Source organism: Nonomuraea sp. NPDC050547 (assembly GCF_044457345.1).
In the GTDB taxonomy this organism is placed as follows: domain Bacteria; phylum Actinomycetota; class Actinomycetes; order Streptosporangiales; family Streptosporangiaceae; genus Nonomuraea.
Genome location: NZ_JBITGW010000019.1, coordinates 1 through 54,005, shown reverse-complemented (window position 1 = coordinate 54,005; position 54,005 = coordinate 1). Strand labels below are relative to the sequence as shown.

General features: G+C 69.0%; 58 protein-coding genes and 2 pseudogenes (1 of these 60 running past the window's edge). 21 read left to right on the top strand and 39 right to left on the bottom strand.

The genetic code is table 11. The features are described 5' to 3' along the window. Together ACIBHY_RS39660 and ACIBHY_RS39655 are read left to right on the top strand one after the other, a co-directional pair. On the top strand, positions 1–86 hold the 3' end of the coding sequence (locus tag ACIBHY_RS39660; protein WP_397309546.1) for an iron-containing redox enzyme family protein. It extends 739 nt beyond the left edge of the window; only the last 86 of its 825 coding nucleotides appear in the window; its start codon lies off the left edge, out of view; its stop codon occupies positions 84–86. 134 nt (positions 87–220) lie between these two features. After that, positions 221–505 carry a CDGSH iron-sulfur domain-containing protein gene (locus ACIBHY_RS39655; protein WP_397309392.1) on the top strand — a complete coding sequence of 95 codons (285 nt, stop codon included), beginning with the start codon at positions 221–223 and terminating at the stop codon, positions 503–505. Between the two features lie 90 nt (positions 506–595). Here the strand turns inward: ACIBHY_RS39655 and ACIBHY_RS39650 are convergent, their stop codons facing one another. The 4 genes and pseudogenes from ACIBHY_RS39650 to ACIBHY_RS39635 all read right to left on the bottom strand — a co-directional run. Continuing rightward, entirely contained in the window at positions 596–946 is a 351-nt protein-coding gene (locus tag ACIBHY_RS39650) for a PRC-barrel domain containing protein (RefSeq protein ID WP_397309391.1), read from the bottom strand. Positions 947–1,036: 90 nt separating this feature from the next. Further along, on the bottom strand, positions 1,037–2,332 hold the full coding sequence (locus ACIBHY_RS39645; protein WP_397309390.1) for a cytochrome P450: 1,296 nt from the start codon (positions 2,330–2,332) through the stop codon (positions 1,037–1,039). Between the two features lie 40 nt (positions 2,333–2,372). Further along, positions 2,373–3,056, bottom strand: coding sequence for a hypothetical protein (locus tag ACIBHY_RS39640; RefSeq protein WP_397309389.1), 684 nt, complete (start codon positions 3,054–3,056; stop codon positions 2,373–2,375). Between the two features lie 38 nt (positions 3,057–3,094). Next, positions 3,095–3,421, bottom strand: a pseudogene (locus tag ACIBHY_RS39635) (NAD-dependent epimerase/dehydratase family protein); the annotation flags it as partial. Positions 3,422–3,562: 141 nt separating this feature from the next. On the opposite strand from ACIBHY_RS39635, the pseudogene ACIBHY_RS39630 reads away from it, so the two are divergent. The 3 genes and pseudogenes from ACIBHY_RS39630 (at position 3,563) to ACIBHY_RS39620 (ending at position 6,424) form a co-directional block, all read left to right on the top strand. Then, positions 3,563–4,743: pseudogene (locus ACIBHY_RS39630) on the top strand (zinc-dependent alcohol dehydrogenase). A 10-nt stretch (positions 4,744–4,753) separates the two neighbouring features. Next, positions 4,754–5,191, top strand: a complete 438-nt coding sequence (locus ACIBHY_RS39625; RefSeq protein WP_397309388.1) for a DUF6789 family protein — start codon at positions 4,754–4,756, stop codon at positions 5,189–5,191. Positions 5,192–5,209: 18 nt separating this feature from the next. Next, the gene (locus tag ACIBHY_RS39620) at positions 5,210–6,424 is read left to right on the top strand and encodes a PP2C family protein-serine/threonine phosphatase (protein WP_397309387.1); all 1,215 of its coding nucleotides are present in this window, start codon (positions 5,210–5,212) and stop codon (positions 6,422–6,424) included. 78 nt (positions 6,425–6,502) lie between these two features. On the opposite strand, the gene ACIBHY_RS39615 is transcribed toward ACIBHY_RS39620, so the two are convergent. From ACIBHY_RS39615 to ACIBHY_RS39600, 4 genes are all read right to left on the bottom strand, one after another. Then, a complete protein-coding gene (locus ACIBHY_RS39615) occupies positions 6,503–6,982 on the bottom strand; it encodes a TspO/MBR family protein (protein ID WP_397309386.1) in 480 nt (159 codons plus the stop codon). 42 nt (positions 6,983–7,024) lie between these two features. Next, positions 7,025–7,885 carry an SDR family oxidoreductase gene (locus ACIBHY_RS39610; RefSeq protein ID WP_397309385.1) on the bottom strand — a complete coding sequence of 287 codons (861 nt, stop codon included), beginning with the start codon at positions 7,883–7,885 and terminating at the stop codon, positions 7,025–7,027. Positions 7,886–7,961: 76 nt separating this feature from the next. Beyond that, the gene (locus ACIBHY_RS39605; RefSeq protein ID WP_397309383.1) at positions 7,962–10,178 is read right to left on the bottom strand and encodes a catalase; all 2,217 of its coding nucleotides are present in this window, start codon (positions 10,176–10,178) and stop codon (positions 7,962–7,964) included. Between the two features lie 29 nt (positions 10,179–10,207). Then, positions 10,208–10,762: a hemerythrin domain-containing protein gene (locus ACIBHY_RS39600; protein WP_397309382.1), complete on the bottom strand. Its 555-nt coding sequence runs from the start codon at positions 10,760–10,762 to the stop codon at positions 10,208–10,210. Positions 10,763–10,886: 124 nt separating this feature from the next. Between ACIBHY_RS39600 and ACIBHY_RS39595 the strand changes: the two genes are divergently transcribed. From ACIBHY_RS39595 to ACIBHY_RS39580, 4 genes are all read left to right on the top strand, one after another. Next, positions 10,887–12,407: an FAD-dependent oxidoreductase gene (locus tag ACIBHY_RS39595; protein ID WP_397309381.1), complete on the top strand. Its 1,521-nt coding sequence runs from the start codon at positions 10,887–10,889 to the stop codon at positions 12,405–12,407. Between the two features lie 239 nt (positions 12,408–12,646). Next, on the top strand, positions 12,647–13,147 hold the full coding sequence (locus ACIBHY_RS39590; protein WP_397253833.1) for a (2Fe-2S)-binding protein: 501 nt from the start codon (positions 12,647–12,649) through the stop codon (positions 13,145–13,147). After that, on the top strand, positions 13,144–14,124 hold the full coding sequence (locus tag ACIBHY_RS39585; protein ID WP_397309380.1) for an FAD binding domain-containing protein: 981 nt from the start codon (positions 13,144–13,146) through the stop codon (positions 14,122–14,124). Before ACIBHY_RS39590 ends, ACIBHY_RS39585 begins: the two co-directional genes overlap by 4 nt. Beyond that, positions 14,121–16,208, top strand: coding sequence for a xanthine dehydrogenase family protein molybdopterin-binding subunit (locus tag ACIBHY_RS39580; protein ID WP_397309378.1), 2,088 nt, complete (start codon positions 14,121–14,123; stop codon positions 16,206–16,208). The genes ACIBHY_RS39585 and ACIBHY_RS39580 overlap by 4 nt, the downstream gene beginning before the upstream one ends. Positions 16,209–16,546: 338 nt before the next feature. Here ACIBHY_RS39580 and ACIBHY_RS39575 read toward each other — a convergent pair whose 3' ends face one another. The 3 genes from ACIBHY_RS39575 to ACIBHY_RS39565 form a co-directional block, all read right to left on the bottom strand. After that, positions 16,547–16,834 carry a hypothetical protein gene (locus ACIBHY_RS39575; protein WP_397309377.1) on the bottom strand — a complete coding sequence of 96 codons (288 nt, stop codon included), beginning with the start codon at positions 16,832–16,834 and terminating at the stop codon, positions 16,547–16,549. A gap of 212 nt (positions 16,835–17,046) precedes the next feature. Beyond that, positions 17,047–17,592, bottom strand: a complete 546-nt coding sequence (locus ACIBHY_RS39570) for a DUF1772 domain-containing protein (RefSeq protein ID WP_397309376.1) — start codon at positions 17,590–17,592, stop codon at positions 17,047–17,049. Next, entirely contained in the window at positions 17,589–18,002 is a 414-nt protein-coding gene (locus ACIBHY_RS39565; protein ID WP_397309375.1) for a hypothetical protein, read from the bottom strand. Before ACIBHY_RS39565 ends, ACIBHY_RS39570 begins: the two co-directional genes overlap by 4 nt. 592 nt (positions 18,003–18,594) lie before the next feature. Between ACIBHY_RS39565 and ACIBHY_RS39560 the strand changes: the two genes are divergently transcribed. After that, complete coding sequence (locus ACIBHY_RS39560) at positions 18,595–19,788, top strand: cytochrome P450 (protein WP_397309374.1); 1,194 nt, start codon at positions 18,595–18,597, stop codon at positions 19,786–19,788. Positions 19,789–19,884: 96 nt separating this feature from the next. Here the strand turns inward: ACIBHY_RS39560 and ACIBHY_RS39555 are convergent, their stop codons facing one another. From ACIBHY_RS39555 to ACIBHY_RS39525, 7 genes are all read right to left on the bottom strand, one after another. Next, positions 19,885–20,823 carry a hypothetical protein gene (locus ACIBHY_RS39555; RefSeq protein ID WP_397309373.1) on the bottom strand — a complete coding sequence of 313 codons (939 nt, stop codon included), beginning with the start codon at positions 20,821–20,823 and terminating at the stop codon, positions 19,885–19,887. Positions 20,824–20,876: 53 nt separating this feature from the next. Then, entirely contained in the window at positions 20,877–21,863 is a 987-nt protein-coding gene (locus tag ACIBHY_RS39550) for a hypothetical protein (RefSeq protein ID WP_397309372.1), read from the bottom strand. A 266-nt stretch (positions 21,864–22,129) separates the two neighbouring features. Next, positions 22,130–22,882 (bottom strand): hypothetical protein, encoded by a 753-nt coding sequence (locus tag ACIBHY_RS39545; protein WP_397309371.1) that lies wholly within the window; start codon positions 22,880–22,882, stop codon positions 22,130–22,132. Further along, positions 22,879–23,781 carry an ABC transporter ATP-binding protein gene (locus tag ACIBHY_RS39540; protein WP_397309370.1) on the bottom strand — a complete coding sequence of 301 codons (903 nt, stop codon included), beginning with the start codon at positions 23,779–23,781 and terminating at the stop codon, positions 22,879–22,881. Before ACIBHY_RS39540 ends, ACIBHY_RS39545 begins: the two co-directional genes overlap by 4 nt. Further along, complete coding sequence (locus ACIBHY_RS39535) at positions 23,778–23,981, bottom strand: PLDc N-terminal domain-containing protein (RefSeq protein WP_397253811.1); 204 nt, start codon at positions 23,979–23,981, stop codon at positions 23,778–23,780. The genes ACIBHY_RS39540 and ACIBHY_RS39535 overlap by 4 nt, the downstream gene beginning before the upstream one ends. Beyond that, a complete protein-coding gene (locus ACIBHY_RS39530; RefSeq protein ID WP_397106697.1) occupies positions 23,981–24,655 on the bottom strand; it encodes a hypothetical protein in 675 nt (224 codons plus the stop codon). The genes ACIBHY_RS39535 and ACIBHY_RS39530 overlap by 1 nt, the downstream gene beginning before the upstream one ends. Further along, positions 24,652–24,999: a metalloregulator ArsR/SmtB family transcription factor gene (locus ACIBHY_RS39525; RefSeq protein ID WP_397253807.1), complete on the bottom strand. Its 348-nt coding sequence runs from the start codon at positions 24,997–24,999 to the stop codon at positions 24,652–24,654. Before ACIBHY_RS39525 ends, ACIBHY_RS39530 begins: the two co-directional genes overlap by 4 nt. Before the next feature lie 215 nt (positions 25,000–25,214). Between ACIBHY_RS39525 and ACIBHY_RS39520 the strand changes: the two genes are divergently transcribed. Continuing rightward, entirely contained in the window at positions 25,215–26,447 is a 1,233-nt protein-coding gene (locus ACIBHY_RS39520; protein WP_397253805.1) for a sensor histidine kinase, read from the top strand. After that, positions 26,444–27,133: a response regulator gene (locus tag ACIBHY_RS39515; RefSeq protein ID WP_397253803.1), complete on the top strand. Its 690-nt coding sequence runs from the start codon at positions 26,444–26,446 to the stop codon at positions 27,131–27,133. Before ACIBHY_RS39520 ends, ACIBHY_RS39515 begins: the two co-directional genes overlap by 4 nt. Here ACIBHY_RS39515 and ACIBHY_RS39510 read toward each other — a convergent pair. The 11 genes from ACIBHY_RS39510 to ACIBHY_RS39460 all read right to left on the bottom strand — a co-directional run bounded on the left by ACIBHY_RS39510 (position 27,112) and on the right by ACIBHY_RS39460 (position 37,712). Then, on the bottom strand, positions 27,112–28,863 hold the full coding sequence (locus ACIBHY_RS39510; RefSeq protein WP_397309369.1) for an ATP-binding cassette domain-containing protein: 1,752 nt from the start codon (positions 28,861–28,863) through the stop codon (positions 27,112–27,114). The two genes, ACIBHY_RS39515 and ACIBHY_RS39510, sit on opposite strands and share 22 nt — an antisense overlap. Then, complete coding sequence (locus ACIBHY_RS39505; RefSeq protein ID WP_397309368.1) at positions 28,853–30,538, bottom strand: ABC transporter ATP-binding protein; 1,686 nt, start codon at positions 30,536–30,538, stop codon at positions 28,853–28,855. Before ACIBHY_RS39505 ends, ACIBHY_RS39510 begins: the two co-directional genes overlap by 11 nt. Positions 30,539–30,603: 65 nt before the next feature. Next, positions 30,604–30,768 carry a hypothetical protein gene (locus ACIBHY_RS39500; protein ID WP_397106709.1) on the bottom strand — a complete coding sequence of 55 codons (165 nt, stop codon included), beginning with the start codon at positions 30,766–30,768 and terminating at the stop codon, positions 30,604–30,606. Between the two features lie 28 nt (positions 30,769–30,796). Then, the gene (locus ACIBHY_RS39495; RefSeq protein WP_397253797.1) at positions 30,797–30,922 is read right to left on the bottom strand and encodes a hypothetical protein; all 126 of its coding nucleotides are present in this window, start codon (positions 30,920–30,922) and stop codon (positions 30,797–30,799) included. Between the two features lie 20 nt (positions 30,923–30,942). After that, entirely contained in the window at positions 30,943–31,089 is a 147-nt protein-coding gene (locus ACIBHY_RS39490) for a hypothetical protein (RefSeq protein ID WP_397253795.1), read from the bottom strand. 19 nt (positions 31,090–31,108) lie between these two features. Then, on the bottom strand, positions 31,109–31,237 hold the full coding sequence (locus tag ACIBHY_RS39485; RefSeq protein ID WP_397106715.1) for a SapB/AmfS family lanthipeptide: 129 nt from the start codon (positions 31,235–31,237) through the stop codon (positions 31,109–31,111). Positions 31,238–31,258: 21 nt separating this feature from the next. Next, the gene (locus tag ACIBHY_RS39480) at positions 31,259–31,390 is read right to left on the bottom strand and encodes a hypothetical protein (protein ID WP_397106717.1); all 132 of its coding nucleotides are present in this window, start codon (positions 31,388–31,390) and stop codon (positions 31,259–31,261) included. A 32-nt stretch (positions 31,391–31,422) separates the two neighbouring features. Next, on the bottom strand, positions 31,423–34,053 hold the full coding sequence (gene lanKC, locus ACIBHY_RS39475) for a class III lanthionine synthetase LanKC (protein ID WP_397309367.1): 2,631 nt from the start codon (positions 34,051–34,053) through the stop codon (positions 31,423–31,425). Between the two features lie 644 nt (positions 34,054–34,697). Further along, entirely contained in the window at positions 34,698–36,257 is a 1,560-nt protein-coding gene (locus tag ACIBHY_RS39470; protein WP_397309366.1) for an alpha/beta hydrolase, read from the bottom strand. A gap of 180 nt (positions 36,258–36,437) precedes the next feature. Further along, positions 36,438–37,046, bottom strand: coding sequence for a TetR/AcrR family transcriptional regulator (locus ACIBHY_RS39465; RefSeq protein ID WP_397253789.1), 609 nt, complete (start codon positions 37,044–37,046; stop codon positions 36,438–36,440). Between the two features lie 357 nt (positions 37,047–37,403). Next, positions 37,404–37,712 (bottom strand): hypothetical protein, encoded by a 309-nt coding sequence (locus ACIBHY_RS39460; protein WP_397309365.1) that lies wholly within the window; start codon positions 37,710–37,712, stop codon positions 37,404–37,406. Here ACIBHY_RS39460 and ACIBHY_RS39455 point away from each other — a divergent pair. Continuing rightward, positions 37,711–38,328, top strand: coding sequence for a stage II sporulation protein M (locus ACIBHY_RS39455; RefSeq protein WP_397309364.1), 618 nt, complete (start codon positions 37,711–37,713; stop codon positions 38,326–38,328). The two genes, ACIBHY_RS39460 and ACIBHY_RS39455, sit on opposite strands and share 2 nt — an antisense overlap. A 272-nt stretch (positions 38,329–38,600) precedes the next feature. Here ACIBHY_RS39455 and ACIBHY_RS39450 read toward each other — a convergent pair whose 3' ends face one another. The 3 genes from ACIBHY_RS39450 to ACIBHY_RS39440 form a co-directional block, all read right to left on the bottom strand. Beyond that, positions 38,601–39,014, bottom strand: a complete 414-nt coding sequence (locus ACIBHY_RS39450) for a Dabb family protein (protein WP_397106731.1) — start codon at positions 39,012–39,014, stop codon at positions 38,601–38,603. 39 nt (positions 39,015–39,053) lie between these two features. Beyond that, positions 39,054–40,268 (bottom strand): MFS transporter, encoded by a 1,215-nt coding sequence (locus ACIBHY_RS39445; protein ID WP_397309363.1) that lies wholly within the window; start codon positions 40,266–40,268, stop codon positions 39,054–39,056. 359 nt (positions 40,269–40,627) lie between these two features. Then, positions 40,628–41,197: a TetR/AcrR family transcriptional regulator gene (locus ACIBHY_RS39440; protein ID WP_397309362.1), complete on the bottom strand. Its 570-nt coding sequence runs from the start codon at positions 41,195–41,197 to the stop codon at positions 40,628–40,630. A 274-nt stretch (positions 41,198–41,471) separates the two neighbouring features. On the opposite strand from ACIBHY_RS39440, the gene ACIBHY_RS39435 reads away from it, so the two are divergent. From ACIBHY_RS39435 to ACIBHY_RS39420, 4 genes are all read left to right on the top strand, one after another. Continuing rightward, on the top strand, positions 41,472–43,736 hold the full coding sequence (locus ACIBHY_RS39435) for an ATP-binding protein (RefSeq protein WP_397309361.1): 2,265 nt from the start codon (positions 41,472–41,474) through the stop codon (positions 43,734–43,736). A 78-nt stretch (positions 43,737–43,814) separates the two neighbouring features. Next, positions 43,815–44,228, top strand: a complete 414-nt coding sequence (locus ACIBHY_RS39430) for a nuclear transport factor 2 family protein (RefSeq protein ID WP_397309360.1) — start codon at positions 43,815–43,817, stop codon at positions 44,226–44,228. Positions 44,229–44,507: 279 nt separating this feature from the next. Continuing rightward, positions 44,508–45,314 (top strand): class I SAM-dependent methyltransferase, encoded by an 807-nt coding sequence (locus ACIBHY_RS39425; RefSeq protein WP_397309359.1) that lies wholly within the window; start codon positions 44,508–44,510, stop codon positions 45,312–45,314. Positions 45,315–45,442: 128 nt separating this feature from the next. Beyond that, positions 45,443–46,444 carry a hypothetical protein gene (locus ACIBHY_RS39420; protein WP_397309358.1) on the top strand — a complete coding sequence of 334 codons (1,002 nt, stop codon included), beginning with the start codon at positions 45,443–45,445 and terminating at the stop codon, positions 46,442–46,444. Positions 46,445–46,842: 398 nt separating this feature from the next. Here ACIBHY_RS39420 and ACIBHY_RS39415 read toward each other — a convergent pair whose 3' ends face one another. Then, entirely contained in the window at positions 46,843–47,646 is an 804-nt protein-coding gene (locus ACIBHY_RS39415) for a hypothetical protein (protein WP_397309357.1), read from the bottom strand. After that, the gene (locus ACIBHY_RS39410; RefSeq protein WP_397309356.1) at positions 47,643–47,876 is read right to left on the bottom strand and encodes a hypothetical protein; all 234 of its coding nucleotides are present in this window, start codon (positions 47,874–47,876) and stop codon (positions 47,643–47,645) included. The genes ACIBHY_RS39415 and ACIBHY_RS39410 overlap by 4 nt, the downstream gene beginning before the upstream one ends. 688 nt (positions 47,877–48,564) lie before the next feature. On the opposite strand from ACIBHY_RS39410, the gene ACIBHY_RS39405 reads away from it, so the two are divergent. Continuing rightward, positions 48,565–48,900, top strand: coding sequence for a hypothetical protein (locus tag ACIBHY_RS39405; protein WP_397309355.1), 336 nt, complete (start codon positions 48,565–48,567; stop codon positions 48,898–48,900). Positions 48,901–49,253: 353 nt separating this feature from the next. Here ACIBHY_RS39405 and ACIBHY_RS39400 read toward each other — a convergent pair whose 3' ends face one another. The 5 genes from ACIBHY_RS39400 to ACIBHY_RS39380 all read right to left on the bottom strand — a co-directional run bounded on the left by ACIBHY_RS39400 (position 49,254) and on the right by ACIBHY_RS39380 (position 51,735). Further along, the gene (locus tag ACIBHY_RS39400; protein ID WP_397309354.1) at positions 49,254–49,421 is read right to left on the bottom strand and encodes a hypothetical protein; all 168 of its coding nucleotides are present in this window, start codon (positions 49,419–49,421) and stop codon (positions 49,254–49,256) included. A 292-nt stretch (positions 49,422–49,713) separates the two neighbouring features. Then, a complete protein-coding gene (locus ACIBHY_RS39395) occupies positions 49,714–50,163 on the bottom strand; it encodes a DUF4383 domain-containing protein (RefSeq protein ID WP_397309353.1) in 450 nt (149 codons plus the stop codon). 367 nt (positions 50,164–50,530) lie between these two features. Further along, entirely contained in the window at positions 50,531–50,788 is a 258-nt protein-coding gene (locus tag ACIBHY_RS39390; protein ID WP_397309352.1) for a hypothetical protein, read from the bottom strand. Between the two features lie 12 nt (positions 50,789–50,800). Next, entirely contained in the window at positions 50,801–51,208 is a 408-nt protein-coding gene (locus tag ACIBHY_RS39385) for a CBS domain-containing protein (protein WP_397309351.1), read from the bottom strand. An 80-nt stretch (positions 51,209–51,288) separates the two neighbouring features. Next, on the bottom strand, positions 51,289–51,735 hold the full coding sequence (locus tag ACIBHY_RS39380; protein ID WP_397309350.1) for an EF-hand domain-containing protein: 447 nt from the start codon (positions 51,733–51,735) through the stop codon (positions 51,289–51,291). A 186-nt stretch (positions 51,736–51,921) separates the two neighbouring features. Between ACIBHY_RS39380 and ACIBHY_RS39375 the strand changes: the two genes are divergently transcribed. The 3 genes from ACIBHY_RS39375 to ACIBHY_RS39365 all read left to right on the top strand — a co-directional run bounded on the left by ACIBHY_RS39375 (position 51,922) and on the right by ACIBHY_RS39365 (position 53,615). Continuing rightward, entirely contained in the window at positions 51,922–52,128 is a 207-nt protein-coding gene (locus ACIBHY_RS39375; RefSeq protein ID WP_397309349.1) for a hypothetical protein, read from the top strand. Between the two features lie 72 nt (positions 52,129–52,200). Further along, positions 52,201–52,752, top strand: a complete 552-nt coding sequence (locus ACIBHY_RS39370; protein WP_397309347.1) for an SRPBCC family protein — start codon at positions 52,201–52,203, stop codon at positions 52,750–52,752. 371 nt (positions 52,753–53,123) lie between these two features. After that, entirely contained in the window at positions 53,124–53,615 is a 492-nt protein-coding gene (locus tag ACIBHY_RS39365; RefSeq protein WP_397309346.1) for a hypothetical protein, read from the top strand. Positions 53,616–54,005: the final 390 nt, after the last annotated feature.

Below are 54,005 nucleotides of genomic sequence, written 5' to 3'. Positions count from 1 at the left end.
CCGAGCACATCGAGGCGGACGCCGTACCGAACAGGTTCTGCGGCACGACGTCATCGGCGACTTGCTGGAGCGGGAGCCGTACCTGACAGGAGACGTGGTGTTCGGGATCCAGGCCACCGACTGGCTGGAGGACAGATTCGGCGAACACGTGCTCGGCTCCTGGCGCGCCGGACGCACTTCGTTGCTGAGCCCGCTGTCCGGCGGAAAGGGATGGTGATCCGTGCAGGCACATCAGAAGCCGTCTCGCGAGGGCGAGCCGCCTGAACCCCGGCCCGTCCCGGCCACCCGCGTCACGGTGGTGACCGGTGGTCCCGTCCTTGTCGAAGGGCCGGTCGAGATCGTCCTGGAAGACGGCTCCATCGCCCGGTCCGATCGTTTCCTGGTCGCCCTGTGCGCCTGCCGCAGGAGCGTCGAACCTCGGCGACTGAGCCAGCCAAGATGGACGGCTGGCTCGCTCGCACCCGTCCGCAGCAACCTTGACCGGTCAAGAAGTGGGATGCGGTAGCGGGTATGCGGCCCCCTCCCGGCGGCAACGGCAATGGGCTCCCCTCCACGATCGAGGGGAGCCCATTGCGTGAGCTGACGCGGCTGCCGGTCAGGGCAGGTGCGGGTAGCGGCCGTAGTAGTCGCCGACCTGCTGGCGGTAGTCCGGCTCCCGGTAGGTGTTCTCGTCGAACTCGGGAGCGTCCTTGATCTCCTCCTTGGTGCGGGCGAGGTAGACCTTCTGCTCCTGGGTGTCGACGCGAGTAATGGTACTGGCGGGCATCACGACCTTCTTGCCGAAGATCCAGAAGCCGGTGTCGACGACGAGGTAGCTGTCGCCGACCGCGCTGCTCTCCTCATCCACCGATCCGATTTTGCCATCGGTGGCTTCGACGTCGAAGCCGATCAAGCTCACGCCGGCGTCGGAGACGACGCCTTCACGGTAAGTCCACGGCTCAGTCATATGCTGGTCACTCCTATCGTGCGGGGTTGCAGGAGCATCGGCTACCCGTCAGGGCGACCGCAAACCCGCGCTCAGCCATCGCGTCCCGTCTCAGATACCGGCCGTGCCCGTCTGCTGGCTACGCACGCGGGGCGTCGCGGCCTCGCCCTTTCGTTTCACGCCGTCGCGGCTGCGTACGTCGGTGATGACGAAGCCGCTGCGGGGCCGGGTCGGTACTCTGCGCAGGGAGATGGTCAGGTCCTGGCGTGGCACCGTGTAGTCCAGCCGCGCGAGCTGTACGGCCAGCGTACGCAGGATCGCCACGGTCACCGCCTCGCCGGGGCAGCGGTGACCGGTGTGCGGATCGCCGCCACCCTGAGGCACGAGATCGTCACGTCTGACGGAGGCGCCGGTGAACCTGCCGGGATCGAAGGAGTAGGGACTCTCCCACAGCTGGTCGTCGTGGTTTTGGCCGTGAAGGTCGAGCAGCGCCAGCGTGCCTTCGGGGATCTGCTCGCCCTGCCAGGTCAGGTCCTTGACGGCGAACGCTCCGACGAAGGGGGCAATGGGATAGAAGCGCCGGACCTCCTGGGCGAACGCGTCGGCGTAGCCGGGGTCGGCGCGCAGGCGCGCGCGGTTGTCCGGCCAGCGGTGCAGGGCATGGGCCGCGAAGGCGACGTACCAGGCGACCGCGACCGTGGGCCTGACGATGTTGAGCAGTTCGGTCGCGGCGATGCCCGGATCGAGGATCCGGCCGTCCTCGTCGCGATGGCGCGCGACGAGCTCGGCCACCGATCCCGAGGGCAGCGCGTCCGGTTCGGCGAGCAGGGCCGCCAGCCACTTCTCGCGCCGCGCCCGCGCCATCCGGGCCTTCCAGTGCCGCGGGCCGAGACCGCCGAATCCGTCGACGAGCGCCACCATGTCGGCGGCCAGCGCGTCGGTGGCGTCCATCGGGATGCCCACCCAGTCGCACACGCCCTCGGTGATGGCCTCGGCCGCCTCGTCGAACACCACGACACGCGAATGCGCGGGCCGGTCGCGCAGCCGGCGGTCCCAGCGCGCGCCCACCTCCTCGGCGAGTGCGGTGACCCGGCCGGGGTCGGCGAGCACGGACATGAACAGGTGCTTGCGCGTCCGATGCGCCGGCCCGTCGAGACCGTGCACGGTTCGTTTTCCGGTGAGCGTGGCCTGGACCGCTTCGGGGAGTGCCCCGTGCCGCGTCATGTGGCGCTCGTCGTAGAAGAACCGCACCGCCTCGGGTCCGCGCAGCGCAACGGTGCGACGTCCGAGGACCCGCGTGCGCACCATCCTGCCGTCCCCGCGTCGCCACAGTCCTGGCAGCCAGGCGTATCCGCCGGCCAGCAGGTTGAGCGTCTGGTCGAGGAAGGATGCGCGTGAAGTCGTCATCTCTGCCGCTTGCCCCGGAGGCGGCGGACAAAACAGATGGTCAAGGGCGCTTGCCGACTCCGGTGCTGAACTCGCGCGTCCTGGCCGGGCCGCTGGTCTCGGCCGCCAGCGGCGGGGTGTCGGCGTCGGCGCCGGTCCTGATGCCCTCGAGGAGTTCGCGGACGGCGTCGACGGCGGTGTGCTCCGGGGTCCAGCCGAGTTCGGCGCGGGCGCGGGTGGTGTCCATGAGGGGCACCCGCAAGACCATGTCGAGCAGGTCGGGCGCGGTGGGTACCAGGCGCATCCGCCAGGCGGCGGCCAGCGCGCCGCGCAGCAGCGCCGCCGGCACGCGTACCAGCCTGGCGTCCAGGAGGTCGGCCAGCGTACGCGGGTCGATCACCGGGTCGGCGGCGATGTTGAAGGCGCCCGTCACCTGCCGGGTGACCGCGAGGCGGTAGGCCTGGCCGACGTCGGCGGCGTGCACGGCCTGCAGCCGCAGCAGCGGATGGTCGGGCACGACGGGGATCAGGCCGCGCCGGATCAGGGCGTTGGGGAGGAAGGGGCCGCCGAACAGCCGGCGCTGCTCGGTCGCGGCCTCGCGTTTGAAGACGAAGCCGGGGCGCAGCCGTACCACGCGGATGCCGGAATGGTCGCGCTCGAAGACGTCGAGCGCGCGCTCGACGTAGGCCTTCTCCTGGCCGTACGCGGCGGCGGGCCAGCCGTGGGTGGGCCAGTCCTCGTCCACCGCCGGTCCTTGGGGCCGGGCGAGTACGCGCCGACGGAGGACGCGTACACGAGCGCGGACACCCCGCAGGCGGCGACCGCCTCGAAGACCCGCAGGCTGCCAAGGGTGTTCGCCTTCCACGTGGTGACGCGGTCGCGGGTCGGCTGGAACAGCCATGCGAGGTGGACGACGGCGTCGGCACCTTCGAGATGCGGGCGTAGATCATCGCCGCGTACGTCGATGGCCCTCCAGGTGGTCTTGTCCGGCTGCCAGTCGGGCAGGCGCCGGGCCAGGCCGAGGATGGAGGTGACGCCGGGGTCGGCCCCGAGCGCCGAGATCACGCTCGTGCCGACGTTGCCTGTGGCTCCTATGACGACGACTCGCATCTTTCCCCCTTTTCCGGCGGAACCGCCGGGTGCTCGGGTCAGGGCCTCGTCGCCTGCTCTACCCGCGCCGGTCACGTTTAGCCGCCCTCACCCGGGTAGCGCACCATGGCTGAGCAGCCCTTTTATGCGAAGGGGACAACCGTGAAAGCCGTCACCTGGCGCGGCAGGCGAGACGTCCGCGTCGCGCAGGCGCCCGACCCGGCCGTGAAGGAGCCGACCGACGCGGTCGTCAAGGTCACCTCGACCGGCATCTGCGGCTCCGATCTCCACCTGTACGAGGTGCTGGGGCCGTTCATGAGCGAAGGCGACGTCCTGGGCCACGAGGCGATGGGCGTGGTCGAGGAGATCGGCGCCGAAGTCAGCCACATCGCGCCGGGCGATCGCGTGGTCATCCCGTTCAACATCTCCTGCGGCCACTGCCACATGTGCCGGGAGGAGCTGTTCGCCCAATGCGAGACCACCCAGGTACGTGAGCACGGCATGGGGGCCGCCCTGTTCGGCTACACGCGCCTGGACGGCCAGGTCCCCGGCGGCCAGGCCGAATACCTGCGGGTGCCACAAGCGCAGTTCGGCCCGATCAAAGTGCCGCAGGGGCCGCCGGACGAGCGGTTCGTCTACCTGTCCGACGTGCTGCCCACCGCCTGGCAGGCCGTCGAGTACGCCGACATCCCAGGCGGCGGCATCGTCACCGTTTTCGGCCTGGCCCGATCGGGCAGATGTCCGCCCGTGTCGCCCGTCACCGCGGTTACCGGGTGATCGCCGTGGACGGCGTACCCGAACGGCTGGAGATGGCCCGCCGCCACGGCGCCGAGGTGCTGGACGCCCGCCGCGCTGGCGACGTCCCCAGTGCCGTCCGCGAGCTGACCGGCGGGCGTGGCACCGACTCCGTGATCGACGCGGTCGGCATGGAGGCCCACGGCTCACCCGTCGCCAAGTTCGCCCACGCGCTCACCGGTCTGCTGCCCGACGCGCTGGCCGCGCCGCTGATGACCAACGCCGGCGTCGACCGTCTCGCGGCGCTGCTGCAGGCCATCGACACGGTACGGCGCGGCGGCACCATCTCCGTCGTCGGCGTCTACGGCGGCATGGCCGACCCGATGCCGATGCTGCGCATGTTCGACAAGGGCGTCACGCTCCGCATGGGGCAGGCTCACGTCAAACGCTGGATCCCCGACCTGATGCCCCTGGTCTCCGACGACACCGACCCGCTCGGCGTCATGGACCTAGCCACGCACCGGCTGCCGCTGGAGCGGGCGCCACGGGCGTACGAGATCTTCCAGAAGAAGCAGGACGGGGCCATCAAGATCCTCCTCAACCCTTAAGGCGGAGACCATGTTGCGACAGGTGGCCGCGGGAGCCGCGGCAGGCGTCCTGGCGACGCTGACGATGAGCGCGGCCATGGTGGCCGGGCGCCGGGCGGGGCTGATGAACGAGCATCCGCCCAAGAACGTCGTGCGCGCGATGCTGCCGGGTTCCAAGCACCGCCCCAAGTCCGGCGAGAACGTGCTCGGCGCGCTGGCGCACCTGGGGTTCGGCGCGGTGGCGGGGGCGACGTTCGGCGCGTTCGCCGGTCGGCACCGGACCTCGGCCCCGGCGGGTGTGGGCTATGGACTGGCCATCTGGCTGACCAGTTATCAAGGGTGGCTGCCTGGCCTGGACATTCTGCCGCCGATCTCCGAGGATCGTTCGGGCCGTCCCGCGGTGATGGCGGCAGGTCATGTCGTCTACGGGCTCACGCTGGCCAGGGCGCTCAGGCATCTCGCGCCCTGACGACAGCGGGAGAGGGGGGTGAGTGCGGTGACGAGCGGGGCGGAGAGGATGCTGGAGGGTCTGCTGGATGCCAGCCACCTGGCGACCCTGGACGATCTTCCCGGGCTGGTGACCCGTCACGCGGCTCAGGCCGGTCTCGCCCATGTGGTGATCTATGTGGCCGACCTGCAGCAGAACGTGCTGCGTCCGCTGGCCGACGACGGCGGGGCCGGCGAGTTGCTTGTCGACACCACGCTGGCCGGCCGAGCCTTCCAGGAAGTGCGGCCCCTGTCGCAGCGAGGCGAGGACGGAGGGCAGTTGTGGTGGCTCCCCCTTCTGGACGGCACCGAACGGCTCGGCGTGCTCCGGCTGCCCGGCGACGGGAACGCGCCCCCTCCGGCCGGTCGTCATCTGGCTTCGCTGCTGGCGTTGTTGCTGGTCAGCCAGCGCACCAGCAGCGACACCTACTCGCGGCTGGTGCGCTCGCGGCCGATGAACGTCGCCGCCGAGATGCAGTGGCGGCTGGCTCCGTCGTTGACCTGCGCCACCCCGCGGGTGACCGTCAGCGCGGTGATGGAACCCGCCTACGAGATCGGCGGAGACTGCTTCGACTACGCCTTCCACGGTGACACCCTGCATCTGGCCGTCTTCGACGCCGAAGGACACGACCAGTCGGCGGCCCTGACCGCCGGCCTGGCCATGGCCTCCTGCCGCAACCATCGCCGCCAGGACATGGACCTGGCCACCAACAGCGCGGAAGTCGAAAAGGTGTTGATCGGACAGTTCGGGCGCACCACCCGCTATGTCACCGCCGTCATGGCCGACCTCGACCTGCGGACCGGCACGCTCAGCTGGATCAACCGGGGCCATCCGCCGCCGGTGCTCATCCGCGGCGGCCGGTGGAGCACCACCTTGACCTGCCCGCCCGCCCATCCCATGGGCATGAACCTGGGCGTGCCCGTCACCCTGTGCCGCGAGCAGCTCGAACCCGGCGACCGGCTGCTGCTCTACACCGACGGCATCACCGAAGCCGGCGCGCCGCACGGCCGTGAGTTCGGGCTGGCACAGTTCGTGGACTTCATCATCCGCCACCACAGCGGCAACCTGCCCGTGCCGGAAACCCTCCGGCGCCTCATCATGAACATCCTCGACTACCATCACGGCCGGCTCGGTGACGACGCCACGGTCCTGCTCACCGAATGGCGTACCGCCGCCCACGAACAACTGACGCCCGAGCAGGGGAGCGGGCGGTGAGGCTCGTGCGCCATCCCGGCGGCCTGACCGTCACCGTGGCCGGCCCGGCCGCGCCGTCACGACGGCTTCAGCCGTACCTCAGGAAGGGTTGAGCTGCCAGATGGCGAGGTTCAGCGCCGCCGCGTAGCTCACCCAGAGCAGGTACGGCACCAGCAACAGCGCGGCCACGCGGCGGATGCGCCAGAACAGCACGATGTTGGCGACGATCAGCAACCCGAGCGCCACGATGTCGGCGAAGGCGAGACCATACTGGCCGGCCGCGAAGAACAGCGGGGTCCAGGCGGCGTTCAGCAGCAGCTGGGCCCCGTAGGCGACGAACGCCGCCGGATCGCGGCGGGTGGTCCAGGCGAGCCAGCCCGAGACGGCGATCAGGACGTACAGGACGGTCCAGGCCGGGCCGAACAGCCACGGGGGCGGCGCCCACGCGGGCCGCCGCAGGGCCAGGTACTGGCCGCCCGCGTCCATCGCCGCCACGGACCCGACGGCGGCCACCAGCACGACGACCGCCACGAAGATCGGCAAGGTGGCCCAGGTGCGGGCCGGCTGGTTGATGACCATGCGTTCCTCCCTGCCCGCACGGGGACGAGTGACACGGATCGGTCAGCCGGGAAGGGTCTCGCCGCCGATCGGGGCGAGGATCTCGCCGCTGTAGTAGGACGACAGCCGGGCGGCGGCGAAGAACACGTACGAGGGCGCGATCTCGTCAGGTTGCGCCGGACGGCCCATCGGCGCCTGCTCGCCGAAGTCCTCGACCCGCTCCTGCGGGAAGGTGGCGGGGATGAGCGGCGTCCATACCGGGCCAGGTGCCACCGCGTTCACTCGAATGCCGCGGTCCAGGAGGTTCTGCGCCATCGCCTGGGTGAAGGCGTTGACCGCGCCCTTGGTGGCCGAATAGTCGAGGAGTGTCTTGTTGCCGCGCAGGCCGTTGACCGAGGAGGTGTTGACGATCGCAGCCCCTTCTCCCAGGTACGGCAGCGCCGCCTTGGTCACCCGGTAGTAGCTGTGGATGTTGACCTCGAAGGTGCGCTGCCATTGTTCGTCGGTCAGCTCGTCCAGAGACGACACCGGCGCCTGGTAGGCGATGTTGTTCACCAGGATGTCAAGGCCGCCGAGCTCGGCCACGGTCTGTTCGACGACGTACCGGCAGTGGGTGGCCTCGCCGAGATCTCCGGCCAGCAGGACGCACTGCCGGCCGGCCCTTTCGACCAGGGATCGGGTGTGGGCGGCGTCCTCGTCCTCCGACAGGTAGGCGATGGCGACGTCGGCGCCCTCCTTGGCGAAGGCGACGGCGACCGCACGGCCGATACCGGAATCGCCTCCGGTGATGAGTGCCCGCTTGCCCGCGAGCAGGTCCCGGCCGGCGTAGTCGCGCATCTCGTCGCGCGGGTCCGGAGTCATCCGGTCGCTGGCCCCGGGATAGCGCTGTTCCTGGGGCGGCGGCGTGCTGTCGTTGACTGCCATTCCTTTCGGCTCCCCGGAGCGAGCATGGCCAAACATCATGGCCGCGCGTGACCTGCGATGACGTGCGAGCGGATCGCTATTCGAGCGTGCTGGGGAAGCGTTCCCAGACCCGGTGCCCGGCCAGCAGCCCGGTCACCTTCTCAAGGACGTCGTCCGCCTCGCCGGCGGACACCACACCCAGCGCCGAGGCCGGGATCGCGGCGGCGTCGAACACCTCCTGCGCCCCGCCCCAGCCGCCGATCGGCTTGGCGTGCCGGTACGCCTCGCCGAGTAGCATCACGACCCGCGGATCGAGTTGGCCGCAGCTCACGCCCGCCTTGGCGTCGCGGGCGCCCCGGGCGTCGGCGGCGGGCGCCGGCGCCCCGGCGACGATGATCGCGTCGAACTCCACCGACCTGGCAGCCGCGAACGTACGCTGCACGGCCACCGGTTCGCCCGGCCCCGGCAGTACGCCGCCGGCCGGCGCGATCACCAGTGGCATCATGCCGCCGTCGAGCACCGCCTGCCGTACCGTCCGGACCGCGTCGAGGTCGGGACCGGCCACGATGCCGATGACGCGGCCCGCTGTCGGCCAGCTCTGGCCCACCTGCGACAGCGCCGGGCTGGGCTGCGGGTCCGCTTCCGGCGCGCCGTCCGGCACCGGCAGGCCGAGCCCGGCTGCCACCTCCCGGCACAGCACCGGATCGATCCTGGCCAGCACCATGAGCTGCCGTTCCTTGATTGCCTGCTCGTACACCTTGCTCAGCTCGAAGGTGTAGGCGGCGATCACGTGCTCCCGCTCCGCCGGCGACAGGCTCAGCCAGAACAGGCGCGGCTGGGTGAAGTGGTCGTCGAAGGAGGCGGGTGCGAGCCGCCCGCGCGGCCCCGCCTCCACCGGAATGGGCGCCTCGACGTAGCCGCCGGGCGCGTGGAACGGGCAGCCGCCGTCGAGCGAGTTCGGCCGGTACGGCGCCGCCCCGGCGTGCACCGCGCTCTGGTGCATGCCATCGCGCAGCATGTCGTTGACCGGCGCGTGCGGCCGGTTGATGGGCAACTGGTCGAAGTTCGGCCCGCCGAGCCGGGTGATCTGCGTGTCCAGGTAGGAGAACAGGCGCCCGGCCAGCAGCGGGTCGTCCGTCACGTCGATGCCCGGCACCAGGTGACCGACGTGGAAGGCGACCTGCTCGGTCTCGGCGAAGTAGTTGATCGGGTTGGCGTTGAGCGTCATCAGCCCGATCGGCTGCACCGGCGCCAGCTCCTCCGGCACGATCTTCGTCGGGTCGAGCAGGTCGATGCCCTCGAACGTCTGCTCCTCGGTGTCCGGGAAGACCTGCACCCCCAGCTCCCACTCGGGCAGAACGCCCGCCTCGATGGCGTCGGCCAGGTCCCGCCGGTGGAAGTCGGGATCGAGGCCGCCCAGGAGCTGCGCCTCCTCCCACACCAGGGAGTGCACGCCCGCCTTCGGCTTCCAGTGGAACTTCACCAGGACCGTGCCGCCGTTCTCGGCGACCAGGCGGAAGGTGTGGACGCCGTCGCCCTCCATCATCCGGTACGAGCGCGGGATGCCGCGATCCGACATGTTCCAGATGGTGTGGTGGGTGGCCTCGGTGTGCAGGGAGACGAAGTCCCAGAACGTGTCGTGGGCGCTCTGGGCCTGCGGGATCTCCCGGTCCGGGTGCGGCTTGCCCGCGTGGATGACGTCGGGGAACTTGATCCCGTCCTGGATGAAGAACACGGGGATGTTGTTGCCGACCAGGTCGAAGACGCCCTCGGAGGTGTAGAACTTGGTCGCGAAGCCCCGCGTGTCGCGCACGGTGTCGGCCGAGCCGCGCGAACCCAGGACCGTGGAGAACCGCACGAAGACCGGCGTCTCGACGTCCTTGGCCAGGAAAGCGGCCTTGGTGACGGTGGCGGCGGTGCCGTAGCCCCGGAAGATCCCGTGCGCGGCGGCGCCGCGCGCGTGCACGACACGCTCGGGGATGCGCTCGTGGTCGAAGTGCGTGATCTTCTCGCGAAGGTGGTGGTCGCGCAGCAGGGTCGGCCCGCGCGGCCCGGCCTTGAGTGAGTGGTCGGTGTCGGGCAGCCGCGTGCCCGTGGCCGTCGTCAGGAACTCCCCGCCCTGGGCACGCGTCTGCGCCGTCTCGCCGGACGGCTGTCCCGTGGGCGTGAACGGGCCGGGTCCGCGCTGGTCCGGCTTGGGCGGCAGCGGATCGCGCGGCTTCACGGGTTCGGCCAGGCTCGGCGGCTCGGCGCCGGGCCGCCCCGGGATCTCCTGCGCGTCGCGATCGGCCGCCTTGGTCTTCTTCTTCGGCATGGAAGCGTTCCCCTGTGTATGGCGTGCTTCTAGTCGCTGAGCGCGTCGATCAGTTCGTCCTTGGTCATCGAGCTGTAGCCCGTGACGCCCTTTTCCTTGGCCTGGTCCAGCAGTTCCTGTTTGGTACGCCCGACGGGCTTGGGCGGCGTCGCCAGTTCGTCGGCCTTGGCCTGGCTGAAGACGCGGCCCAGCTTGACGAGCTTGTCGGCGGGGATGGCCTTGGCCATGGCCGGGAGGATCTCGTTCTCCTCCTCCTCGACGTGGTGGCTGACCGCCTTGATCAGGTTCTCCAGGGCGCTGAGGAACTCCGGCTTGTCGGGGTTGGCGTCCATCAGCTTGGCCAGCAGTTCCTCGGCCTCGTGGTGCTCCTGCACGCCGTGGTGGACCTCCCCGCGCTCCGACGGCTTGGCCTTGGCCAGCGCGGTGTAGACCTTCGTCTCCTCCGCCCGCGCGTGCGCGACGAACTTGGCTGCCAGCTCGGCCACCAGCGCGGGACGGTTCTCCGGCTGCCGCTTCAGCTTCTCGAAGAGCACCTCGACGTCGCGGTGGTCCGCCTTGATGAGGTCGATTACATTCTGTGACATTATTCCTCCTGATCGTGACGCGGATGGTGCTACCCGGGTATGAGCGACATACGCGGCCGACCGGTCGTGACCTCGGCAGACGTACCCAAGGTCTATCCACCGCCCGTCAGGGCAGGGGCCGGGCATGAGCGCACAGTCGTACTGGATGCGGACCGCGCCGGGGCACTCCTACCCCGCCCTGGAGCAGGATCTCCGCGCGGACGTCGTGGTGGTGGGGGCGGGCATCGCGGGACTGAGCGCGGCCTGGGAACTCGTGAAGGCCGGCCGCAGCGTGGCGGTGCTGGAGGCCGGGCGGATCGCGGCCGGGGTGAGCGGCCACACCACGGCCAAGCTGTCGGCCCAGCACACCCTGATCTACGCCGACCTCGCCTCCTCGGCAGGGGCGGGGACAGCGGCTCTGTACGCGCAGTCCCAGCAACAGGCGATCGACCATCTCGCCGCCACCGCGACCACCCTGGGCATCGACTGTGACCTGGAGCGGGTGCCCGCGCTCACCTACGCCGAGTCGGCCGACGACCTCGGTCTGCTGCGCGCCGAAGCCGAGGCCGCCGCCCGGGCCGGACTGCCGGCCTCCTTCGTGACCGACAGCACGCTGCCCTTCCCGATCGCCGGTGCCGTACGGGTGGAGAACCAGGCCCAGTTCCATCCTCGCGCCTACCTCCTCGCCCTCACCGAGGCCATGGCCGGGGAAGGCGCGCTCGTCTTCGAGGGCACGCGCGTGGTCGATCTGAAGGAGGGCGAACCCTGCCAGGTCACCACCGAGAGCGGGCAGGTCGTCACGGCGGCCGACGTGATCGTCGCCACGCACTATCCGATCTTCGACCGGGCTGTGCTGTTCGCCCGCCTGCGGCCGCATCGCGAACTGGTCGTCGCCGCGCCGATCCCGGCCAGGAGCGACCCGGGCGCGATGTTCATCACCACGGAGCAGAACACCCGTTCCGTCCGCACCGCCCCGTACGGCGACGGGCAGCGGCTGCTCATCGTCACCGGCGAGACCTTCACCCCAGGAGCGGGCCGGGTGACCGAACGCCTGGACCGGCTCCGCTCCTGGACGACGGAGCGGTTCGCGACCGACACGGTGACGCACTGGTGGGCGGCTCAGGACAACAGCACCACCGACGGACTGCCCTTCGTCGGCCCGCTCCACCTCGGGGCCAGGCACGCCTACGTCGCCACCGGCTTCGGCGGGTGGGGCATGAGCAACGGAGTCATGGCGGGCCTGCTGCTCAGCACCCTGATCACCGGGGGAGAGTCGCCATGGTCGGAGATCTACGATCCCCGGCGGCTGCACCCTCTGCGCGAAGCCGGTCCGGCGGTCAAGGCGCAGACCGCCGTCGTCCGGCACTTCGTCGCCGACCGGCTGGCCGTACCTGACAGCGGCGACGTGACCGATCTGCCGCGCGGACAGGGAGCCGTAATCAAGACCGACGGCGAACTCCGCGCTGTCTACCGCGACACCGACGGCGCCCTCCACGCCGTGTCGGCCATCTGCACCCACCTGCGCTGCGTCGTGGCCTTCAACGAGGCGGAACGCTCCTGGGAGTGCCCCTGTCACGGCTCACGCTTCGACGTCGATGGCGCCGTCCTGCAGGGACCCGCGGTGCACCCATTGCCACCGGTCGAGCTGGACGCATCACCGGATTAGGACATGGTCGAAGCCGGTCTCCTCGGCCAGATCGCGCACCGGCGGACGCACCACGATCGCGGTCTCCTGCCGACCAGCTTGTTGCCGGATGCGCCGCCAACGTGCGTGCCGGTAAGGAGGCCACCGCCCGCGGGCCATGAATGAGTCCGCTGCGTGGAAATCGTGGGCGAGACAGGATGCGCGCGTGGAGGGGCGGGTAGGAAGCGCCCGTGATTGCTTCAGGGCGTGACGTTCCGGTCATGATGGACATGCGGCTGTCGGTCAACGGCGACGGCCACCCCGTGGTCGTGGACACCCGCGAGACGTTGCTGGACACGCTCAGGGAACGCCTGGATCTGACCGGCGCGAAGAAGGGCTGCGACCACGGTCAGTGCGGCGCGTGCACCGTGCTGGTGGACGGCCGGCGCGTCAAGTCGTGCCTGACGCTCACGGTGACCCTGGACGATAAAGAGATCACCACGGTCGAAGGGCTGGCCGAAGGGGAGACGCCGCATCCGCTCCAGGCCGCTTTCATCGCCCACGACGCCTTCCAGTGCGGCTACTGCACGCCGGGACAGCTGTGCTCGGCGGTCGGCGTGCTGGCCGAGGCCGCCGCGGGCTGGCCGAGCGTGGTCACGGGGGACGTGCGCGCCGAGCCTGCCCTCGACGAGGAGGAGATCCGCGAGCGAATGAGCGGGAACCTGTGCCGCTGCGGCGCCTACGTCAACATCGTCGCCGCGATAGGGGAGGTGGCGCGGTGAAACCCTTCGACTACCAGCGGCCGGTCGACGCGCGGTCGGCGGTCGACGCGCTGAGCAGGCAGTCCGAGGCCATGTACCTCGGTGGCGGCACGAACCTGGTGGATCTGATGCGGCTGGGCGTGGCCACGCCCGCCGTGCTGGTGGACATCACCCGCGCCACGTCGGACGCCATCGAGGAGAGCTCCGGCGGCGGCCTGCTGATCGGCGCGGCGGCGCGCAACAGCGACCTGGCCGCCCATCCCGTGGTGCGCCGTCGCTACCCGATGCTCGCGCAGGCGCTACTGGCGGGCGCCTCCGGGCAGATCCGCAACATGGCCACCGTCGGCGGCAACCTCCTGCAGCGCACCCGCTGCTCCTACTTCCAGGACATCGCCAAGCCGTGCAACAAGCACCGGCCCGGCTCGGGCTGCCCCGCCCGCGAGGGCGACCACCGTAACCTGGCGATCATCGGGCACTCCAGCAGCTGCGTGGCGACCCACCCTTCGGACATGGCCGTCGCTCTGGCCGCGCTCGGCGCCAGCGTGCACGTCGAGGGCATCGAAGGGATGCGTACCCTGCCGCTGCCAGGGCTTCACCGGCTGCCGGGCGACGATCCCGAGCGCGACACCGTGCTGGAACCCGGTGATCTGATCACCGCGGTCGAGTTGCCCGCGTTGCCGTACGCCGCCCGCTCGCGCTACCGCAAGGTACGCGACCGGGCTTCGTTCGCGTTCGCCGTGGTGTCGGTGGCGGTGGCGCTCGACCTGACCGACGGAGTCGTGCGCGACTGCCGCATCGCGCTGGGCGGCGTCGCCCACGTGCCCTGGCGGGCCACGCTGGCCGAGTCGGCGTTGCGTGGCGCGCCCGCCACCGCCGAGGAGTTCACCAGAGCGGCCGACATCGAGCTGGCCGGCGCCCGCCCGCTGCCGGACAACGCCTTCAAGGTGCCGCTCGTCCGCAACGTCCTCGTCCGTGTCCTCAGCGAGCTGGCGTCATGACCACCACGGCCAGGAAGTACGTCGGCACGGCCCTCGACAGGGTCGAGGGCATGGAGAAGGTGACGGGCCGCGCCCGCTACGCCTACGAGCACTCTCCCGACGAGCTTGTCTACGCGGTGCCCGTGCAGGCGGCCATCGCCCGCGGGGAGGTGCGAGCGATAGACGTGCAGGCGGCGCTCACCATCCCCGGCGTGATCGCGATCATCTGGCATCGCAACGCGCCCAGGCTGGCGCCCCCCGACAACGCCGAGCTGTCGGTGCTGCAGTCCGCGCGGGTCGCCTACCGGGGTCAGTACATCGCCGTCGCGGTGGCCGAGACCCTGCAGGCGGCCGGGGATGCGGCCAGGTCGCTGTCGGTCGACTACGCGAGCGAACCGCACGACACCGAGCTGCGCGCCGACCATCCGGGGCTGTACCGGCCCGAGAAGGTCAACGCCGGCTACCCCACCGACAGCGAGCACGGCGACCCCGACGCGGCCATGGAGGCGGCGCCGATCCGGGTCGACGCGATCTACAGCACGCCCGCCGAGCACAACAACCCGATGGAACCGCACGCGACCGTCGCCCGATGGGACGCCGACGGGCTGACCTTGTACGACTCGACCCAGGGGGCATCGGCGGTGCGCGCCACGCTGGCGGCGCTGTTCGCCATGCCGCCGGCGAACGTCAGGGTCATCGCCTCCCATGTCGGAGGCGGGTTCGGGTCCAAGGGGCTGCCCCTTGCCCCGGTTGTGCTCGCAGCGCTGGCCGCCAAGCACGTCAGCCGCCCGGTCAAGCTCGCCGTACCCCGCCAGCAGATGTTCGCGGTGACCGGCTACCGCACTCCGACGATCCAGCGCGTACGGCTCGGCGCCGACGCGGACGGCCGGCTGACCGCGATCGTGCACGAGGCGATCGAGCAGTGTTCCACCATCCGCGAGTTCGTCGAGCAGACCACCGTGCCCACCCGGATCATGTACGCCGCGGCCAACCGGAGGACCACCCACAGGGTGGTCAGGCTCGACGTCCCCACTCCGAGCTGGATGCGCGCGCCGGGAGAGGCCCCCGGTATGTTCGCGCTGGAGTCGGCCATGGACGAGCTGGCGATCGCCTGCGGGATCGACCCCGTCGAGCTGCGCGTCCGCAACGAGCCCGACGCCGATCCGGAGAGCGGCGAGCCGTTCAGCTCCAGGAACCTGGTGGCCTGCCTGCGTGAAGGGGCGCGGAGGTTCGGCTGGACGGACCGCGATCCCACGCCGGGCGCCAGGCTCGTGGGGCGGACCCTGATCGGGACCGGCGTGGCCGCCTCCACCTACCCGGCCTATCGCAGCCCCTCCCAGGCGAGCGCCCGCCTGGAGCCCGATGGCCGCTACACCGTCAGGATCGCCGCCACGGACATAGGCACGGGCGCCCGCACGGTGCTCACCCAGATCGCCGCCGACGCCCTGCGCACCTCACCCGACAGGGTGACGGTGGAGATCGGCGACAGCGCGCTGCCCCCCGCCACCCTTGCGGGCGGGTCGATGGGCACCGCCTCCTGGGGCACGGCCGTCGTGCGGGCCTGCGAGGCGCTGCGGGAACGGGTCTCCAGGAGCGGCGACGTGCGCTCAACCGGTCTGGAGGCCACCGCCGACACCAAGGAGGAGATCGGCGCGCAGGAGCGCCTCTCCCGCCACGCCTTCGGAGCCCAGTTCGCCGAGGTCGGCGTGGACGTCGACACGGGAGAGACCAGAGTCCTGCGGATGCTCGGCGTGTTCGCGGCGGGAAGGATCGTCAACCCGAAGACCGCGCGCTCGCAGTTCATCGGCGGCATGACGATGGGCCTGTCGACGGCGCTGTTCGAGGAGAGCCTCATGGACAGGGAGTTCGGCGACTACCTCAACCGCGACCTCGCCCAGTACCACGTGGCGGCGTGCGCGGACGTGCGCGACATCGAGGCGGTCTGGGTCGAGGAGGACGATCCGCACCTCAACCCGATGGGCACCAAGGGCATCGGCGAGATCGGCATCGTCGGCACCGCGGCGGCCATCGCCAACGCGGTGTACCACGCCACCGGCATCCGGATTCGCGACCTGCCCATCCGCCTCGACAAGCTGCTGCGCTGAGCGCTCCTCCCAGGGGACCGGGCTGAGGAGGCGTCGGCGGCCATCGATGATCGCGGTCAGGCGCAGTGGCGCAGGTCCTGAGCATCTGCCGGTACGACTCCATCAAACCCAGTCTCATGGCGGCGGCCTGTTGCTCCCAAGACTCTGATCGGGCCCCAACAGGCCTGGGCATGAGGGCCGGACCCCGGCCGGGGCCCGGCGAAACCTCCGGCGGCTGCCCGGCTACGGCAGCTGGAAGCGGGCGTAGCGGCGGTGCCCGGTGCCGGAGCGCGGCGGCTCGATCAGGTCGGCGGCGCCCAGAGTCCTCTGGCCGTTCCCAAGCGGTTCGCCGTCCACGATCAGGCCTTCAGGAGCGAGCCGAGGCGGTCGAACACCATGGGGATCTGCTTGCCGAGCTGGGCTCGGACCAGGCGTTCTGCCATCTTCGGCACGCTGTCGAGCTCCAGGCTGAAGGGGACCTGGCAGCCGTTCGCGGATGCCCGTACGCCATAGCGCTGGGTGACGCCGGGGCGGCTGTTCGGCGCGGTCCGCAGGGTGAGGTACCCACCGGGCGCGTACTCGGTGACGGTGAGGTCCAGCTCGGTGCGGCGTCCCATGACCTTGCGCACCTGGGAGACGGTTCGCATCCCCTGAGGTGGGGTGTTGCGACGACCACTAGAACGGAAGATTTCACCGTCGGGGCCTTTCCCTCCAGGGCATCCGAACGGTCGGCTCGGGCATAACTCCTCCGTAGCTGCGCTACCGCTAATTCCTGCGGACTTCCTCCTCGACCCCGGACATGGTCATGAGCAGCATCACACGCCCGGACGGGGATGTGGGGCCTCGAAACGCGTGGTGCTCAGCCGATCGAGGTCTGGCGCGTTTCGTACGGTGCGGTTGGCTGGCCTGCCGACGACGGCCGCTGGGTGCCGGACACGATCAGGGCCCAGGCCAGGCAGCCGAAGGCGGCGATGTGGACGAGAGCCCGGATGTTATTCCACAACACCCACTTGCTCTCGAACTGCTCGCGTGCGGCGGCGAGATGCTGAGCGTCCCCCGCCTTGGCGAGCTGGTCGTTGAGGGGGACGTTGACGCCGCTGGTGATGAGGAACGCCACCAGGCAGAGCACGAGAGCGGCGATGATCCACGGCAGTGCCGGCTTGCCGTACCCCCGCCAGGCCAGCACGCCGGCCAGGGCGATGAGCGGGATCGACCCCATGAACAGCGACATGAAGGTCGGATTGAGGATCGCCTTGTTGATGTTCTGCATCGCCTCGACCATCGTGCGGTCGGAGGAGCGGTTCAGGCCCGGCATCACCGAGTAGGAGAAGCCCGCGAACAGCCCGGCCATTAGGCCGGTGCTGATAGCGGAGATGAGGAGTATGACGCTTTGCAGGAGTTTCACATGGCCTCCTGGGGGTTCCAGATGCCGGTGGCGGCGGCGTGGCGGGCGTAGTCGGCAAAGGTGCGGGGAGCACGGCCCAGGGCCCGCTGCACACCGTCGCCGAGGTGAGCGTTGCGGCCGTCCATGACGGTGGTGAACAAGTAGCCGAGCAACTCGACGATCTCGATGGGCACACCCTCGGCGGTCAGCGCGTCAGCGTAATCCGCCGCGGGGATCGAGTTGAAGGTGACGTCGCGGCCGGTGGCCGAGGCGATGGCGGCGATCGCGTCAGCGAAGGTGAGCAGGCCAGGGCCGGTGACCTCATATGTCTGGTCGGGGTGCCCCTCGCCGGTGAGCGCGGCGACCGCTACGTCGGCGATGTCGTCGGCGTCCACGAACGGCTCGCGGATGTCACCGACGGGCAGGAACACCTGGCCGTCCAGTACGGGCTCCAGCAGGTAGTTCTCGCTGAAGTTCTGGTTGAACCAGCGGCGATATCGGCTGCTTCGACCGGGGGTGAAGCAGCAGCCGCCGACGGGTACCCGGCAGCTTGTTCGACCTGCGACGGCTTGCTGATCGTTGTGAGTTTCATCGGTAAATGGCCGGGATTCTTCAGCGCTATCTGGCCAAAGGCGCCGGCCCAGACGACCGTGTTTCGGCTGTGGATGAGCACTCGCTGCTCGGACCGGATTGGCCTGGTGGTCGGTGCTGTGCCGCTGACCTCGGGTAACACAACGCAGGAGACCGTACAGAGCCTGGCTTCTGTCTGGTCAGCCTGCTGTACCGCAGCCAGGACGTCGCGCCGGCCTGACGGTGCCTTCAGCGACTCTCGATCCGGCCTCGAGTGGCTCGGCCGACCATGAGGATTCCGGCGATCCGTCGTTGTTGGGAGGACGGACCTTGATCTCCTCGCCGCTGAGGTATCCGTTCGCATGCCCACACACCGATACGTTCTGCATAGAAGTCATCACATATCGTGACGGATCGCTTTCTGGTAGGCCGATTCCAGAGAGGCAGACCGCTGTGTGCATCCACCCCCTCCCGTACCCCTTCCGCCGGCCGGGGCCGCTCGCCGTACCCGAGGAGCTGGACACGATCCACGACGAGCCCGTGCGGCGCGTGAGCATCCCCAGTGGGGACGAGGTCTACCTCGTGACGCGCCACGAGGACGTCAGGAAGGTGCTGACCGACCCCAGGGTGAGCCGCAACCTGAACCGGCCGGACGCGCCGAAGATGTCCAAGACCACCATGATGTTCCAGGACGCGAAGCTGGACCCCGACCCGCCCGAGCACACCCGGGTGAAGCGGCTGGTGATGAGGGCGTTCAGCGCGACCCGGGTGGAGCGGCTGCGGCCACGCGCGCAGGAGATCACCGACGAGCTGATCGACGCCATGGCGGCCAAGGGCCCGCCCGCGAACGTCGCCGAGGACCTGGCGTTCCCGCTCAGCATCCGCATCATCTGCGACCTGCTGGGCGTCCCGCCGCAGGACCAGAGCAGGTTCCGCAGGTGGACCGACCACTTCCTGTCCACCAGCAGATACACCAGGCAGGAGATCCACCGCGCGCTGGGCGAGCTGAACACCTACATGAGCACGCTCATCACGGCCAAGCGGGAAAGCCCGGCCGGCGACCTCGTCAGCGCGCTGATCCAGGTCCACGACGACGACGACACCCGGCTCACCGAGTACGAGCTGCACTGGTGGTGCCGCCTGCTGCTGCTCGTCGGCTACGAGACCACCGCCAGTCAGCTCAGCCTGAGCGTGGCCAAGCTGCTGTCCGAGCCGGACCAGCTGAAGCTGCTGCGGGCCGATGAGTCGCTGCTGGACGGCGCCGTGGAAGAACTGCTGCGCTGGAAGCTCATGAGCGGCTCGCTGTCGATGCTGCGCTATGTCACCGAGGACATCGAGGTCGGCGGCGTGACGATCCCCCGGGGATCCGGGCTCATCCCCGCGGTGGAGTCGGCCAACTGGGACCGCGAGGTGTTCGAGCGGCCCGGCGACCTCGACATCACCCGCACCGACAACGCCCACCTGACCTTCAGCGCCGGCCCGCACTTCTGCATCGGCGCCGCGCTGGCCCGGCTGGAGCTGCAGACCGCTCTGGGCACCCTGCTGCGCAGGTTCCCCACGCTGCGCCTGACGATCGCGGCGGAGAAGTTGCGGCGTACCGAGGGAACCCTCATCGAGAGCCTGGTCGAGACCCCGATCACGTGGTGAGCCGCGCGGTGAACCAGGCCGCCGGCAAGCCACGGTGGCGTGCTCGGCGAGCCCGGCGGATGGTGCCGAAGCTTCGGCCGGGCCGGCGCGTGAACGTCAGCCCGGTGGGGAGGGCTGGGCAGGGCGGGGGCCCCAGATGTCGGCTGCGCGGTTGGCCAGTACATAGACAAGGTTCACGGTCAGGATGGCCGGGGCGACCACCGCCACGAAGCCGGGGAATTCCCGTTCAAAGGCCAGGGCCAGGATCACCGCCGTGATCCCGTTCTGTTGCGCCAGCCCCAGATGGATCCGGTCGATCATGGGCAGGCCGTGGGTGAGGACGAGCGCGGCGAGCATCTGGGCGGTGAACGCGGCCAAGCCAAGGAGCAGGCCCATCGCCAGGTTGGTCCCACCGACCAGCAGCAGTCCCATCAGGAACGCCGAGAGGGCGAAGGCGGCGGTCACCGCCCGGGAGAGCCAGCGGGAATCGGGCAGGCGCAGGTACAGTCCGGCGGTGGCGATGCCCAGCATGAGCGAACTCCAGGCCGCGGAGGCGATCGCGGAGACCACGGCCAGATAGGTCAGTACGGGCGGCGCTTTGCGAAGGAGCCGCCACAGTCCGTAGGCGGCCGCGGCGAACAACGCGTTCAGTCCCAGATCCATCAGGTAGGACGCCGACAGGCCGTCGGTGGGCCGGCTGAGTGACACGGCGTAGAAGGCCAGGATGATCGTCACCGGATCGTCGAAGGACGACCATGCGCCCAGGATCGTCCTGGCTCGATCGGACAGGCGGTTGTCGGCCATGACGGAGGCGACCGACAGCGGGTCGATCTGCGCCATCGCCACCGCCAGGATCACCGCGCGCGGGTCGCCGGAGACGAGGTGGACGACTCCCGCGATGAAGGCCGCCTTCAACAGTACGCCGACGGTGACCGCGAGCAGGATCAGCTTGCCATGCTGGCGGGCCTCGGCCCGGTCGATGCCGTGCGTGCTGCCGTACAGGCCGATCGCCAGCAGCAGGCTGCTGAGCAGCAGATAGGCCCCCGAGTGCGTCAACCCGCGAATGCCGGCCAAGTCAGCAGTAAGCCATCCGAAGCCGACAATGAGGATTAAGAACCCGATTCTGACCAACGTTCACCCCCTGAGATCGGTCGCAAGTGCCCTCGCGATGGGGGCTCGCGCTGGTTGATCGGCGGCAGCGTGAAGTGCCCGCGGATGATGTCCACGAGCCGGGCCATCTTGTCGTCGACCACGTCGACCTTGCGCTGGTCCAGCGTGACGCCGACCAGATAGAGGCCGGCATCGACCCAGTGAAAGTACAGCGCGCCACGCTCGACGTCGAGCACAGTCCTGATCAGGATGCCGCTCTCGATCCTGGACAGTTGCCGGTCCAGCCGGGCGGTCAGCCACAGCATCTGCCGCCCGGCCTGTAAGTAGAGTTCTCGGCGCTGCTCGGGGTCGGTGTCGTGGAAGAAGTGGGCCAGATCGGCGTCCTCCAGCACGTCGGTGTAGAACAGGCATTGCTCACCTAGGAAGTAGCCGACGAAGTGCAGGTCGTCCTGGTCCAGCATGGCCACGCAACTGTTGAGAGCCTTCTCCACCGAGCCGCTCGGGTTGGGCACGGTCCGGATCAGGATTTCCGACTCGCCGATCACCCTGCGCTTGGTGGCCGTCGGTGCCGGACCCGTGGGCGCCGACAAATGCGGAAGGTAAAGGCTCCGGCGGTACAGGGTCATCAGGTAGACGCCGGTGGCAATGGTGAACGCGCTGACTCCCGCGGTGACCAGCCCCAGCAACTCGCTCGCGATTCCGCCCCGCCACCACACCGGACCGAACGCGGCGACGAAACCCATGACGCCTTCTGCCACCGCTGCCACCGTCATCGCGGCCACCAGGAGTATCGGCAGCCGGGCCCGCAGCCGGCCGAGCACCAGCGCCGTCACGGCCAGCGAGACGATAACCAGAAGCACGGTGATGGCGCGGGAGACGCTGTAGTCCTCCCGTTCGATGTACCAGGAGATGAGCTCAAGGACCAGCGGGAGAAGGACCAGTGAGGCGATGACGATGGCGAACCTGGCGTAGCGATCCCTGTCCACGCGTGTACCGGCCTTTCGAGGGGGTGACTCCAGGCTCCAGGACATCGGGCGATCATGTCAATTCCCATGGATTCAACTCGCGGGAGGGTTCCTTTACGGATACCGCGCAAGTCATCCAGAGAATGCAAGGCCGCCTTTCTTTCGGCACCGAGCTCGGAAATGGCGGGGCCTATTCCAGGCAGCGGACACCGGTGCCGCGACAACCCACGGGTCCACCAGGGCAGGTTGCTCCGGGACATGAACACCCGTGTCTGCCGGCCACTGGTTCAGATTTCTCTGCGATACGCGTACCGGGTGGCCAGGGTCAGACAGATTGTGGTGGCGATCGCCGCCACTCCGGCGGCGGGTGTGAAGTCGGTGAGGCCGGCCGTTTCGAGCAGGGTGTGCTGCGCGGTGAGTAGTCTCGACGGCATCCACGCGCCGAGCCCGGGTACAAGCCCCGCCACGGGCAGTGCCAGCAACACCATGGCCGCGACACCGGCGATGAGCAGCACGCCGCGAAGAAGTGCGGACAGCAGGGCGACCACCGCGACGGCGAACGCCAAGTAGAGGGCCACGAGGAGATTGCCGAGCACCATCGCCGCCGCGGAGGGCATCGCGATGAGGACCGCCGTCTCGTACCAGGTGATCCACGCACCCACCGAGTAGGCCGCGATCATGGCGAGCGTCACCACGACATAGCGGGGAACGAGCAGGGCGGCGGCCGAACGCGCCCGGCTGCGGTAGTAGATCGACACGGCCGGACGGTGGTCGATGGCCAGGGTCGCCGCGGCGACCACGATGACGAGCAGGAGGCCCAGGCCGATGCTGTTGTCGACGAAGGAGGCGACGCCGGCCGCGGGCGTCACCGCGACGGGCGGAACCGAGAGCGAGGCACCGGCTCGCGCGATGATCGCACCGGAGTACAGGGCCATGAACGGCCCTGACATGCCGAAGGTGATGAAGAGCGCCGCCGCGGCCAGGAAGCGGTGGGTGCGGCACAGGCGCAGCCACTCCAGGCGCCATGCCCATCCGTTCATCGGGTGCCTTCCGAGGTCAGCGCCGCGAAGGCGTCTTCCAGTCTGGCTTCCTGCGGGTACATGCCGGTGATCGCGTGGCCCGCGGCGCTCAGCACCGCGGGGATGCCGCGCTCGCCCGAGGCGATCGAGCCGGCCTCGACATGGACGGTGTCGTGGTTCACGGCACGGGACGTCGTGACCCAGGGCTGCGCGGCCAGCAGGTCCGCGATGTCGTGGGCGGTGCCGCGCACGCCGACGTGCCAGGCCGGGGAGAGGCGTTCGGTCAGCAACTGCCGGACGGGTCCTTGGTGGACCAGGCGTCCGTCCCGCAGGACGCCGACCTCGTCGCAGACTCGCTCGATGTCGCCGAGCTGGTGGCTGGAGAAGATGACGGTGGTCTGTCCCGCCAGGGATTCGATCAGGGTGAGCACGTCTGCTCGTCCTTGCGGGTCGAGGCCGGCGGCGGGCTCGTCCAGGATGAGCAGGCGTGGCCGCCCGATCAGGGCGGCGGCCAGGCCGAGGCGCTGGCTCATGCCGCGGGAGAATCCCTTGGTACGGCGGTGCGCCACCGCACCGAGCCCTACCTGCTCCAGAACGTGCCGGGCCCGGCCGGGCTCATGGTCGTGCCCGGCCAGCCGGGCGGCCCATTCGACGACTTCGGCGGCGCTCAGCCAGGGTTCGAACTCCGGCACGTCCGGGCAGATCGCGATCTCGGAGGGGGCCGGTCTGGCGCTGATCTGCCCGGAGTCGGGATGCCTGAGTCCGGCAAGGAGCATCAGCAGCGTGGTTTTACCGGCGCCGTTGAGGCCGACGAGCCCGTAGACGATGCCCTGGCCCACCGACAGGTCGATGTCGAACACCCCGGCGCCGTTCCCATAGTCGCGCGTCAGCCCGTGGGTGATCACAGCATGCTCGCTCACCGATCTCTCCCCACGGCCAGGTAGAGGATGCCGCCCAAGGGCATGGCCAGCAGGCAGGCCAGCGCCCAGCCCCACTTGGGCAGGTGCTTGACTCCGGGGACGCGGGAGAGGTCGATCAGGCAGTAGATCGCGAAGGCGATCATGATCGCCATGTAGGGGATGAGAGTGAGCAGGACGATTGTCGTCTTGTCGGGTGTCATCAGCGGGACCTGGCCATGGCGAGAAGGACCATCAGAACGTAGATCGGCGCGATCAGCAGGGCCGCGGCCACGACCACGATGGTCGGCGGCAGGAAGAAGACTCCGATGGCGCAGGCGATCCCCAGGATCACCATGGCCGCGCCGCCGGCTCGCTGTGAGTGCTGCCAGGCCAGCGCGAAGCGGCCGGAGACCCGCGCCGGGCTGATCTTGGGGAGCACGTTGCCGAGCGAGGCCAGCAGGACGCCGAAGGCCACCCCCACCGCCTGCTCCAACGGGAAGTGCCGGTCGGTGGTCTTGAACAGCAGGCCGGTGTGCAGGACGAGGAGGAACAACGGGAGGATGACGAACAGGACGTTCATCGACCTGGTCTGCGAGCGCGGGCTGGCGACGAGTCGCGGGTCGACATGATGGCGCAGACGGCCGCCGAGCGTGGTGGAGACGGTCATGATCGCGGCGATCAGCATCAGTACGCCCGGCAGCGCGGTGACGACGACGATGCGCGGCACCTGGACGCCGGCGCGGATGGGCGTGGCCTCGCGGGTGTTCACGAGTGCGGGAAGGGAGTCCCATACCCTCCAGGCCACGACGGCCATGGCGAGCAGGCTCAGGGCGGACACGATGATGCCGATCCACGGTGGACGGGCGGTCTGGAGGTTCGATGGCGCGTTGCTCATACAGCCTTCCTCATCCTCACGTGGTGGTTGTCGGTGAGATCCGCGAGTACGGCCGCGCGGATCTTGAGTGCGGTGTTTTCTCTGGTCAGAAGCGATAAGACGAGGTGGGCGGTCTCTTCCATCACGCTGAGGTTGAGCCGGTACCAGATGGTCGTCCCGTCTCGCTCGCCTACGATCAGCTCCGCGCCTTTCAGGACGTTGAGATGCCCGGAAAGGGTGGGCCGGGGCACGCCGAGGTGCTCGGCGAGCTGGCCGGCCGACATCCGCTGGTGATCTCTGAGTACGGACAACACCTCGCGGCGCCGCGCGTGAGCCAATGCTTCGAAGGTGCGATTCGCCAACACCTAACACGCTCCGTTCCGACGTTTGTCGCTGCCTGAGCCGGGCCCCCGTTAGGAGTCGTGATGATCGTAGATTCGGATAATCGGTCCCAGATATCCCACACATGGCACATCAGGGTCATGATTCGGAGCGGGGCCGCCATGACCGGGGTCATGGCTGTCAGGACATGACCTTTGCCACGCTGTGCTGAGGGAAAGGGCTGGTTATGCTCCCGGTTATGCGGGATGCCAGGTCGATCCGTGACGTCAACAGCTGGGTGGGATTCCCAGAGGATCGCCCGCCGCTGGTGTTCAACATCTTCTTCTGGGGGTCCGCGCTCATCAGCGCGCTGGTGTTCGTGGTCGGATTCCAGGCGTCAGATCGGTTGCAGGATGGGTGGCCGCTGTCGCAGACGACGTTCCTGATCAGCGCGGCCGCCTTACCACTGAGCTGCGTGTTGTGGCTGGCGGTGCCGTGGCGGCCCGGGGCTTCTGTTCCGCGCAAGACGGCCAGTGCGCTGTTCGTGGTCACGAGCCTGCTGCTGATGATGGCCGGAGGGGTCGCCGCTCTGCTGATCGCCAGCATGGCTGTGGGCAACGTCCTGGTGGTCTTCGGATTGCGCGGGGGCATCGCCTACGCCGCCACGGCCGGGTTGTTCCATTTCCTGCTCGGAGTGATCAACCCGGAGCAGTCGCTGCTGGCCGCCGTTCTGAACGGCGCGACCGTGCTGCTTCTCTGTTTGGTGATCATGGTTGTCGTGGTGGCGATGATCGAGGCGCATCGGCGGGCGGAGGAGACGCGGCGTCTGCTGTCCGAACTGGAGGATGCGCACGCGGAGCTCCGGCGCCATGCGGCGCGGACTCGGGAGCTGGCCATTGCCGAGGAGCGGGCCAGGATGGCGCGGGACATGCATGATTCGGTGGGTCACTATCTGACCGTGATCAATGTGGGGCTGTCGAACGCGCAGCGGTACAGGTCCTTGCGCCCCGAGGCGGCCTGGGGGGAAGTGCGGCAAGCCCAGGAGCTCACGCTGGAGGCCCTGACGGACACGAGGCGGTGGGTACGTGCGCTGCGGCCGTTGCGGATGGACGGTCGCAAGGGTATCGCCGCGCTGCGGGCACTGGCCGAGTCGTTCTCCTCGGCCGACCTCGAGGTCGACTTCACGGTGACGGGCGCGTGGCCGGACATCGATGAGGGTCGTGAACTGGTGTGTTACCGGATAGTTCAGGAAGGGTTGACCAATGCTCTACGCCATTCCCGGGCGCGCCGCATCGAGGTGGCGCTCCAGTGCACGCCGGAGCGTGTGGAGGTGAGCGTCCGCGACGACGGCACCGGTGTTGTGGTGGACGCGATCGCCGGCGGGTTCGGACTGCGCGGCCTGCAGGAACGAGTGGAAGCCGTCAAGGGCGAGCTGCGGCTGGCGAGCGACCCTGGTGAGGGATTCACTCTGCGAGCGATGGTGCCGGTATGAACGTGATTCGGGTCTTGCTGGTCGACGATCAGATCCTCATGCGTGAGGGCCTGCGTAAGCTGCTGGAGATCGAGCCGGGTATCGAGGTCGCCGGGTTGGCCGCCGATGGTCTGGAGGCGCTGGAGCTGCTGACGACGTTTTCGCGGGAGCGTCAGCCGGAGGTCGCCTTGGTCGACGCCCGAATGCCGCGTATGGATGGTGTCGAGCTGGTTGCGAGGCTGCGTGCGGACTTCCCGCGGATCGCCGCGGTGATGCTGACGACGTTCGACGACGATGACTATATTTTTGGCGGCCTGCGCGCGGGAGCACGCGGTTATCTGTTGAAGGACACCTCGCCAGATGAACTGGTGGCCGCGATCAGGCGGGCTGCGCGGGGGGAGACCGTGCTGGGCGCGCCTGCGGCCGAGCGGCTGGTGGCGGCCCTGCGTGAAGAGGCCGGCGTGGCTGGTCCGGCCGAGCCGCAGCAGCCGGGCGCCGCGGTGGGGGCACCGTGCGGGTTGTCGGATCGCGAGTATGAGGTTGCCATGCTCATCGGTTCCGGCGCTTCCAACCGTGAGATCGCGCGGCACCTGCACATCACCGAGGGCACGACCAAGAATCACATCTCCAACTGCCTGCGCAAGCTGGGCCTGCGCGACCGGACCCAGCTGGCGGTGTGGGTGTCTCAACGGCAGACCGGCTCGTGAGGTACGGCGGATCCGCCATGGCCTGATCCGCGCTGTCCGGCGGGAGCGACGAGTTCGGCGTAGAGCGCGCAGGATGTCAGGAGATGGTCATGGTCGCCGAAGAAGGCACGGGTGCCGTCCAGCAGGAGGATGTGGTCAGCCCGCAGGGCGGACGCGGCGCGGTGAGCGATCACGATGAGCGTGCCCGGCCGGTCGCGGAACGCGCGCTCGGCGTGTGCCTCCGCGGCGGGGTCCAGGTGGCAGCTGGCCTCGTCCAGAATGACCACCCGGGCTCGGCTCGCGTAGGCGCGGGCCAGCCCGATCAGCTGCTTCTCGCCCGCCGACAACGTGGCGGGGTCGAGCTGCGCGCGCAGCCCGCCCAGGCGGGTGATGAGCTCGTCGGCGCCGACGAGCTCAGCGGCGGTCACCAGCTCATGCTCGTTCGACTCGGGAGCGAGGTAGCGGAGGTTGTCGGCGACGGTGGCGCGGAAGACATACGACTCCTGCGGTACCAGCACGATGTGCTCGCGGCGGTGGTGGGCGGCGATGCCATCAGGACGCACCGCCCCCACCGTGACCTCCCCCCGGCAGGGGAGCGCAAGCCCGGCCAGGAGCATCGCGAGCGTCGACTTGCCGATGCCGCTGGGGCCCACGATGGCCAGATGGCCGTCCTCAGGCACGGCGAAGGACAACTCACGCAGGACGGGTTCGGCGTCCGCGCCGTAGGAGAACCAGATGTCGTCCACCATGACGCGGTTGCCGCGCGGAGTGACCGGCTCACCTGCCTGAGCGGGCGCCGGCGCGTGATCGAGGGCGGCGAGGCGGCGGATGGTCACCGCCAGTTGCAGCCCGGACCCGCCGACGAGCTCGGTGAGCATCCGCATGGCCGGCTCCAGGTGCGCGCTGAGGTAGGTCGCCGCGCCCACGAGCACACCGGCGCTCATGCCACGGTCAATGAGCCAGGGAGCGGCCAGCAGCAACGCGAGCAGAGGTAGCTGGCCGCCGATCGCGGTGATGAGGCTGCGCGTGGCGGTCGCGCCGGCCAGCCGCTGCTGGGCTGCGCGCTCGGCGCTCAGCGCGAGGTGGACGCCGTCGACCACCTCGTCCTGGCGGCCGAAGGCCGCGATGTCGCGATGGCCGCCGATGGCGGCGCTCGCCTCGCGGGCCACGCGCTCGTTCGCCTCGATCGTGGCCCGCTGGCGGCGGGCCAGGCGGCGTAGCAGCGCGGTGAACAGCAGCGCCGAGACGAGCACGGGCGGCAGGATCAGCCACACGATCTCGCCGGCCAGCGCGCTCAGCCCGATGGCCGCCGCGACGATCGTGAAGGCGAAGCGGCGCAGCCCGTTCAGCAGCGCCGCCACCGATCTGCGTACGGATTCGACCTGCTGGGTGATACGGGAGATCGTGGCTCCGTCGGCGATGACGCCGTCGCTGCCGCGCACGATGCCGGCGACGACCGCGTGCATCAGTTCGTCGCGCAGGGGCTCGACGATCGATCCGATCATCGGGAAGGTGAAGCGGGTGGCGATGCCGCCGAGGGCGTAGGCGAGCAGCAGCCCGGACAAATACAGCAGCCCGGTTCGGATGTCGCCGCGCAGGAAGCCCGTGTCGATCGCCTTGGCGAGCAGCAGTCCGGTTACGGTCGCGGGCAGCGCCTCGAGAGCCGACCAGGCCGCCAGCCCGGCCAGCGGCTTGCGGCGGGCCACGAGCGAGTGGCCGATCAGGTGCCAGCCCACCGTGTCATGACGCATGGCTGAACTCCCGTTCCTGTCCCGGGTTGAACAGCCGGCGGTAGCGCGGCTGTTTCCACAGCTCGTGGTGTGGCGCCACGGCGCGCAGGCGGCCGTCTTCGAGCCAGGCCACCCGGTCGGCGCGGGCGGCCAGTGAAGGGCGGTGGGTCACGATGATCCGAGTAGCGGTGACCTGCTGGGTGAGGGCCTTGCTGATGTGCAGCTCGGTGACGCTGTCCACGCTGGACAGCGCGTCGTCGAGGATCAGCAGGCGACTGGTGCGGGCCAGGGCGCGGGCCAGGCCCAGGCGCTGGCGTTCCCCGCCGGACAGCGGGGTGCTCGCGCACTCACTGTCATACCCTTGGGGCAACCGCCTGATGAACGCGTCCGCCTGCGCCGCCTGGGCGGCATCCCGGACCCGGTCGCCGGAGCCGAAACCGATCGCGTCCGTGAACGTCCCCTCCAGGTAGCAGGGGCGCTCGAACGCCCAGCTGACATGGGCGGCCAGCTCCGCGGCGGCGAGTTCACGTACCGGTACCCCGTCCAGGAGTACCTGGCCGGCGTCCGGGTCGGTGAGCCGACCGGCGACCGCTGCCAGCGTGCTCTTGCCCGATCCGGACAAGCCGACGAGAGCAAGGCTGCTTCCGCCCGGCACGCGCAGGGTGACGCCGTCCAGGACTCCGTTCACGGTCAGGCCTTGAAAGGTGAGGTCACCGGGACTTTCGGGCAGCGTGCGCGTGCCGTACGACATGGTCGGGGTGGACAGGACTTCCTCCAGGCGGCGGGCGCCCGCGCGTGCCTGGGCAAGGGCCATGAAGGCCCCGGCCTGACTCAGCAGCCCGAGGGCCATCCCCGCATACGCCGCTGCGGCGGTCAGCTGGCCCGGGGTGATGTCGCCACCCACCAGCGCGTACCCGGCGGTGGCCAGGACCGCGACCTGGATCAGCGGCATCAGCAGGGAGGCACGCAGGCTCAGCTTGCCCTGCAGTATCCACGAGTCATGCCCGGCGCGATGGAGGTCGGGCAGGTCCGCGAGCACGCGGTCGATCTCCTGAGTTTCGGAGCCGGCCGCGCGGACCGTGCGGATGCCGGCCAGAACCTCCGCCAACCGGCCCGACATCCGGCCCTGGATCTCCAGATACGTGGTCAGCAGCGGCGAGACCCTGCCGACGAAGGAGCGGATCACCAGAGCGGCGACCGGCGCGCCGACGACGAAGGCGGCCGACAGGCGAAGGTCGATCAGAGCGAGCGCGATCAGGGCGCCGCCGGATACCAGCAGCGAGGTGATCCAGGAGCTGAACAGCGGGACGACGGAGGCCGTCTCCGTGGTGTTGGTCAGCAACCTGCTGGTCAGATCACCGCCGGCGAACCTGGCACGCTCGCGGGTGCCGAGCCGCAGGATGTGGGTGAGGAAATCACGCCGCAGGCCCAGGATGAGCGTGCTCACACACCAGGGCGCGATGAGCTGGTTGACCACCTCGGCTGCCAGCAGGAGCAGGACCAGGCCGGTCAGCTGGGTGATGGCGGTATGTCCCTCCTCCTTCGCGAGCCGCTCGTCGATCGCCGCCGCGAGGACCGCCGGGAGCGCGAGAGCCCCGGCCGCGCGGATCAGGTTCACGGTGAAAAGCGGGATGTTCCACCACCAGCCGGCCCGTGCCGTGCGGGCCAGTAGCCGGTCGGCGCTTGTCCAGCGCATTCATGTCCTCCCTGACATGAGCGTGGCCGGGACGCGCGAGGCGCCCCGGCCAGGCTCGGACGGTGCTACATGCAGACGACGGCGCTCACCGTGCTGCCGCCGATGCACGCCGACAGGCTGACGGTGCTGGCCAGGCAGGCGACGCCGACGCTGACGGTGCTGAGTACCGAGGCGGGTCCCTCACCGGAGGAGGGGGCGCTTCTGTTCTGCAGATTGAGGACGTATCCCATGGTCGGTTCCCTTCGCTTGTGCGGATGGTTAGCAGACGGCGATGCTGGTGGTGCTGAAGCAGGTCACAGGGCTGAGGAAGCTGAGCGAGGCCGGCTCGACGCCGTCGTGCGCCTCGCGGACGTTCTTGGTCTGGAGATTGAGGACGAAGCTCATGTCGGGTTTCTCCTTTCAGATCACGCGGTGATGGTGGTGATGCACAGGAACTGACTGGCGCTGCTCTGGCAGTTGAAGTAGCTGTTGGTGCTGATCGACAGGACCGCGTCACCGTCGGCGGAGGCGCCGGATCGCGACAGGTCCTGAAGGTTGAGGACGAAAGCCATGTCGGTCTCTCCTTAACGGCTAGCAGGCGGCCCAGCTTTGATTGCTGAAGCACAGCGACAGGCTCCAGGTGCTGGGCTGCCTGGCGGCGCCGTTCCCGGTGTCGTCACGGCCGGCCTGGATGCTCTGCAGGTTCAGAACGAAGGACATCTCTTGGACTCCCTTGGGTCGTCAGCAGCCGATCAAGGTCCAGCCGCTGATACAGAACGATGGGCTGAGGCTGCTCGGACCGAGCGCGTCGTAGTCGCCGTTGGCCCGGTCGGCCGGAACGCCACGCGACTGGAGGTCGAGGACGAATGCCATGTGGATCTTCCTTTCGGGATGGAGTGGAACGGTCAGTCGAGCTCGTCTGGGTGAGCGGGCGCCTCCTTTCCGCGCTCTGCCCCGGCGAAGGGCCGCAGGAAAGGCAGCAGCGGCAACGACGCATCACGCACACCGGCGAGCGCGTGCAGGATGCCCGCGCTGCCGGTGCCGAAGTCCATCGACAGCCGCATCAGCTGATCGCCGGGGAAGGCGATCTCGCCCCGGAGCCCGACCATGTGCAGACGCAGCCGCTCGCGTTTGACGGCGATCAGCTCATCCAGGCGGGTGGTGTCCGGGTAAAGCGTGCGGAGGTGGTTGAGGAAGCCCATCTGGCCGGCAGTGCCGAAGAACACCATGGGGCACACGTGGAACTCGGCGTGGGCCGCGCGGCGCAGGCGATCCATCGCGACCGACAGATCCTCGGTACGGCGGTGCCGCAGCAGCTCACTGAGAGCCAGCCCGACACCCGCCGACCCGGTGCCGATGTAGGGCATCATGCGCCAGCCCTCGTTGACGAACAGCACGTCGGTTTCCTCGACGTGGGCGCAGCAGTCCAGCTCGTGCCCGATGGCCTGTTCGGCCAGATCGAGGTAGGTGTCGTCGCCGGTGGCCTCGAAGAGCCGGACGAACAGCAGGGCCGGCCCCGACATGCCATACAGCAGCCCGGCTCTGCGGTGCTTGCCGTTGTCATCGACCGGCTTGGGCGGCTGGTTCACCAGCCGCTCGCCGATCTGGTTGGCCGCCTTGATCGCCGAGTCGCGTAACCCCTGATCGTCCAGGCGTCCGGCGAAGTAGAGCTGGTTCAGCGCCACGCCGCTCAGCCCGCTCATCAACTCGTCGGCCAGCGACACGTGGCCGATCGTGTCGATCCGGTCGAGTACCTCCAGCGCGGCCTCCCGGTTGCCGATTTCCTCGAAGGCATGAGCGATGCCGTGCAGGCCGTCATAGAAGCCGATCCGGTGCAGGCCCTGATGGTGGCGGACCCGCTCCAGCAGCCACCGCTCGTATTCCTCGCGCCGGCCGTACCCGCTTTTGGCCAGCGCGTACAGCACGCCGGCCGCGCCATAGCCGAACCCGAGGCCGCCCAGGGTGAACTGCTCGACGTCGCCCGGAAAGAGGCGGTCTTCGCGTTCCGGTGTGGCGCTGGCCCACACCGCCCTGGCCATGGATGCCTCGATCTCCTGCCAGTCGGCTCCAGCGATCACCTCGCTGGTGTGCGTCATCTGCTCCTGGCTGCCCGCCCATTCAGAGGAGCCCAGGTCGAGCAGGCCGAGCACGCTCTCGCCCCAGCCTTCTGGCATCGGGAAGCGCTGCTGCACGAAGTCGACCAGGGCGCGTGCCCTGGTGGTGTCGAGGGTGATGAGCACGGTGAGCGGCACGAACGGTGCGATCTTCAAGCAGCCGAGGGCATAACGGTCGGCGGCCAGGCTCTCGCGCTTGTCCGGCGGCACGAAGCCCGGCGCCCCCATGCCGATGCGCTGTTCTTGGTCGATGTAGGTGGCCAGCTCGAAGTCGATCAGTTTCACCTGACCCTCTTCGGTGATCATGATGTTGTTCGGGTGCAGGTCTCCGAAGGCGATGCCGCGTTCGTGCAGCCGGGCGACGACCTCGTCGATCTGCGCGGTGATGTCGACGGCCCATTCGGCGAACTCGCGGATCGTCTCCTCGGTGGGCTCGAACTGGATCAGCGGCGTGCGGTGCACCATGCGCTTGTTGAGCGTGACGCCGTCGACGAACTCCTGGACCAGGAAGTGGTGCTCCCAAAGCTCGAAGTAGTCGTAGCAGTCGACGACCGCGTCCAGGTCGGCCAGCTTGACCAGGAACTCGTGCTCCCTCTTCAACCGGCTGACCGCGTCCCGGCCAACCTGGTCGAGCCCCGCTCCGGGCCTGGCCTCCTTCAAGATGACCTTCCTGCCGGTGGCCTTCTCGATGGCCACGTAGATGCCGCCGCCGTTGGAGAAGTGCACTGCCGACTCGATGTCGTAAGGGAAGTCGGCGGGGGCCTCACCGTCGCGCCGCTCGCGCAGGTGGGAGTCGAGGAAAGCCGGCGGGTGCACCCAGTCCGGCACGTAGAACACCGGATCCCGCTGGTCCACCACCAGCTCGCCGTCCGGCGTCTCGATGGCCATGGCCGGCTCGCCCAGGTCATTGCGGGTCACCCGCTCGACGAAGCCGCCGTAGCGCAGGTACAGCGGGCCGTCCTTCCAGCGCAGGTCACTGAGGATGTACGGCCCGCCGAGCCCTCGCAGACGCGGGTTCAGGTCATCGAGCACCTGCTTGAGCTGCTCATCAGAGGTCGGGTAGATGGTGATGAACTTTCCGCTGCCGCCCCGGTCGGCGTACTTGAGGTTGCGGCCGATGAACGCGGCCTCGCTGGTCAGGAACTTGAAGGAGATCTGCCCGGCCAGGCAGTACTCCGCGGTGACGTCGAGCACCTGTTGTGCTGTTTCACGAGTGGCCGAAATATGAATCTTCCAGCCCTGGGAGAGCATTGTCGCCGCGCCGCACATGTAATTGAACCAGGGGCCCTTTCGGACCGTGCGCCAGCCTTCTGGGGCAGGGGTCTCGGCCTGCTTGTAACCCTTCTGGGCTGCAGCCCACTTGCCTGGCTCGTCATAGAAGAGGCGGTCGGCGAAACAGTACTCGAAGTATTGGAGCTTCATCTCTGCACCGTCCTGAGTGGGCCTTGTCTGTGTGCGTGACTAACACGATATGGACAATGCGAATTAAGTCCAATTACGCAGAGTTGCCGCGATCTAGGCAGCTGGCCGGGCTGATAACGTTTTCAATCACGTCTGCGATGTGCTCCGACGCGCTCCGTGATCGCCGTTGAACATTTCCCGAGGGAAAGGCAAGGAGTCCTGATTACGCTGTGTGATATCCCCGGGCGAAGATTTCTTGAGAAACGTCGCTATTTTCATTCTTTCCGAATAATCAAAAAGGCGCAATCGGGGCCCGGTGGACATGAAATGGCTCGCGGCTAAATTCGGCGATGGCGTTATGTAGAGAAAATGTAGACGAAGCGAGTAGCCTGCACAATTCTTTGCCCGGCCGCCCGTAGAAGTGCGCTGCGCTCGGGGCTGGCCGGGCTCGTCGGGTCGTCCTGATCGCCTGGGGGCTCATCGCCCTGCGGATCCGGCCGCTCGTGCTGGGCAGCGTCCTGCTCGTGATGGCCCAACTGCGGCGGATCGATCGCCGCGGCCCGCTGTACGGCCGGCGAGAGAACGACGGCGGCCGAGTGAGCCGGACGGCCGGCGCGGCGATCCAGCAGAACATGGGAAGACCTGGCGCTGGCGGCCCCCGCTGTTCAGGACGGGTCGGGCGGCTCGAGTGGGAGGGGGGCCGGCGTGGGTCGGATCTGTGTCGGCGTCGCTGTGCTCGTGTAGGGGACCGCGGGGCAGCGTGTGCCGGGAGGGGGAAGCGTCTGGTCGATGAGGTATCGGTCGATCGTGCCGCGGGTGCACTGGCTGCGGTTGTAGATGCTGTGTCCCCAGCCTTCGTACGTCAGCAGCCGTGCCTCACCGCCGATCTGGCCGGCCGCGCTGGCTGCCCAGGCGTGGCCGGTGGCGGGGTCATGCCGTGCGTTGCCCAGGAGCAACGTGGGGGTGCCATCGATCCGCAGGCGGTGTTGCGGGTTGGGGATCGGGACGGGTTCGCCGAGGCAGCCCATGGTGAAGGAGAAGGTCAGCGGGCTCACCCGCATGTCAGGTGCGATGCGCTGCGAGCGGCGCAGGAGGGCCGCGAACTCGCGGTAGTTCCGGATCGGCAGATGAAAGTCCTGGCAGACGATCCGCAGGGGGTTGGCGACGAGACCGTCCGCACGCGGGGCCCGGCGCTGCGTGAGCTGACGTGTGAAGATCTCCGGCAGCGCTTTTGAGGGGGTGGCGCCACTGTCGATCGCGACCATCGTCTCGGCGAGTTCCCGCCAGTAGGGGCCGTAGGTGGTCTGGAAGGGAAGCCTGATGAGGTCGAGAGTGCTCAGCGTGACGGTGGGGTGGCCGGGGTGGTGCAACTCGCCGCGTTCGGCGCGGGCGAGCAAGTTCGCCCAGAACGCGCGTAGGTCGCGGTCATGCAGTACGCAGGCGCTGTCGCGTTCACACCAGGCCGCGAACTCCTCGAAGGAGTCCTGGGCCGTGGCGGCCCCCGTGTTGAGGAAGGCGGCGGTGCGCAGGCTGTGGTCGATGTTGCTGTCCAGGGCGAGCGCCCGGACTCGGCCGGGGAAACGCTCGGCGTACAACTGCCCGATGAGGGTGCCGTAGGAAAGGCCGTAGTAGGTGAGTTTCCCGTCACCGACGGCGGCGCGCAACGCGTCCACGTCGTTGACCACGCTGAGCGTGTCGACGTGGTCGAACAGGGGTCCGGTCCGGGCGCGGCAATCGGCGCGGAGCCGGTTGTTGTAGTCGAGCCATCGATCGAAGTCGATCTGGCTCTTGAGGAAAGGGTCGGCTGGTGCCTGCCGCATGAGTTCGGCGGAGCAGACCACGGGATTGCTGCGCGCCACACCGCGAGGATCGAATCCGACGATGTCGAATCTTCGGGTGATCTCTTCGCTGAAGTAGCTTCGCCGTCTCAGGGCGAAGTCGACCCCCGATTCGCCGGGACCACCCGGGTTGATGATCAGGGAGCCGATTCTGGCTTGGGGGTCGGTGGCCTTGCGCCTGGCCACGGCCAGGTCGATGGTGGGGCCGCCGGGGTTCGCCCCATCGATGGGGACGGTCAGGGTGCCGCACTCCGCGGTCGGGTTCTCGACGCAGGGTGCCCAGGCGATGGCCCGGCCGGCCGACGTAACGGCCGCAGCCGCGTTTCCACGAGGGATGAGGACCGTCAACATCAGAAGAACGGTCAGGACGCGAACGAATCTTGTCATGCTTCTCCGCTCGTCAGGTGGGGTTGGCCGACCGCACCGGTTATCGGAAAGGCGATTCGTCCCGATTATCGATCATGCTCGGCAGCTGTGCCCATGAGCCGTGAGGATGACATGACTGATCGTCCCTTCGAGGGATGTCGATGAGATGGTGTCCAGTTCTCGCTGCCCGGCACGAACGGGTCAGGATGTTCCGGAGTTCAGGACCGCATCGACCGCCATGTAGAGGGTGTCGTTCTCGGCCTGCAGGATCGAGCCGTCGGAGGGGAGGGCTCGCTCCAGCGCGAGGCCGTTCAGGACAGTAAGGAGGAACTTCGCGCGCCGGGAGGTGTCGCCGGGGGTGAGGGCGCCTTCCTGCGTGAGCACCGTCAGCCAGTACTCCACGCGACGACGCCCCTCCCCTTCGAGGGCGAGGTACGCCTCCCGCACGTGTTCGGTCGGTTCCGGGGCGATGAAGTGTTCGTGGATGGTGCGGTGCGCCTCCCGCGCGCCGGCGCCGACTCCGGCGGGGGCGAGGACCTGGCGCAGGCAGTCGACAAGGCGGTCACGGGCCGGCACGTCCCGATCGTGGATCCGGTCTTCGGGAACGACGACGTCGTACAGACGGGTGAGTACCTCGTCCTGGAGCGCCCGCTGCGTCGGGAAGTGGAACCGGAGAGATCCCGTGCTCACTCCCGCGCGCGCGGCGACCGCTCGCACGCTGAGCTTCGCCCCGGGGTTTTCCCCGATCAGCTGCATCGCCGCCAGGAGAACCTTGTCCCGGCTGCTGAGCTGCTCGTTCTGTTCCGTCATCACCTGAACCTCCGCCTCACTCGTTCACAGCACTATCACACTGTACTAGCACGCTGTGATAGCTTGGCCATCATTCCGGGTAACACAGTGTGTTAGTCGAGTTGTGATGAAGCGACGGGGTGGAGGAAGCGTGTTGAAGGCATGGCGGCGCAGCCGGGCGATCCGGCGGGTCAAGCGCGGCGACGGGCGGCCTCTTCAGCGGTATCGCTGGTGGCAGTTGCCCTTGGGGCGCGCGCTGTTCCACCTCCCGCCCTCGTCCGATGGCCGGAGGCCGGGGACATACGCCGTCGACGTGCGGCACTGGGGCAACCAGTCAGGCGGCGAGAGTACGGCGCACCTGTATCTCGACGGTCGCCATCACGCCCAGTCGAAGATCCCCGCCGTGTTCCCCCTGGAGGGCGGCGTCATCGAGGTCGCGACGAGCAGCTTCGGGATCAAGCGCTGCCACTTCGTCACCACCACGGGCGAGGAGAACCAACTCGTTCCCGACCCGGCATCGGGAGGCTCAACATCACGCTCGCCCTCGGCGCCGCGCCGGCCGGCATGGAAAGGGCACTGCGTCTGCGCCACCACTGGCTGCTCGACGCCGGGGGCAACTGACCGCCGGGTGGCCCGCTCCGGCAGACGCCGATGACACATCACCAGAGAAACGGAGACGAGAATCATGAACCTCCTTCGCAGGCCATTCCAGATCATCCGTGCCGACCCGCGCGCGTACCTGCTGATCAACGCCCTTGCCTACGGCACGCTCCTCCTGGGCATGGCCCTGGCCCTGATTTTCCCCGATCTCCACGCCGCGCGGACGTCCTCCTTCGTCGACGGCGGCCAGGGGGCGCTCGTCGACACCGTGATCGGCAGCCCCTGGGTCTTCGGCGCGACCATCTTCTTGGTCAACGTGTTCGCGACGGCGCTGCCGCTCATCGTCCTGCCGTCCCTCGTGATCCCCTTCGCGGGCCTCGTGGTCTTCGTGATCAAGACGATCGACATAGGGATCCTCCTGGCGCCCGTCGACCGGACATCGGCACTGATCCTCATCCCGCACTCGCTGACCATGCTCATCGAGTTCCAGGCCTACGCGCTGGTGATGTTCGGCGCCTACCTGCTGGGCAGGTCCTGGCTCCGGCCGGCGACGGTGGGAGCCACCACGCGACGGCAGGCCTACGTGCGCGGTCTGAGCCGGCTTGGCCGGCTCTGGCTCGCGGCGCTCGCGCTCTTCGTCATCGGCGCGGTCTACGAGGCCGTCGAGATCTACTTCCTCGTACCGTTGGTGCTCGGCGCCTGACCGTCCCCATGGCGACGCCGATCGAGGCTTCCGGGCTCGCCCGCCTGAGTTAGTCCGGCCGGTCAGGCGTCACTCAGATCTGGTCCAGGCCGCCGTCGACGTACGATCGGGTGGCGGCCCTGGTCGCCGCGTACACGCCGAACTCCCGCGGCATCTTGCGCCATTGAGCGCCGGTCCTGAACCGCCGGATCACGCCCGTGCTGGGCAGACTGCCGGAGGGCGCCCGTCCCGGCCGGGACGGGCGCCCTCCAGTTCAGGGTGCGACGCGGTGGTCAGGCTCCGTGCGGGCCCGGTGCGGCGCTTCCCTTGTACTCTCCCAGGTCGGAGACCAGCTCGGCGATGTCGGGGATGTTGTCGTAGCGGCGCTGGTGCAGGGCGGCGATCTTCGCGCCGATGTCCGGGTCGGGGTCGTCGGTGATGTCGAACGAGGTCATCTTGTCGATCAGCGGTAGTCCGATGCGGTCGGTGTGGAGGTGTGCGGGGTGGATGAGGTACTCCCAGTAGCGGTCGAGGTCCTCGATCGCCCAGGTGGCTCCCCACTCGTATTCACCCCCGTAGTCGCGGCCGACGACGAAGGACGTCACGGGCGGGATCTTGCCGTGGTTGCGCAGGCTCTGGAGGGCCTCCTCGAGCTGTTGCGGTGTGACGCCGGGCTTGAGGGTGAAGCGGATGCCGTGAATGATCATCGGTCTTCCCTTTCTGGTGGTGTTGGTGGTGATGGGTTGTCAGCCGGCGGCGGCGCGGGCCCTGCGTGCCACCCACGGTGCGAGGGCGGCGAGGGCGGCTGCCGCTGCCATCGCGATCCCGGTCCAGGTGAAGGCGGCGCTGATGCCGGCGCTCCGGACCAGGGGTTGGATGACCAGTGGGGACAGGAACTGTCCGAGGAAGATGCCCGTGACCAGGCCGCTGAGGACCCGGCCGCGCTGGTCGGGGTGGGCGAGCTCGCTGAGCCGCAGGTTGAGGTTGGGGACGGCGAATCCGACCCCGAGGCCGCCGACGAGCAGCCCGGCCGCGATCTGGCCAACGGCGTCGGCCGTGCCGACCAGCAGCCAGCCCACGCCGAGCAGGGCGACGCTGACCGCGGTGATCGTGGCGGACCTCAGTCGCCTGCGCAGCGCCGGGAAGGCCAGAGCGCCGATCGCGCTGGACAGGGTGCTCCCGGCGATCACCGCGCCGGTGAGGGTGGGTCCGCTGCCGTGGCTGCTGAGCAGGAACGGCAGTTGGGTGGGTGCCATGTAGAACGCCAGCGTCACGACCAGGGCCAGCGCGTACACGCCGAGGATCCTGCCGGTCATCGGCGACCGCCGAGGACGTGGGAGGCCGGGCGCCGCCGTACGCCGGCTCGGTGGTTCCCGGCGCAGGGCGCCGATGGCGAGCGCGGCGACGCCGGCCGAGGCGAGGTAGATCCAGAACGGTGCCCGCCAGCTGGCCGTGGCCAGCAGTCCGGCCAGTGGCAGGAAGACGACACCGCCCAGGCCGGCGAAGGCCTGCTGCAGCCCGAGGAAGGACGCACGCCGCGGCCCGGCGAACCAGTCGGTGATCGTCGCGCTGACCGCCGTCATGATTCCGCCCACCGCGATGCCGAGCAGCGCCCTGGTGGCCAGCAGCAGGTACAGGTCGTTGGCGAAGAATCCGGCGGTGCCGCTGATGGCGTACAGCACGAGGCTGGAGACCAGCAGCGGGCGGCGCCCCAGGCGGTCGGCGACCAGCCCGGAGACGGGGGCGCTGACGGCGATCGCGAGGGAGGTGACGGTCAGCGCGAAGCGGACGAGGAGGTCCGCGCCGGGGGTGCCGGCGAAGGCCTCCCGCATCGCGGGCAGACTGGGCGAGATGATCGCCGGCGCCATGATCGTCAGCATGGCCGCCGCCAGGACCGCGGCGCGCGCCGGGCGTGAGGGTGCCCGCTGGGACGGGGCGGGCTGAGTCGAAACGGATGCCATGGGAGGGCTCCTCTCGCGGGATCGGCCGAGAGCGCCCGGCCGGAGGGTCAGTTCCAGAGCGTGACCATGAAGGCCAGCGCGAGGGTCAGGACGGTGAGCGTGGCCGCCCAGGCGAGGCGTTCGACGCGTGGGGTCGTCGGGGTGGTCATGGCGATCTCCTCAATCTCCAGATATGTGTGGTCAATCACTCACTCTTTGGTCCGAAAAAATGGCCACCGGGGACCGGTGACGCGGGGGCGCTCAGCGCCACAGCATGAACAGCACCACGTCCAGAACGGCCAGCGGCGCGAGCGCGGCCCAACGGACCACGACGTTGCGGGTCATGTCATCACCTCCTTCGGTCTACCTCGGCACGGACGTCAGTAATGGCGCAGGCCGTCGCTCAGCGCCCGGGCCCAGGGAGCATCGACCTGGTGGGCGTCAATGGCGACCACCAGATGGCACAGCATGCCCCTCGCGAAGAACTGCTGGATATCGGCCTCCGCCGCACCGGAGACACCTCGTACGTACTCGACCAGCCGGGCGTAGCCGGCGCGCACCACCTCGCGGATCGCGGCCTCCGAGGCCGCCGCACACTGCGCATGCAACTGCACCAGGAGCAGATCCCGGTCGGCGACAAGCCGAGCGTAGGCGTCGCCCATCGCATCCAGGACCTTCTCCGGCGAGCTGCCCCCGGCCGCGGCGGCGCCATCGCTCAGGCTCTCGCGGATCAGAGCGAAGCAGTGCTCGACCACCGCCACGAACAGCGTCTCCTTGTCGGGAAACAGCCGATAGACGTAGGCCTGCGAGATGCCCGCCCGCTGGGCCACATCCATGGTCGTGGTCCCGAAGTAGCCCCGGCCGGCGAAGGTGCTGACCGCTGTTTCAAGGACCACCTTCTTCCGTTCGTCGGCGGTCGACAGCTGTCGTCGGGATGGTGATGTCGCCATATGAGTAATTAACCACTCACACTTTTGCCTGTCAAGCCCGGCTCGGAGCCTCCGCTCATCCCGGCCGAAGCGTCCAGCCAAGTCGCTCACGGCTGCCAACCTCGCCCTCCAGCTCGGCGTGCTCGCCGAATTCGGCTACCAACGCCCGGGGCGCGATCGTGTAGGAGCGGGCGGTGTTCGGGTTGACGATGGGAAGACGCAGTTCTACGCACACGCCCCGGAAAGGTCGAGTCGTGAGCTGCGATGAGGTCGTCCGGAGAATACCGTGGGCGTCATGGATGCCGACAGCGCGGAGCCGTTCGGACCAATGCTCCGACGTCTGCGCGAACGTGCGGGTTTCACGCAGGAGCAGCTGGCGGAACGCGCCGGGATCAGCACGAACGCGGTGAGCGCGCTGGAGCGCGGCATCCGGTCACGGCCCTACCGCCACACGCGGGATGCGCTCGCGGACGCGCTCGGGATCGCTGCCGTCGAGCGGGCGGCGTGGGAGGGAGCTCTCTCGGTGCCGGTGTTCCGGCCGCGACTTCCGGCTGTCGCGTCTCCCATCCTCGGGCGCGAGTCGCAGATCGACCTGGTGCTGCGCAGGCTGTCGACGGAACGTATGGTGACGCTGACCGGCCCGGGCGGGGTCGGCAAGACGCGGCTCGCGCTCGCGGTGTCCGAGCGGATCGGGGCGCGGTTCGCCGACGGGGTGATCTTCGTTCCGCTCGCCGCTCTCCAGGAGGGCTCGGATGTGCTGCCCGCGATCGCGCACGCGGTCGGCCTGCGGGAGCTCGGTCCCCGTGACGTGCGGGAGGTGCTCGCCGGCCACCTGCGCGCCAGACGCGCGCTTCTCGTCCTCGACAACGCCGAGCACGTGCCGGACGCGGCGGGGGAGGCGGCGGCGCTGATGATCGCGGCTACCGCGATCGTGCTCCTGGTGACCAGCCGCGCACCGCTGCGTATACACGGCGAGCACGTCCATCCCGTTCCTCTCCTCACGGCAGGAAAGAGTGGTGCCCTGTTCGCCGCGCGGGCGGCTCAGGCGAGTGGTCACCCCCTCGGCGACGGTGACCGGAGCGTCGTGGCCGAGCTGTGCGCGCGTCTGGACCACCTCCCGCTGGCCATCGAGCTGGTGGCGGCCCGGACGCGGCTGCTCACACCGGTGCAGCTTCTCGCCCGCCTCGACGCTCTGGTCCTCGGTACGGCCGGCGGCCCGCGGGACGTACCCGCACACCAGCGGACGCTGCGCGACACCGTGCGCTGGAGCTACGACCTCCTCGACGAGGAGGCGCGCACACTGCTGCGTCACCTTGCCGGATTCCGCGGAGGCTGGACGCTGCCCGCGGCGATGGCCGTCGGTGAGCTCTCGGAGACCGAGGCGCTCGACCTGCACGCCACGTTGCTGGACAACAGCCTGATCGTGCGGGACACGGCGAGCGGCGAGCCCCGGTTCCGGATGCTGGAGACGATCCGGGCCGTCGTCCTTGAGCACCTGTCCGCCCCGGGCGAGGCGGACCGGCTACGCGAGCGGCACGCCAGGTACTTCTGCGACCGCGTGACCACCATCGCACCTCTCCTGTGGGACCCCAGGACGGCCGAGGCCCTGGACGAGCTCGAATCCGACCACGAGAACCTGCGTGCGGCCATGCGGCACCTGCTCGCCAACGGCGCGCTGTCCGAGGTCGCCGCCGCCTGCGCCGGATCATGGCTGTACTGGGTGATCCGCGGCCATCTGCGCGATCCGTTGCACTGGGCACGCACGGCCCTTGGCCCGGGGACGGAACCGGCGGTCCGTGCCAGGCTGCAGTACATGGCCGGGTGGTCGCTTCTCCCGCGCGGACACCACGACGAGGCCGCCAGGTGGTTCGAGGCCGCCGCCGGCTCGGCCCGCGACGCCGCCGCGGACGCGGAACTGGCGTGGATCTTGTTGTCCTGGGCGCATGCCGAGGTCTATCGGGGCCGGCCGGGGGCGGCCGCGGAACTGCTCGCGTCGGCCGCCGCGGCACTGGACGGGCACCGCGACGTTCACGCGCTGTCGTGCGTGGCGATCGGTTACGCGCACGTCGCCATAGCCGGCGGTTCCATGGCGGAGGCCGACGCGTTGCTGGCCGCACAGCTTCCGGACATCGAGGCCCGTGGCGCGCAGTGGCCGATCGCCGTCGCGCTCGGTATCCAGGGCCGGGTCGCCGCCGTCCTCGGCGACCACGCGCGGGCGGCGAAGCTGCTCGATCGCTCGGTACGCATCTTCGGCGAACTGCAGGACACCTGGGGCATGGCTCACCAGCTCACCCATCTCGCGGACGCCGCCGCGCTCCAGGGCGACCACACCCGGGCGGCCCTGCTCTATGGCGCCGTCGACGAGCTCGCCCACGAGGTGGGCGCCCAGGTTTTCCATGTGTGGCAGGAACTGAGCGATCGTTGCCAGGCGGACGTCATGTCCGCGCTGGGGGTTGACCGCTGTACACGACTTCGCCGCCGTGGCCGGTTGCTCAGCGTGGCCCAGGTCGTCGAACTGGCGACCGGGTCACGTGACGCCCACACAGTAGCGAGTGTGTGAGCGGTGTCCGTGGTGCTCGCCTTCGCGACGGCCGACGCTGGTCCTCATCCGAGCAGCCCAACCGGAAGGACCGGCACCATGTCATACGAGAGCACCGCCAACCTGAAGATCGTGCAGGGCCTGTACGCGGCTTTCGCCGGCCGGGACCTGGAGACCATCCGCGCCGCCATCCACCCCGAGTTCGTGATGCGGCAGAGTGACCTGCTGCCGTGGGGCGGACGACGCCGGGGGCCCGACGGCTTCCTCGCCTTCCTCGGCACGCTTCTCAGCCACGTCGACCCTGCCCTCGACGTCGAGGCCCTGTACGACGCGGGCGATCACATCGTGCAGTTCGGCTACAGCCACGGCACGGTGATCGCTCACGGCACGCCGTTTCGCGTACCGGAAGTGCACGTCTGGCAACTCCGGGACGGCCTGATCACGTCCTACCAGGTCTACGTCGACGTTCCAGCCGTGCTCGCCGCCTTGACCGACGGCAACTCCACTCCGTGAAACGGCCTGACCGCGCCGGGCCGTCCGAGCGTCGACCACGTGCGCTGGGCGCCCGGCGCCGCACCCGGATGCGGCTCGCCCCCATCGCCACGCCGACTGGTCACATCGGCGGACTGAGGGGCCTGTCCTTCAGGCATCCGCTCATCACCGACTGGTTGCGGTCTCGTGGCCGGGCTACGGGTGCGGCTCCTTGCGCCGACGTGTGGGCGCTGAACTGTGCGAGGGGCGGTACGCCAGTTTTCGATCTGGCCGGCAAAAGAGGTGTGTCATCCTCGACCCATGCCTGATGAGATGCCCAACCGTGCACTGTGGGATCTGCGTGCCCGTGTGCATGGCACCACCAGCGGCGACCGCATCTACGACGTGGACTCCTTCCTGGCCGGGCGGCAGACGCTCAGCGCCCTGGAGCGCGAGATGGTCGGTGAGGTGGCCGGGAAGGACCTGCTGCATTTGCAGTGCCACTTCGGGATGGACACGCTGAGCTGGGCGCGGCTTGGCGCGCGGGTGACGGGGGTGGACTTCTCGCCGGTGGCGATCGGGCGCGCTCGCGGGCTGGCTGAGCGGGCGGGACTGGCGGCTACGTTCGTGGAGGCCGACACGCAGCGGCTGCCGCGGCATTTGGCGGGGCGTTTCGACCTGGTCGTGGCCACTTATGGGGTGCTGAACTGGATCGGCGACCTGAGGGCGTGGATGGGCGGGGCGGCGATGGCGCTCCGGCCGGGAGGCAGCCTCGTGCTGGTCGACATGCATCCGGCCTACCAGATCATCGCGTCGCTCGATCCGCTGGTCGTGGACTGGCCTTACGGGGGCGGGCAGGCCCACCGGGAGACGATCTCCGACACCTACGCCTGTCCCGGCCTGGAGATCGAGCCGCAGGAGGCGGTGCAGTATCCGTACTCGGTGGGTGAGATCGTCACGGCGGCGGCGGAGGCGGGGTTGACGGTGACGCGCCTCGGCGAGCACGTAGCCGTCGATCTGGACCCCCGTTCCCTGCTGTCACGTGGTGAGGACGGACTGTTCCGGCTTCCGTTCGGGGACTCCCATCTGCCGATGCTGTACTCATTGCGGGCGCACCTGCCCGGATGAGGTAATGAGAGCGCCCCTCGGCCGGCCGAGGCGGGGAAAGCCTCCTCCTGCACCCCGGGTACGGCTTCCCACCTTCAATGGTGGCTTCCCGGCAGCACAAGCGATCACGATGACGGCGGGAGATCCGTATGCCGCTTCTTGCTGAGGTCATGGCGCTGACTGTCGCCCTCGGTCTGTACCTGTCAGGGCCGATCCCGTCCGGCGAGCCTCCTCCGTCCAAGATCGAACCGTGGTTCAGTTCGGCAGAGGCCAGGAGCGCGGACGGTCCCGTCTTCGTTCAGTCCTCACCGGTCAGGGTGCCCGCGGGTGGTACCGCCGAAGCCATCGCCGCCTGCCCGGCCGGGACGCAGGTGTTCGGCGGCGGCGAAAGCAATCCCGTCTTCGGGGCCGTGGTCCTTACTCGCTCGATCCCATGGCGCGGCACGTGGGAGACCACTGTGCGCAACAACGGTACGAGCGAGGCCTATGTCACCGGTTACGCGGTCTGTGGCAGCGGCCTCACCGCGTACCGGCAGGTCTTTGGAAGTGCGGTCAGCGTCACCCCGAATGGCGGCCAGGAGTCGGCCTCCGTGGACTGCCCGGCGGGGATGCGGATCCTCGGCGGCGGGCAGTGGATCAGCGGCCCGCTCAACGTCTCCGTCGACGCTTCGCTTCCGGGGAGCGACTCGGTCGGTGATGACTGGTTCATCCGCGTCCGCAACCACAACACCGAGATCATCGGCATCCAGCCCATCGCCATCTGCGGCAGCGGTCCGACGATCCAGATCGTCTCGGGAGGGAGTGCGGTCGTCGCCCCGGGCGAGTACAAACCGGCCACCGCGACCTGCCCGGCGGGGACCACGCTCCTCGGCGGAGGCGGGGGCGGCGTCTGGTACGACACCTACCAGGGGGTGGCGCTTACCGACTCCTACCGCTCGGGGGAGGGCTCATGGACGGTCTACGTCGATCCGCGGTTTCCGGCACTTGCCGGTCGCTGCCTGACGTCCGGGGAATGGACGGATGGCGTCCCGCACGCAAGCCGCCGTGTCAAGGTTCACACGCCGTTGTCACCGAGCTCGCCCACCCGGCCGCGCTGCAGCAGGCGATCGAGCACGTCGGCCGCGCCCTACTGCCCTGAACCGTCGGCTTGACTTTCGGCATCACGCTGCCCCGCGCAAGGGGCTACGGGCACCGCCGTGCTGGAGGCGGGCCCGCGCCCCGGTGCACGATCTTTGCATCTGCGTTCCCGCCCCCGGGCTGCGATGTCATGTCATACGGTGCACCCGCATGTCGCCGATGACACGACACCCAGAGGACTTCGTGGGCGACCTCAATCAGGGTTTTGAGACCCCCGGCTGACATTGAACGCTGAGCCTCCCGCCGCGGGATGGGGTCATTGCTCGGTGGCAGCCGCTGGGACAGGTCCGCCTTCGGCAGCCAGGTGGTCAACGACCAGCTTGCCCACCTGGCCAAGAGCCGGACCTGGTGGCCGCCAGCACCAGACCCCCGCAGCGGGCGTCTGCGTCAGGAGCCAGGGCGAGCCGCTCTACTACCCCGCCTGTCGCCGACTGATGACCGACAGGGGAACGGTGGTCCGGTTGGCGTTCTTTTGCATGCGGACACGGCGCCAGGCAGTAGTCCAGAGCGTGAGGTCGTCGTCGGTGCCACCGCAACCGTGGATGAAGGCCGTCACGACCTTCAGGGAGGGCAAGCGCGGTGCCTTTCTCGGATTGAGAGCCTCGCACAGGGTGCTGGCTCCCACCATCTTCCCGGAACGCAAGGCGATCTCGCGGTAGGACGGTTCGCCCGCCCAGACATGGAATTCTCGCATTATCCGCAGTAGTTCCTCCTTGTTCAGGGCGGCGAGAGGATCGGGCTTGAGCTGGAAGCCCGGGACATCCTCGCGATGGCGGAAGACATCACTCGCACTGACGGACCACTGGGTGGAGCCGTTCACCAGGTTGAGCCGGCGCACGATGTCCTCGAAAGGATCGCTGATGTCCATGACGCTGGTTCCCGGCAGGGCTCGCCGGAACTTGGCCATTCGCGACCACATCCCCTTGAAGTCGTGACGCTGCCCGGGGGTGAGGTCAAGGCACTGAGACAGGTTGTCGACGAAGGTCGAGGGCACCATTTCTCCAGCGATGAGCCTGGCCAGGTTGGCGGGCGAGAGACGAGCCCGGCGGCATAGCTCTTGGACGTCCTCAGCGTTCTGGAGATCTACAAGAGAACTGACCGCGGACTGGAAGTCGGCTCTGGCCTGCACGAAGATTGCCAGATCGCGTTCATTGGCCGACGAGGCGGGGTCGTTGACCAGGGGCAGTGTCGTGGTGTGCTGCGTCGGGACCGTCATGCCGACCGCTGAGGCGTAGCGAGCGAGAGGATCTCCTTGCCGGCGGAAAAGCCGAACAGGTGCGAGACCGCGGTCGTGACTGTGGTGATCAGCAAGACGATCACCTCGGTGGCCATGCCCTTGCTCTGCGCAGTGATCGCAAAGATCAGCAGGATGATGATGAGGAGGATCGTCCGCCAGTTCGGACGGGTTCTGTGGTGTGCTGGGTCGAGATGAGCCTGGGCATGCATGGCGCACCGCCCCCATTTCTGGGTCTATTGCCTGGAGTAGGCAGGAGGATGGGATAGCGCGAATGAGGGTTGCCGCCCACAAGGGTTCGCGTGTGAAAGTCATGATGCCTCATGGAAAGGACCACAGTCGGGCCAAACCACAAAACGGACAAATCGCCCCTATGCGGCTATTTCGTGGGCATCCCCCCATGCTTCTCGCCCATATTGTTCTCCCGTGGTCGCTAGCGTTCAACCGCGTTCGTAGGCGTTCGGATGCGTTCGGAAGTGCTCGGATCCAGGCCCGAAAGCCAGAATCACCGGGTGTGGGCGCACACAATGTCAGCGAGGCGGAATGACCACACGTTGTGTTTGGTTGTTGTCCGCGCTGCCATCGCTCGGCGATGGCAGCTTTGAGGTCACTGACTGGAGTAGGCAGAGACTCAAAGACTCCTGGGGTCCGCTGTTGCCGCAGCGGACCCCTTTGTCACAAGAGGCACCGGCCTGGACCGCTAAACCGATCAGGCGCTCACGGTAACGCTAAGGGTCCTTTCGCAAGTGGGCCAACGCCGTCCTCGGCGCGAACTGGACCCTTCACGATCTTCGTACAGTGCCGCCAGACGCATGCTCGCCGACCCCGATCTGACGCTCGCCGACGTCCTGGCCCATCATCTGGGGAGGGTTCTACGTCCCGGCGCTCGACCTCGGTCCGTTGTACGGTGACCTCGCGCCGGTCGCGCCCTACTGGGTGGTCGCTGCCGCGTCGGCGGTGCTGGCCGTTCGGCGGGCGTGGGTGGGCCGCGCGTCCGGGAAGGCCCGAGGGTGGAGCGCGACGATACCGGCCCGGTCGCCGCGGTGGTTGCTCGTCCCGCTGGCCGGCTGGGCGCTGCAGCTCACGCAAGTACCGATGTGGGAACCCGTCTGGGTCGTCTCGCGGGCCGGCGTCGAGGGGGTGGCTCTGCTGCTGGCGCTGGCCGCAACACTGGCCGCCAGGGACGGCCGCTGGGCGCTGGCGGCGGCCGTCTACCTGCTTCCCGGCTTGGTCTAACTGGCCGAGAACCTGCTGGTGGCGGGCGCCCGCGGCTTCCTGTACTGGAGCGTGCTCACCGCTCTCGTTGTGGCTTCCTTGGTCGCCGCCCGTCGGGTGCACGCCACGGCGTGAGCGCCGCCTTGTGCACCACACAGGTTGGTGCCTGATCGATCCACTCCCTTAAGCGAGCCCCCGACATTCGGGTCCGTCGGGGTACGAGCCCTCTGGACTGAGCCTGTGTCCATAGGAGTGGCTCGTCTGCCGCTTTCAGGAGACCACCGGGCACCGGACCCGCGCCGACTACCTGCGCTGGCCGTCTCTGGCGGGCGGCCGGGGGCTGTTGGGAGCGGCTGATAGGCCGTCGCCCGCTGTCAGCCCGCCTCTTCCGACTTGCCTCGGCGTTGCCTGCGTACGGCCAGTGCCATGTCGACAGCCGTGACGATGGCCAGCACGACGGCCACGCCCGTGATGGCGGGTATGCCGGCGATGAGGCCGAGCGCGCCGAAGACTGCCAGGAACACCAGGATGAACGACCCCACGCGCACATGAGCGACATCTCGCGGGGTGGCCGGCACCATCGGCTTGCCGGAGGGGGAGCGCTGTTCCCAATCTTCACTTTCAGGCGTGGACCCACCCTGCCCGTCTCATCTGTCGTGTAACGCTACTCCGGAGCGTTGACATGGGGCTTTGCGCCGCAGGTCGGAGTCTGCGGCACCGGTTTGTGGCGGGCCGTAGGCTCGGCCGGCGCAGGGCGCGCCCCCTCTTTCGCGCCCGGCGCCGGCCCGGTCCCCGTCGGGGCTTACGGCTGTGAACCCGCAGGATTGCCGCAGGTTAAGGAGTGGTGCGCGCGCCGGCGGTGCGGCGGCTCAGGAGCAGTCCGAGGCCGGTCATGGCGATGCCGAGGATGAGGTGGAGCCAGTTGTCGGCGGTGTTGACCGGGACGAAGTTGGCGGTGCTGTCGGGGTCGATGAGCAGGCCGTAGAGCCACAGCAGCAGGTAGATGATGCCGCCGCCGATGAGGAAGGCGCGGGCGGCGGCGACGGTGCGGGACATGGCGATGCCGGCGACGCCGAAGGCCAGATGCACGAGGTTGTGCAGGATGGAGACCTGGAAGAGGCCCAGCAGCAACGCGTCCGAATGGTGACCGACGGCTTGCAGGTCGTCGTAGTTGGTGGTGATCCCGGGGATGAAGCCGAGGATCCCGACGAGCAGGAACACGACGCCCACGGCCAGGGCGGCGAGCTGGATGGGCGTGCGGGCGGTCCGGGCGGGTGAGGTCATGGCTGCTTCCCCCTCTGAGGTTCGGACGGAGCACACTGCTGTGCCCGGCCCGGCGCGTGCGCCTGTGGTCACGGACGCTCCACCCTGCGCGAGCGGACCGCCCATTTCGATCAACTGCCCGCCACCGGCTTCGCAAACCTGGACCGATCCTGCAGCCACAGGACCGGCGCGCCTGACCGGAGGGATGACCAAGGGTGTGTCGTTGACGCCCTGGACGAAGCGCTTGAGCGGCTCGGCCGCTCCCGGCGTTCGAGTGCCGCTGGCCCGCACGCCAAGCCGTGCACCGTTCCCGTGTCCCCAGGCGGCCGTTGAGGTCCAGCGGCACGAACTGATCGACGCGCTCGCTGGTTAACCGGACCGGCGGCGATCAGCGTGTCCTCGCGCGCCGCCGTGAGCGCCGTGCCCGCAGGGCCAGGCCGATCCCGGCTGCCAGCGCGACGGCGCCGGCGGCGCGAGCGGCCGGGCTGCGGTGGCTGCCCCAGCGGGCCAGGATCAGGCGGGCGCGTTCGCGCAGGCGCTGGGCAGGTGGCTTTGCGGGTGGGGTAGGGATGAGGCTGTCGGCGATGAGTACCACGGTCTGTGTCTCGGCCTGCTCGTCGACGTCGCGGGCTTGCGGTGTGTTCATGTCAGTCGCTGTTCAGGGTGTCGAGCAGGTCGCCGAGGGCGGTGTCGGGCAGGGTCTTGGCGACGTCGGCCATGGCGATGATGCCGACCAGGTCGTGTCCGTCGATGACGGGCAGGCGCGGACCTTGTGCTCGGCCATGGTGCGCAGGATTTCGTGGGTGTCGTCGTCGTCGGCGCCGATGGTGACGGGCTTGCCCTGCGCGAGTTCGCTCGCGGTGCACGAGCTCGGGTCCTTGCCCTGGGCCAGGGCCTTGATGACGATGTCGCGGTCGGTGAGTATGCCCTTCAGGCGGTGGTCCGGACCGCAGATGGGCAGCGAGCCGACCTCCAGCCTGGCCATCTTCTGGGCGGCCTGGACGAGGCTCTCGTCGGCGTTCACGCACTCGGCGTGCGGCGTCATGATGTCACGTGCGGTGGTCATGGGAGGTTCCTTCCGTTCGCCGCATGCTGATAGCGGCTGAAGTCGCGGACGTAGGCGATCGGGGGTGAGGCCGCCCGGGGTCAGGCGTCGCGGTAGGCGCGGACGAACGCCGCGTACCGTTCGCGGGGTAGGCGGGTCAGGCCGTCGGGGTGGAGGTTGCGCAGGAAGGCACCGACTTGGGCGCGGGTGAAGCGCAAGCCGCGCTCCAGCAGGTAGCGCGACAAGGAGCGGATGTCGAGGACGTCGGCGCCGAAGCGGCCGTAGAGGAGTTCCCCGCTGTAGAACGGGGCGGGGGCGCGCTCACGGAGCCGGTCGAAGTTCGCGCGGGTGATCCGGCCGTCGCCGTCGTCGTCGATCAGGTCGATCAGGAACTCGACGTCGTGGCGGGTCACGGGCTCGCCCATCACGGTCAGTCCCAGCAGTACCTCATCGGCCGACAGCTGGCCGTCTCGGTCGCTGTCGAACAAGTCGAAGGTGTCGCGGCCCTCCCAGGCGGCCGTGGGGGTTTGCAGGGCTTGGTGCGGCATGAGTGCCTTCCTCCTCGCACGCCCGCCCGGCCAGGCTGTTTCGTCGGTAGGCACCCCGGCTACCCGCAAGAGACCGTTTCATGCCGGTAGCGCATGAGCCGTCCCGATCGGCGGCGGGAAGGACGCAACCGGCTCTGCCCGGGATGCCCGGTTCGGTGTCGGTGCCCGAGGGTAGGAGCAGCTCTCATGAGCCGAGACCCCGGCCAGCGGCCGCTCGGCGATCACCGCGAGCGGCCCGACATGTACGACGAGCCGGACTTCGCCGAGGAGTTCACGCCTTCTCCTGCCGATCCGGCCAATCAGCCTGAGGACGATCCGGACGAGCACGTGTACGGCCAGGCGGAGGGCTACGAGCGGCCGACCGGCGATCGGCGGCGTTCCCGAAGACGCTGACCCGACCGGATGGCCGCCTCGCCGCAGGCAAGGGACGTTACCGGTGCGGGTAGGCGGGCAGGCAGTGAGGTCATGAGCAGCATCGAGCATTCCGTAGATGTCCAGGTTCCGATCAGCGTCGCCTACAACCAGTGGACGCAGTTCGAGACGTTCCCCGAGTTCATGGAAGGAGTGGAGTCGGTCAGGCAGCTCACCGACACCCGCGCCGCCTGGCTGGCCGAGATCGCCGGGGTCAAGCGCGAGTTCGAGACCGAGATCACCGAACAGCATCCCGACGAGCGCGTCGCCTGGCATAGCCTGGGCACGCCCAAGCACGCCGGCGTCGTGACCTTCCACCGGCTCGACGACATCTCCACCCGGGTCATGCTGCAGATGGAATACGACCCGGAGGGCTTCGTCGAGACCGCCGGGGACTGGCTGCAGCTCGTCCGCATGCGGGTGCAGGGAGACCTACGGCGCTTCAAGGACTACATCGAGAGCCGCGACGGCGAGAGCGGCGCCTGGCGCGGCGAGGTGCCGCGGCCGAACGCGCCCGGCCGCGACGTCGCCCCGCATACGCGCGAGCCGGGCACGGCACCGCTGTCGGGCACCGGCTACCCGCAATCTCCGCCATCGGACGCCTAAGCCGCCGGACCTTTCACCTCACACCAGCCAGACTACGGCGCACGAAAGGTCCCCCGCGATCGCCGTGCTGGTGACCCTGGTCGCCCCGTTCGCGGTTGCGCGGACCCTATTCGCAGGCTTTCGGAGTGGTGCCGCATATCCCTCCGGCCCACCATCGCGGGCGGGCGCTCACGGTGTGGTGATCTCCCCCGTCGGGTTGGTGCTGGCGTAGCGTCGCGAGGCTGACGCGTTCCTCTTCCGTGGCCGGTTGCGAGACGGACGCGCTACGCCGCGTGTGGATCTGCACCGACTCCGCCGTCATGATCCGCGCCGATGGGATCATCCGCCTGTAGGTCGGCCGGGACTGCACCGGCCTCCGGGACCCGGACAAGGTGAGCGAGTACGGTGATGACACCATCCACGCCGTGCTCACCGGCGGCGCCGTCGTGAGCCTGGCCTTCTGCGGCCAGGCCCAGGGCTGGGCGGCCGCCACCCAGCTGGCCGCGGCTATCGGCCAGGCCACGCTGCAGGCGCGCACCGCCCCGGCCGTGTTCGTCTACGCCACCGACGTGGAGCACCTGCTGGTCTGGGTCTACAGCTCGGGCCGGAGCCGGCCCGCCCCCCGGCCGGAGGCGGGAACATCGGCGGGCGGCTGGTGGTTCCACCTCCCGTGGCCGGTGTGCCCAGTGTCCCCGGGCCTCACCTTTCGCCTTCGCGGTCTACCGTTCGGCTGGAGCCGCGTTGAGCCTTTCGCCGAGAGGCGACACGCACACCGGGTACGCACACGTGACAAGGCCCCGGCGTCGCCAGACGCCGGGGCCTTCGCCATCCCCGGGCCGCGCAGCGGCCGGGGCCGGGAGCCGCGGGATCGAGCGCCTAGCTGATCTTGCTTGTGGCCTGGCGGCTCGGGCGCAGCCTGGACGGTGCAGGCGGTGGTGAACCGGGCCGGCGAGCGTGTCCTGACCACGCTGCGCCAGCTGGACGCTGGAGCTGGTGATCCGTGACCCTTTCGCGCGCGAAGTAGCTGAGTAGTCCGCGCGGGCCACTCATCGATCAGCGTCTACCTGATGAGGAGATCAGATGCGACCACGACTAAGGCGTGTTTCATAAGTCGCGGAGCCATTGGTTGATGGCGGCGATGGTGACGGTGGCCTCGAAGCGGACGGCGAGTTTGTCGTGGCGGGTAGCCATGCCACGGTTGTGCTTAAGCTGGTTGATGCCACATTCCACAGCGTGGCGCAGCCGGTAGAGGACGGGGTCGAAGCCCGGTGGCC

Excerpts from the sequence above, each read along its gene's own strand:
- ACIBHY_RS39580 (WP_397309378.1), top strand. The coding sequence starts at position 14,121 with ATGACCACCACGGCCAGGAAGTACGTCGGCACGGCCCTCGACAGGGTC.
- ACIBHY_RS39490 (WP_397253795.1), bottom strand. The coding sequence starts at position 31,089 with ATGGCTTTCGTCCTCAACCTTCAGGACCTGTCGCGATCCGGCGCCTCC.
- ACIBHY_RS39465 (WP_397253789.1), bottom strand. The coding sequence starts at position 37,046 with ATGACGGAACAGAACGAGCAGCTCAGCAGCCGGGACAAGGTTCTCCTG.
- ACIBHY_RS39420 (WP_397309358.1), top strand. The coding sequence starts at position 45,443 with ATGCCGCTTCTTGCTGAGGTCATGGCGCTGACTGTCGCCCTCGGTCTG.
- ACIBHY_RS39610 (WP_397309385.1), bottom strand. The coding sequence starts at position 7,885 with ATGGCAGTCAACGACAGCACGCCGCCGCCCCAGGAACAGCGCTATCCC.
- ACIBHY_RS39510 (WP_397309369.1), bottom strand. The coding sequence starts at position 28,863 with ATGCGTCATGACACGGTGGGCTGGCACCTGATCGGCCACTCGCTCGTG.
- ACIBHY_RS39590 (WP_397253833.1), top strand. The coding sequence starts at position 12,647 with ATGATGGACATGCGGCTGTCGGTCAACGGCGACGGCCACCCCGTGGTC.
- ACIBHY_RS39370 (WP_397309347.1), top strand. The coding sequence starts at position 52,201 with ATGAGCAGCATCGAGCATTCCGTAGATGTCCAGGTTCCGATCAGCGTC.
- ACIBHY_RS39535 (WP_397253811.1), bottom strand. The coding sequence starts at position 23,981 with ATGACACCCGACAAGACGACAATCGTCCTGCTCACTCTCATCCCCTAC.
- ACIBHY_RS39520 (WP_397253805.1), top strand. The coding sequence starts at position 25,215 with ATGCGGGATGCCAGGTCGATCCGTGACGTCAACAGCTGGGTGGGATTC.
- ACIBHY_RS39460 (WP_397309365.1), bottom strand. The coding sequence starts at position 37,712 with ATGATTCTCGTCTCCGTTTCTCTGGTGATGTGTCATCGGCGTCTGCCG.
- ACIBHY_RS39435 (WP_397309361.1), top strand. The coding sequence starts at position 41,472 with ATGGATGCCGACAGCGCGGAGCCGTTCGGACCAATGCTCCGACGTCTG.
- ACIBHY_RS39575 (WP_397309377.1), bottom strand. The coding sequence starts at position 16,834 with ATGCGAACCGTCTCCCAGGTGCGCAAGGTCATGGGACGCCGCACCGAG.
- ACIBHY_RS39515 (WP_397253803.1), top strand. The coding sequence starts at position 26,444 with ATGAACGTGATTCGGGTCTTGCTGGTCGACGATCAGATCCTCATGCGT.
- ACIBHY_RS39410 (WP_397309356.1), bottom strand. The coding sequence starts at position 47,876 with ATGCATGCCCAGGCTCATCTCGACCCAGCACACCACAGAACCCGTCCG.
- ACIBHY_RS39600 (WP_397309382.1), bottom strand. The coding sequence starts at position 10,762 with ATGTCACAGAATGTAATCGACCTCATCAAGGCGGACCACCGCGACGTC.
- lanKC (WP_397309367.1), bottom strand. The coding sequence starts at position 34,053 with ATGAAGCTCCAATACTTCGAGTACTGTTTCGCCGACCGCCTCTTCTAT.
- ACIBHY_RS39650 (WP_397309391.1), bottom strand. The coding sequence starts at position 946 with ATGACTGAGCCGTGGACTTACCGTGAAGGCGTCGTCTCCGACGCCGGC.
- ACIBHY_RS39505 (WP_397309368.1), bottom strand. The coding sequence starts at position 30,538 with ATGCGCTGGACAAGCGCCGACCGGCTACTGGCCCGCACGGCACGGGCC.
- ACIBHY_RS39425 (WP_397309359.1), top strand. The coding sequence starts at position 44,508 with ATGCCTGATGAGATGCCCAACCGTGCACTGTGGGATCTGCGTGCCCGT.
- ACIBHY_RS39450 (WP_397106731.1), bottom strand. The coding sequence starts at position 39,014 with ATGATCATTCACGGCATCCGCTTCACCCTCAAGCCCGGCGTCACACCG.
- ACIBHY_RS39485 (WP_397106715.1), bottom strand. The coding sequence starts at position 31,237 with ATGTCCTTCGTTCTGAACCTGCAGAGCATCCAGGCCGGCCGTGACGAC.
- ACIBHY_RS39500 (WP_397106709.1), bottom strand. The coding sequence starts at position 30,768 with ATGGGATACGTCCTCAATCTGCAGAACAGAAGCGCCCCCTCCTCCGGT.
- ACIBHY_RS39445 (WP_397309363.1), bottom strand. The coding sequence starts at position 40,268 with ATGGCATCCGTTTCGACTCAGCCCGCCCCGTCCCAGCGGGCACCCTCA.
- ACIBHY_RS39530 (WP_397106697.1), bottom strand. The coding sequence starts at position 24,655 with ATGAGCAACGCGCCATCGAACCTCCAGACCGCCCGTCCACCGTGGATC.
- ACIBHY_RS39430 (WP_397309360.1), top strand. The coding sequence starts at position 43,815 with ATGTCATACGAGAGCACCGCCAACCTGAAGATCGTGCAGGGCCTGTAC.
- ACIBHY_RS39380 (WP_397309350.1), bottom strand. The coding sequence starts at position 51,735 with ATGCCGCACCAAGCCCTGCAAACCCCCACGGCCGCCTGGGAGGGCCGC.
- ACIBHY_RS39455 (WP_397309364.1), top strand. The coding sequence starts at position 37,711 with ATGAACCTCCTTCGCAGGCCATTCCAGATCATCCGTGCCGACCCGCGC.
- ACIBHY_RS39495 (WP_397253797.1), bottom strand. The coding sequence starts at position 30,922 with ATGAGCTTCGTCCTCAATCTCCAGACCAAGAACGTCCGCGAGGCGCAC.
- ACIBHY_RS39605 (WP_397309383.1), bottom strand. The coding sequence starts at position 10,178 with ATGCCGAAGAAGAAGACCAAGGCGGCCGATCGCGACGCGCAGGAGATC.
- ACIBHY_RS39440 (WP_397309362.1), bottom strand. The coding sequence starts at position 41,197 with ATGGCGACATCACCATCCCGACGACAGCTGTCGACCGCCGACGAACGG.
- ACIBHY_RS39470 (WP_397309366.1), bottom strand. The coding sequence starts at position 36,257 with ATGACAAGATTCGTTCGCGTCCTGACCGTTCTTCTGATGTTGACGGTC.
- ACIBHY_RS39390 (WP_397309352.1), bottom strand. The coding sequence starts at position 50,788 with ATGAACACACCGCAAGCCCGCGACGTCGACGAGCAGGCCGAGACACAG.
- ACIBHY_RS39625 (WP_397309388.1), top strand. The coding sequence starts at position 4,754 with ATGTTGCGACAGGTGGCCGCGGGAGCCGCGGCAGGCGTCCTGGCGACG.
- ACIBHY_RS39480 (WP_397106717.1), bottom strand. The coding sequence starts at position 31,390 with ATGGCATTCGTCCTCGACCTCCAGTCGCGTGGCGTTCCGGCCGACCGG.
- ACIBHY_RS39415 (WP_397309357.1), bottom strand. The coding sequence starts at position 47,646 with ATGACGGTCCCGACGCAGCACACCACGACACTGCCCCTGGTCAACGAC.
- ACIBHY_RS39645 (WP_397309390.1), bottom strand. The coding sequence starts at position 2,332 with ATGACGACTTCACGCGCATCCTTCCTCGACCAGACGCTCAACCTGCTG.
- ACIBHY_RS39545 (WP_397309371.1), bottom strand. The coding sequence starts at position 22,882 with ATGAACGGATGGGCATGGCGCCTGGAGTGGCTGCGCCTGTGCCGCACC.
- ACIBHY_RS39385 (WP_397309351.1), bottom strand. The coding sequence starts at position 51,208 with ATGACCACCGCACGTGACATCATGACGCCGCACGCCGAGTGCGTGAAC.
- ACIBHY_RS39595 (WP_397309381.1), top strand. The coding sequence starts at position 10,887 with ATGAGCGCACAGTCGTACTGGATGCGGACCGCGCCGGGGCACTCCTAC.
- ACIBHY_RS39615 (WP_397309386.1), bottom strand. The coding sequence starts at position 6,982 with ATGGTCATCAACCAGCCGGCCCGCACCTGGGCCACCTTGCCGATCTTC.
- ACIBHY_RS39375 (WP_397309349.1), top strand. The coding sequence starts at position 51,922 with ATGAGCCGAGACCCCGGCCAGCGGCCGCTCGGCGATCACCGCGAGCGG.
- ACIBHY_RS39395 (WP_397309353.1), bottom strand. The coding sequence starts at position 50,163 with ATGACCTCACCCGCCCGGACCGCCCGCACGCCCATCCAGCTCGCCGCC.